The organism is Epibacterium sp. HA2-3, from assembly GCF_055693725.2.
Map to the genome: position 1 here is coordinate 1 of NZ_JBVFUL020000006.1, position 55645 is coordinate 55645.

At 59.3% G+C, this 55645-nt stretch carries 54 protein-coding genes and 9 pseudogenes (1 of these 63 cut by a window edge); 34 read left to right on the top strand and 29 right to left on the bottom strand.

Going from position 1 to position 55645, the window contains the following annotated elements:
- Nucleotides 1–135: 135 nt before the first annotated feature.
- The 12 genes from ACZ1HH_RS20430 to ACZ1HH_RS20485 form a co-directional block, all read right to left on the bottom strand.
- A complete protein-coding gene (locus tag ACZ1HH_RS20430; protein ID WP_102855907.1) occupies nucleotides 136–864 on the bottom strand; it encodes a DUF736 family protein in 729 nt (242 codons plus the stop codon).
- Nucleotides 865–988: 124 nt separating this feature from the next.
- Nucleotides 989–1291, bottom strand: a complete 303-nt coding sequence (locus tag ACZ1HH_RS20435) for a hypothetical protein (protein ID WP_461433551.1) — start codon at nucleotides 1289–1291, stop codon at nucleotides 989–991.
- Nucleotides 1292–1391: 100 nt separating this feature from the next.
- On the bottom strand, nucleotides 1392–1853 hold the full coding sequence (locus ACZ1HH_RS20440; RefSeq protein ID WP_472637384.1) for a DUF6915 family protein: 462 nt from the start codon (nucleotides 1851–1853) through the stop codon (nucleotides 1392–1394).
- A gap of 1 nt (nucleotide 1854) precedes the next feature.
- A complete protein-coding gene (locus tag ACZ1HH_RS20445) occupies nucleotides 1855–2241 on the bottom strand; it encodes a DUF6878 family protein (RefSeq protein ID WP_472637385.1) in 387 nt (128 codons plus the stop codon).
- A gap of 122 nt (nucleotides 2242–2363) precedes the next feature.
- Nucleotides 2364–6626, bottom strand: a complete 4263-nt coding sequence (locus tag ACZ1HH_RS20450; RefSeq protein WP_487320576.1) for a strawberry notch-like NTP hydrolase domain-containing protein — start codon at nucleotides 6624–6626, stop codon at nucleotides 2364–2366.
- Nucleotides 6627–6727: 101 nt separating this feature from the next.
- Nucleotides 6728–6880 (bottom strand): StaA, encoded by a 153-nt coding sequence (locus tag ACZ1HH_RS20455; protein ID WP_472637388.1) that lies wholly within the window; start codon nucleotides 6878–6880, stop codon nucleotides 6728–6730.
- Nucleotides 6881–7027: 147 nt separating this feature from the next.
- Complete coding sequence (locus ACZ1HH_RS20460) at nucleotides 7028–7546, bottom strand: type II toxin-antitoxin system YhaV family toxin (RefSeq protein WP_472637389.1); 519 nt, start codon at nucleotides 7544–7546, stop codon at nucleotides 7028–7030.
- Entirely contained in the window at nucleotides 7543–7869 is a 327-nt protein-coding gene (locus ACZ1HH_RS20465; RefSeq protein WP_075777243.1) for a type II toxin-antitoxin system PrlF family antitoxin, read from the bottom strand. The genes ACZ1HH_RS20460 and ACZ1HH_RS20465 overlap by 4 nt, the downstream gene beginning before the upstream one ends.
- A 124-nt stretch (nucleotides 7870–7993) precedes the next feature.
- A complete protein-coding gene (locus ACZ1HH_RS20470) occupies nucleotides 7994–8647 on the bottom strand; it encodes a DUF6927 domain-containing protein (RefSeq protein WP_472637390.1) in 654 nt (217 codons plus the stop codon).
- The gene (locus tag ACZ1HH_RS20475) at nucleotides 8647–9240 is read right to left on the bottom strand and encodes a regulator (RefSeq protein ID WP_472637391.1); all 594 of its coding nucleotides are present in this window, start codon (nucleotides 9238–9240) and stop codon (nucleotides 8647–8649) included. Before ACZ1HH_RS20475 ends, ACZ1HH_RS20470 begins: the two co-directional genes overlap by 1 nt.
- Nucleotides 9241–9314: 74 nt before the next feature.
- Entirely contained in the window at nucleotides 9315–11297 is a 1983-nt protein-coding gene (locus ACZ1HH_RS20480) for a ParB/RepB/Spo0J family partition protein (RefSeq protein ID WP_472637392.1), read from the bottom strand.
- Between the two features lie 157 nt (nucleotides 11298–11454).
- A complete protein-coding gene (locus tag ACZ1HH_RS20485) occupies nucleotides 11455–11844 on the bottom strand; it encodes a DUF3768 domain-containing protein (RefSeq protein ID WP_472637393.1) in 390 nt (129 codons plus the stop codon).
- 270 nt (nucleotides 11845–12114) lie between these two features.
- Between ACZ1HH_RS20485 and ACZ1HH_RS20490 the strand changes: the two are divergent.
- Nucleotides 12115–13092, top strand: a pseudogene (locus ACZ1HH_RS20490) (IS5 family transposase).
- A 30-nt stretch (nucleotides 13093–13122) separates the two neighbouring features.
- Here ACZ1HH_RS20490 and ACZ1HH_RS20495 read toward each other — a convergent pair.
- Nucleotides 13123–13623 (bottom strand): annotated as a pseudogene (locus ACZ1HH_RS20495) (hypothetical protein).
- Between the two features lie 264 nt (nucleotides 13624–13887).
- Here ACZ1HH_RS20495 and ACZ1HH_RS20500 point away from each other — a divergent pair.
- Complete coding sequence (locus ACZ1HH_RS20500; RefSeq protein WP_472637426.1) at nucleotides 13888–15090, top strand: Fic family protein; 1203 nt, start codon at nucleotides 13888–13890, stop codon at nucleotides 15088–15090.
- Nucleotides 15091–15302: 212 nt separating this feature from the next.
- On the opposite strand, the gene repC is transcribed toward ACZ1HH_RS20500, so the two are convergent.
- The 4 genes and pseudogenes from repC to ACZ1HH_RS20520 all read right to left on the bottom strand — a co-directional run bounded on the left by repC (nucleotide 15303) and on the right by ACZ1HH_RS20520 (nucleotide 20015).
- Nucleotides 15303–16358, bottom strand: a complete 1056-nt coding sequence (gene repC / locus ACZ1HH_RS20505; RefSeq protein WP_487320577.1) for a plasmid replication protein RepC — start codon at nucleotides 16356–16358, stop codon at nucleotides 15303–15305.
- A 238-nt stretch (nucleotides 16359–16596) separates the two neighbouring features.
- Complete coding sequence (gene repB, locus ACZ1HH_RS20510) at nucleotides 16597–17565, bottom strand: plasmid partitioning protein RepB (protein WP_487320578.1); 969 nt, start codon at nucleotides 17563–17565, stop codon at nucleotides 16597–16599.
- Nucleotides 17565–18764: a plasmid partitioning protein RepA gene (gene repA / locus ACZ1HH_RS20515; protein WP_472637396.1), complete on the bottom strand. Its 1200-nt coding sequence runs from the start codon at nucleotides 18762–18764 to the stop codon at nucleotides 17565–17567. The genes repB and repA overlap by 1 nt, the downstream gene beginning before the upstream one ends.
- 354 nt (nucleotides 18765–19118) lie before the next feature.
- A pseudogene (locus ACZ1HH_RS20520) lies at nucleotides 19119–20015 on the bottom strand (recombinase family protein).
- A 61-nt stretch (nucleotides 20016–20076) separates the two neighbouring features.
- On the opposite strand from ACZ1HH_RS20520, the gene ACZ1HH_RS20525 reads away from it, so the two are divergent.
- Nucleotides 20077–20316, top strand: coding sequence for a hypothetical protein (locus ACZ1HH_RS20525; RefSeq protein ID WP_487320579.1), 240 nt, complete (start codon nucleotides 20077–20079; stop codon nucleotides 20314–20316).
- Nucleotides 20317–20436: 120 nt separating this feature from the next.
- Nucleotides 20437–21561, top strand: a pseudogene (locus ACZ1HH_RS20530) (DUF4172 domain-containing protein).
- Nucleotides 21562–21598: 37 nt separating this feature from the next.
- On the opposite strand, the pseudogene ACZ1HH_RS20535 reads toward ACZ1HH_RS20530, so the two are convergent.
- The 4 genes and pseudogenes from ACZ1HH_RS20535 to ACZ1HH_RS20550 form a co-directional block, all read right to left on the bottom strand.
- Nucleotides 21599–22307 (bottom strand): annotated as a pseudogene (locus ACZ1HH_RS20535) (IS30 family transposase); the annotation flags it as partial.
- A 29-nt stretch (nucleotides 22308–22336) separates the two neighbouring features.
- A pseudogene (locus tag ACZ1HH_RS20540) lies at nucleotides 22337–23067 on the bottom strand (IS30 family transposase); the annotation flags it as partial.
- Nucleotides 23068–23069: 2 nt separating this feature from the next.
- A complete protein-coding gene (locus ACZ1HH_RS20545; protein ID WP_472637398.1) occupies nucleotides 23070–24020 on the bottom strand; it encodes a glutaminase in 951 nt (316 codons plus the stop codon).
- Between the two features lie 123 nt (nucleotides 24021–24143).
- Nucleotides 24144–25571, bottom strand: coding sequence for an alanine/glycine:cation symporter family protein (locus ACZ1HH_RS20550; protein ID WP_472637399.1), 1428 nt, complete (start codon nucleotides 25569–25571; stop codon nucleotides 24144–24146).
- A gap of 237 nt (nucleotides 25572–25808) precedes the next feature.
- On the opposite strand from ACZ1HH_RS20550, the gene ACZ1HH_RS20555 reads away from it, so the two are divergent.
- The 3 genes and pseudogenes from ACZ1HH_RS20555 to ACZ1HH_RS20565 all read left to right on the top strand — a co-directional run.
- Complete coding sequence (locus ACZ1HH_RS20555; protein WP_472637400.1) at nucleotides 25809–26621, top strand: helix-turn-helix domain-containing protein; 813 nt, start codon at nucleotides 25809–25811, stop codon at nucleotides 26619–26621.
- A 418-nt stretch (nucleotides 26622–27039) separates the two neighbouring features.
- A pseudogene (locus ACZ1HH_RS20560) lies at nucleotides 27040–27231 on the top strand (IS6 family transposase); the annotation flags it as partial.
- A gap of 20 nt (nucleotides 27232–27251) precedes the next feature.
- Nucleotides 27252–27367: pseudogene (locus ACZ1HH_RS20565) on the top strand (integrase core domain-containing protein); the annotation flags it as partial.
- Nucleotides 27368–27516: 149 nt separating this feature from the next.
- Here the strand turns inward: ACZ1HH_RS20565 and ACZ1HH_RS20570 are convergent.
- Nucleotides 27517–27651: pseudogene (locus ACZ1HH_RS20570) on the bottom strand (co-chaperone GroES); the annotation flags it as partial.
- A 135-nt stretch (nucleotides 27652–27786) separates the two neighbouring features.
- A complete protein-coding gene (locus ACZ1HH_RS20575) occupies nucleotides 27787–28023 on the bottom strand; it encodes a hypothetical protein (RefSeq protein WP_472637401.1) in 237 nt (78 codons plus the stop codon).
- Nucleotides 28024–28172: 149 nt separating this feature from the next.
- Here ACZ1HH_RS20575 and ACZ1HH_RS20580 point away from each other — a divergent pair, with 149 nt between their 5' ends.
- A complete protein-coding gene (locus tag ACZ1HH_RS20580; RefSeq protein ID WP_472637402.1) occupies nucleotides 28173–28907 on the top strand; it encodes a Crp/Fnr family transcriptional regulator in 735 nt (244 codons plus the stop codon).
- A gap of 56 nt (nucleotides 28908–28963) precedes the next feature.
- Here ACZ1HH_RS20580 and ACZ1HH_RS20585 read toward each other — a convergent pair whose 3' ends face one another.
- The 3 genes from ACZ1HH_RS20585 to ACZ1HH_RS20595 form a co-directional block, all read right to left on the bottom strand.
- Nucleotides 28964–29152: a hypothetical protein gene (locus tag ACZ1HH_RS20585; RefSeq protein ID WP_472637403.1), complete on the bottom strand. Its 189-nt coding sequence runs from the start codon at nucleotides 29150–29152 to the stop codon at nucleotides 28964–28966.
- Nucleotides 29153–29364: 212 nt separating this feature from the next.
- On the bottom strand, nucleotides 29365–29778 hold the full coding sequence (locus ACZ1HH_RS20590; protein ID WP_472637404.1) for a hypothetical protein: 414 nt from the start codon (nucleotides 29776–29778) through the stop codon (nucleotides 29365–29367).
- Complete coding sequence (locus ACZ1HH_RS20595) at nucleotides 29775–30200, bottom strand: hypothetical protein (protein WP_057821644.1); 426 nt, start codon at nucleotides 30198–30200, stop codon at nucleotides 29775–29777. The genes ACZ1HH_RS20590 and ACZ1HH_RS20595 overlap by 4 nt, the downstream gene beginning before the upstream one ends.
- 273 nt (nucleotides 30201–30473) lie before the next feature.
- On the opposite strand from ACZ1HH_RS20595, the gene ACZ1HH_RS20600 reads away from it, so the two are divergent.
- The 10 genes from ACZ1HH_RS20600 to ACZ1HH_RS20645 all read left to right on the top strand — a co-directional run bounded on the left by ACZ1HH_RS20600 (nucleotide 30474) and on the right by ACZ1HH_RS20645 (nucleotide 38585).
- On the top strand, nucleotides 30474–30788 hold the full coding sequence (locus tag ACZ1HH_RS20600) for a hypothetical protein (protein WP_472637405.1): 315 nt from the start codon (nucleotides 30474–30476) through the stop codon (nucleotides 30786–30788).
- On the top strand, nucleotides 30785–31129 hold the full coding sequence (locus ACZ1HH_RS20605) for a hypothetical protein (RefSeq protein ID WP_472637406.1): 345 nt from the start codon (nucleotides 30785–30787) through the stop codon (nucleotides 31127–31129). The genes ACZ1HH_RS20600 and ACZ1HH_RS20605 overlap by 4 nt, the downstream gene beginning before the upstream one ends.
- Before the next feature lie 107 nt (nucleotides 31130–31236).
- Nucleotides 31237–32304: an FtsH protease activity modulator HflK gene (hflK, locus tag ACZ1HH_RS20610; protein ID WP_472637407.1), complete on the top strand. Its 1068-nt coding sequence runs from the start codon at nucleotides 31237–31239 to the stop codon at nucleotides 32302–32304.
- Nucleotides 32301–33386, top strand: coding sequence for a protease modulator HflC (hflC, locus tag ACZ1HH_RS20615; RefSeq protein WP_472637408.1), 1086 nt, complete (start codon nucleotides 32301–32303; stop codon nucleotides 33384–33386). The genes hflK and hflC overlap by 4 nt, the downstream gene beginning before the upstream one ends.
- A 269-nt stretch (nucleotides 33387–33655) precedes the next feature.
- Nucleotides 33656–34135, top strand: a complete 480-nt coding sequence (locus ACZ1HH_RS20620) for a hypothetical protein (protein ID WP_472637409.1) — start codon at nucleotides 33656–33658, stop codon at nucleotides 34133–34135.
- Nucleotides 34136–34501: 366 nt separating this feature from the next.
- Complete coding sequence (locus ACZ1HH_RS20625) at nucleotides 34502–35308, top strand: transglutaminase-like domain-containing protein (RefSeq protein ID WP_472637410.1); 807 nt, start codon at nucleotides 34502–34504, stop codon at nucleotides 35306–35308.
- A gap of 351 nt (nucleotides 35309–35659) precedes the next feature.
- Nucleotides 35660–36166 (top strand): hypothetical protein, encoded by a 507-nt coding sequence (locus ACZ1HH_RS20630; RefSeq protein ID WP_472637411.1) that lies wholly within the window; start codon nucleotides 35660–35662, stop codon nucleotides 36164–36166.
- Between the two features lie 70 nt (nucleotides 36167–36236).
- Complete coding sequence (locus ACZ1HH_RS20635; protein ID WP_472637412.1) at nucleotides 36237–36545, top strand: hypothetical protein; 309 nt, start codon at nucleotides 36237–36239, stop codon at nucleotides 36543–36545.
- Between the two features lie 221 nt (nucleotides 36546–36766).
- Nucleotides 36767–37651 (top strand): transglutaminase family protein, encoded by an 885-nt coding sequence (locus ACZ1HH_RS20640; RefSeq protein ID WP_472637413.1) that lies wholly within the window; start codon nucleotides 36767–36769, stop codon nucleotides 37649–37651.
- 238 nt (nucleotides 37652–37889) lie between these two features.
- Entirely contained in the window at nucleotides 37890–38585 is a 696-nt protein-coding gene (locus ACZ1HH_RS20645; RefSeq protein ID WP_472635098.1) for a hypothetical protein, read from the top strand.
- Nucleotides 38586–38780: 195 nt separating this feature from the next.
- On the opposite strand, the gene ACZ1HH_RS20650 is transcribed toward ACZ1HH_RS20645, so the two are convergent.
- Nucleotides 38781–39650, bottom strand: a complete 870-nt coding sequence (locus tag ACZ1HH_RS20650; protein WP_472637415.1) for a LysR substrate-binding domain-containing protein — start codon at nucleotides 39648–39650, stop codon at nucleotides 38781–38783.
- A gap of 367 nt (nucleotides 39651–40017) precedes the next feature.
- Between ACZ1HH_RS20650 and asnB the strand changes: the two genes are divergently transcribed.
- On the top strand, nucleotides 40018–41538 hold the full coding sequence (asnB, locus tag ACZ1HH_RS20655; protein WP_472637416.1) for an asparagine synthase (glutamine-hydrolyzing): 1521 nt from the start codon (nucleotides 40018–40020) through the stop codon (nucleotides 41536–41538).
- 1024 nt (nucleotides 41539–42562) lie between these two features.
- Here asnB and ACZ1HH_RS20660 read toward each other — a convergent pair.
- Nucleotides 42563–42793 carry a hypothetical protein gene (locus tag ACZ1HH_RS20660; protein ID WP_044026403.1) on the bottom strand — a complete coding sequence of 77 codons (231 nt, stop codon included), beginning with the start codon at nucleotides 42791–42793 and terminating at the stop codon, nucleotides 42563–42565.
- Nucleotides 42794–43026: 233 nt separating this feature from the next.
- Between ACZ1HH_RS20660 and ACZ1HH_RS20665 the strand changes: the two genes are divergently transcribed.
- Genes ACZ1HH_RS20665 through ACZ1HH_RS20735 form a run of 15 tightly spaced genes read left to right on the top strand, consistent with a single transcriptional unit; the run spans nucleotide 43027 to nucleotide 54492 of the window.
- Entirely contained in the window at nucleotides 43027–43380 is a 354-nt protein-coding gene (locus ACZ1HH_RS20665) for a hypothetical protein (RefSeq protein WP_011536601.1), read from the top strand.
- Between the two features lie 43 nt (nucleotides 43381–43423).
- Nucleotides 43424–44038: a lytic transglycosylase domain-containing protein gene (locus ACZ1HH_RS20670; RefSeq protein WP_487320573.1), complete on the top strand. Its 615-nt coding sequence runs from the start codon at nucleotides 43424–43426 to the stop codon at nucleotides 44036–44038.
- Nucleotides 44035–44328, top strand: a complete 294-nt coding sequence (locus ACZ1HH_RS20675; RefSeq protein WP_011536599.1) for a TrbC/VirB2 family protein — start codon at nucleotides 44035–44037, stop codon at nucleotides 44326–44328. The genes ACZ1HH_RS20670 and ACZ1HH_RS20675 overlap by 4 nt, the downstream gene beginning before the upstream one ends.
- The gene (locus tag ACZ1HH_RS20680; RefSeq protein WP_472635091.1) at nucleotides 44321–44599 is read left to right on the top strand and encodes a VirB3 family type IV secretion system protein; all 279 of its coding nucleotides are present in this window, start codon (nucleotides 44321–44323) and stop codon (nucleotides 44597–44599) included. Before ACZ1HH_RS20675 ends, ACZ1HH_RS20680 begins: the two co-directional genes overlap by 8 nt.
- Complete coding sequence (locus ACZ1HH_RS20685) at nucleotides 44589–46952, top strand: VirB4 family type IV secretion/conjugal transfer ATPase (RefSeq protein ID WP_472635090.1); 2364 nt, start codon at nucleotides 44589–44591, stop codon at nucleotides 46950–46952. Before ACZ1HH_RS20680 ends, ACZ1HH_RS20685 begins: the two co-directional genes overlap by 11 nt.
- Nucleotides 46949–47116 (top strand): hypothetical protein, encoded by a 168-nt coding sequence (locus tag ACZ1HH_RS20690; protein WP_416369517.1) that lies wholly within the window; start codon nucleotides 46949–46951, stop codon nucleotides 47114–47116. Before ACZ1HH_RS20685 ends, ACZ1HH_RS20690 begins: the two co-directional genes overlap by 4 nt.
- The gene (locus ACZ1HH_RS20695; RefSeq protein WP_472635088.1) at nucleotides 47106–48260 is read left to right on the top strand and encodes a lytic transglycosylase domain-containing protein; all 1155 of its coding nucleotides are present in this window, start codon (nucleotides 47106–47108) and stop codon (nucleotides 48258–48260) included. The genes ACZ1HH_RS20690 and ACZ1HH_RS20695 overlap by 11 nt, the downstream gene beginning before the upstream one ends.
- The gene (locus ACZ1HH_RS20700; RefSeq protein ID WP_472635087.1) at nucleotides 48260–49069 is read left to right on the top strand and encodes a type IV secretion system protein; all 810 of its coding nucleotides are present in this window, start codon (nucleotides 48260–48262) and stop codon (nucleotides 49067–49069) included. The genes ACZ1HH_RS20695 and ACZ1HH_RS20700 overlap by 1 nt, the downstream gene beginning before the upstream one ends.
- A gap of 14 nt (nucleotides 49070–49083) precedes the next feature.
- Nucleotides 49084–49740, top strand: coding sequence for a VirB8 family type IV secretion system protein (locus tag ACZ1HH_RS20705; protein ID WP_472635086.1), 657 nt, complete (start codon nucleotides 49084–49086; stop codon nucleotides 49738–49740).
- 2 nt (nucleotides 49741–49742) lie between these two features.
- Entirely contained in the window at nucleotides 49743–50438 is a 696-nt protein-coding gene (locus ACZ1HH_RS20710; protein WP_472635085.1) for a TrbG/VirB9 family P-type conjugative transfer protein, read from the top strand.
- Nucleotides 50435–51814 carry a TraB/TrbI/VirB10 family type IV secretion system protein gene (locus ACZ1HH_RS20715; protein ID WP_487320574.1) on the top strand — a complete coding sequence of 460 codons (1380 nt, stop codon included), beginning with the start codon at nucleotides 50435–50437 and terminating at the stop codon, nucleotides 51812–51814. Before ACZ1HH_RS20710 ends, ACZ1HH_RS20715 begins: the two co-directional genes overlap by 4 nt.
- 4 nt (nucleotides 51815–51818) lie before the next feature.
- Nucleotides 51819–52805 (top strand): ATPase, T2SS/T4P/T4SS family, encoded by a 987-nt coding sequence (locus tag ACZ1HH_RS20720; protein WP_472637422.1) that lies wholly within the window; start codon nucleotides 51819–51821, stop codon nucleotides 52803–52805.
- Nucleotides 52802–52996: a DUF4177 domain-containing protein gene (locus ACZ1HH_RS20725; protein WP_472637423.1), complete on the top strand. Its 195-nt coding sequence runs from the start codon at nucleotides 52802–52804 to the stop codon at nucleotides 52994–52996. The genes ACZ1HH_RS20720 and ACZ1HH_RS20725 overlap by 4 nt, the downstream gene beginning before the upstream one ends.
- Complete coding sequence (locus ACZ1HH_RS20730; RefSeq protein WP_472637424.1) at nucleotides 52993–53403, top strand: hypothetical protein; 411 nt, start codon at nucleotides 52993–52995, stop codon at nucleotides 53401–53403. The genes ACZ1HH_RS20725 and ACZ1HH_RS20730 overlap by 4 nt, the downstream gene beginning before the upstream one ends.
- 12 nt (nucleotides 53404–53415) lie before the next feature.
- Nucleotides 53416–54492, top strand: coding sequence for a TrbL/VirB6 family protein (locus tag ACZ1HH_RS20735; protein WP_472637425.1), 1077 nt, complete (start codon nucleotides 53416–53418; stop codon nucleotides 54490–54492).
- 339 nt (nucleotides 54493–54831) lie between these two features.
- On the opposite strand, the gene ACZ1HH_RS20740 is transcribed toward ACZ1HH_RS20735, so the two are convergent.
- On the bottom strand, nucleotides 54832–55645 hold the 3' portion of the coding sequence (locus ACZ1HH_RS20740; RefSeq protein ID WP_472637365.1) for a phage exclusion protein Lit family protein. It continues 158 nt past the right edge of the window; only the last 814 of its 972 coding nucleotides appear in the window; its start codon lies off the right edge, out of view; its stop codon occupies nucleotides 54832–54834.

The window sequence follows — 55645 nt, forward strand, 5'->3', positions numbered from 1 at the left end:
AGGTTGCATTAGCTGCAGGTGATACGAACGTCTGCAATGTACGCCGGTTCCATTCACCCACACCAACACACCAAAAGGGGAACCTTGATCCCACGGCTCCCCTTTCGGTCCAGATCGTCTATTCCTGCGCGTTCATCAAGCGACCAAGGAGAGCCCCGGACCCGCGTCCTGCGGCTGCTCACCGCTGTCGATGAACGGGATGATCGAGAAGGTCTGCCCGCCGCGCTGTTCTTCGTTCTGCACGGCGTTGACTCGCAAATCGCCGTCGGGCGTGTTGATCAGCAGCGACAGGTAGTCATTGCCCGTACGGCTACTCTTCGCCAACCAGGCCGAGCCAACGCGGATCGGCGTGCCGCGGGGAGAGCTGATCTCGATCCGGTAGTCGGGGTGGGTCTCCTCGGTCTTGTAGCTGTTCTCGATCAGCATGAACTCCAGATCGAACATCATGTTGGCGATGTAGCCGGTGAAGGCGTTGTCCGCGTCCATGGCGGTGAGCTCGCCTGAGATCGAGCCGGATTTCATCAGGCCATTCGAGACCAGCGGGATGATCTCGAACGCGCCGCTCTGGGCGGCGCGCGCCTCTTTCGTCTGCACCGCGTTGACCCGGAACGGGCCGAGGCCGACATCGATCTGCATCGAGATGTAGGGGTTGCCGCTGGTATTGCCGGTCTCGTTCCAGGCCGTGCCGATGCGCACCTTGCGGCCCGACTTGTTGATCGCCGTCACGTCGTAATCGGGGCTGCGCGCAGACATCTTCGGGCGGGTTTCAAGCTGGATGTCGATGTCGAAACGCGTCGAATGAATCATGCCGGTGTATTCAGCGGCGGCGTTCTCGACATTGCGGGTGAGGGTTCCTGCGAACATGGGATGGTTCCTTTCAGATTGGCCGGTGCCTGACGTTCTTGCCAGCGCATCCGGGATTGCTTTCTCGACCCCTTGAGAGATCACAAATCAGAAAGCCTGCTTTCCTTTCAGCCCCGCCCACGGGTCAGAGCTGCCGCCCGAGTAGGAATGCCGCCGCGCCTCCGGGTGCTACGCCCCTCCCCTGCCCGTCTGGTCTTGATTGGCTGCCCGGACTTTGTGCGGCGTCCTTCGGTCGCGCGACGAAGAACTCCACCTCTCTTCCGTTCAACCGGTGCCCGCCCCGGTCGGTCAGACCGATACAGCTATCATTCGGCAAATAGGTGATGAGGTACTGACCGAGCCGGTCCTTGTGCACAACGTAGCCGGTATTGACCCAATGCACGGTCTGACCGGCATCGACGGCCGCCTTGATGTCTTCGAGTGTAATGCGAACCTCCTTACGAAGAATGGTGGGTAAACGACGCAAGAAGCCCGATATTCCGACCGGGCTTCCATGCAGCATTCGTTTGGCAAACGACCGAGAACTGTCAGGCACCTTGCATGGCTTGCGTCGCGCGTGCCGCCATCCAATCCTTCAGGCCGAGAACCGTTCTGCCGGCTGCGACCTCGTAGGCCCAGGCGACCCTTGGATCGCCGCAGGGCTCGGAGCCGACGTGCCGGTCGCTATGGCCATTGGCCATCCATGGCTCGGGCTGGATCCGTCGCAGCCAGTCCGCCATGCTCGGGATGCGGCCTTGGCAGTCTTCACGGATATGCTGCTCGCCGATCCAGCGCACGGGAATGTCCCGACCTGCGCTATTGGTCAGGGTCAGACCGAAGACACGTTCAGCATCGAACAGACCTTGGGTATGGTGGCGCAAGGCCCGGTGCGTGAAAAGCGCGAGATGCTCTTTCGAGGCGTCAAACCAAACGTGGACGGCCTGATAGTCAGACGGCACCCCGCCGAATTTCCGGGCAGAGCTTTCGGCATGATGAAGCGGATGGGCCATCTCAAAGCCCCTCGTCATAGCTGTGCGAGCATTCGACATAGCGGTCGGCGTGATCGAGTGTGATGCTGTCTGCTGCAATGTCCCAGGTCAGCGAGCCGTAGCCGCCCTCGTTGTTCTCGAACCCCGGGTGATGGTGATAGGCGAGCGACCAGGCGAAATCACCGACCTCTGTCGCAAGCGCCTCCGACAGTTTGACCTCCGCGGGCTGCACCGTCACATCCTCGACATTGCCAGAATCGCCATAGCCTTCGTATTCGGCAGTGACCTCGCTGATACCAAGCGCGCGTAGTTGCGTAAGCAGCTCCCCTCGGGATGCCTTCAGGGTGGTTTCGCGCTCTGCGCGCCACTGAGCCGCCATTGCAGCATAGTCGATCTGGGGATTGGTCATGGGTCTGTCCTCTTATCTGAATTTGGGGGGACCGGGCCTGGCATTGGTCAGCGCGCGCCCGGAAAGCGCAGATCGGCCAAATCCCGATCCACGCCGCCCGACCGGAAGCTCACTTTGACTTTTCAGGCGGCTTGTTCTGACGTCATGGTGGCTTCCTGCCCCACGATCCGGGCCAGAATGCTTCCCGTGTCGATCCCGTCCCCATGCGGCAGGAACACCCGCAGCTGGAAGGCGATAATCTCAGTGAAACACCCCATTGCCTTGAGGCCGTCGATCATGCCCCGATCCGCGCCGCCCAGCTCGAGGCGCATCTCGCCTGCGACACGGCGACGGGTCAAGGTGAGACCCCGGCCCAGATCGACAGGCGCGGTGGTGCCGAGGGCGGCGGTCAACATCTCCTGCGGTGTTTGCGGGTCGGAGACGAGGAAGCGGGCGCGCAGCGCGGCCGCCCCTTCCTCACTCAGCGTCCGCCCGATCATGGCGGTCGCCCCGTCGGGCGTGACCCTGTAGATGCGTTCATTCGTGGTCGGAATGTCCTTCCAGATCGGCAACAGCAGCCCGGTGAGCAGGTAGAGCTTGGTCGTGGTGGTTTTTGGCAGGGCGGCAGCCTCGGCATCCCAAAGCCGTGCGAACTCCGGTTTGCCGATCTCTTCCCAAGCCGAGGACTCGAAGCGCATCTCTTCGAGATAGCTCGACCCGTTTGGCCTCACCGCCTTGCGCATGAGAGTGACGATGTCCTCGTCATACATTTGCATGGGCCGCGCCGAGATCAGCGCCGCGCGACCGGAGGCGCGATTGACCATCGGCAGCTTGTCGGGGTTGCGCGACAGGGCGTCATCCGCCGACAGCACGTGGACAGGGTCGGTAACCTCAAGTCCAATGATCCGTGTCACGGCACCGGATTTCGGGCAGGTCCAGAGATCCTCGGTGGAAACCTGTTCGATCCTTTCGCCGCGCAGGGTTTCCACGCCGAGATCGAGCGTGCCCGCGGCCCGTGCCCGCTCGGTCTGATCGGCAATCCGGCGCATGAACTCGGCAAAGAGCGCGTTCTGCATGTGGATCGGTAGCGCCAGCACCCGGTTCAGAAACCGCTGGATCGGCGGAAGCTCCTCAAGGAGCACCCCGTCTTTGTCGATCAGCCGCAGAGCGGTCCAGTCGGTGAAGCTCTCATAGCTCATCGCCTCAGCGCGCCCGGCGGCAAGATCGGCGTAATAGCCGCGCAAAGCCGCCCGCGCGATCGGGCTTTCAAGATTGTCCTCCTCGCGGAACATGCCCTGCGAGCCGGTCTCGCGCTGGCCCTTGGTTAGGGCCCCCAGCTGGTCGAGGCGCTTGGCGATCGTCGAGGTGAAGCGCTTCTCGCCATGCACATCGGAGGTACAGACCCGGAAGAAGGGCGCGCTGACCTGCGCTGAGCGATGCGTGCGGCCGAGCCCCTGGATGGCCGCATCGGCACGCCAGCCGGGCTCCAGAAGGTAGTGCCGGCGCCTCTTCTGGTTCTTCGCCGTTTGGGCCGCATGATAGGAGCGGCCCGTGCCACCCGCATCCGAGAAGATCAGGATATCCTTCTCGCCATCCATGAAGGCTTGGGTTTCGGATGAATTGCTGCTGGCGGCGCGCTTCTCTATGAAGAGATGGCTATCCTCGGCCTTGAGGGGCCGGATAGATCGGCCCGTGACCTCGGAGACAGCCTCGTCACCAAAGGCCCAGAGGATCTGATCGAGCGCCGAGGGGATCGGCGCCAGCGTCATCAACTCCATCATGGCCGCATCGCGCAGGTCGAGCGCCTCGCGCGAGACAACGAGCGCCCCAGTCTCATTCCGCAAAGGTTCTGCCACCATATTGCCGTCAATCTCCACGAGCTTTTGCGCATGGATCGGGAAAGCCTGTTTGAGGTAGCCGAGAACATAGTCGCGCGGCGTCAAGGCCCCCTCGACGAGCTCATCCTCCGGGTCCATCGTCTCAAGCCGACGTTTCAGCAGGCTCTCGCCTGTCGAAACCACCTGGATGACGCAGGCGTTGCCCGCCGCCAGATCATCCTCGATCGCGCGGATGATGGTCGGGGCCTTCATGCCCATCAGGAGATGGTTGAAGAAACGCTGCTTCGTGCTCTCGAAGCGGGACTTGGCCGAGGCGCGAGCGGCCGAGGCATTGGTCTCGCCAGAGGCGTCGTTGACGCCGGTCGCCGTCAGCGCGGCTTCGAGATTGTGGTGGATCGTCCGAAACGCACCCGCATAGGCGTCGTAGATCTCGATCTGGGCCGGGGTGAGCGCGTGTTCGAGCACGTCATACTCCACGCCGTCGAAGCTGAGGGCGCGGGCCGTGTAGAGCCCGAGCGTCTTGAGATCGCGGGCAACCACCTCCATGGCGGCGACACCGCCGGCTTCCATCGCAGAAACGAAGCTCTCGCGGCTTGGGAAGGGGTATTCGGGGCCCTGCCCCCAGAGCCCCAGCCGCGCGGCATAGGCGAGGTTGTGTACGCTCGTGGCCCCCGTGGCCGAGATGTAGAAGACGCGGGCGCGCGGGGCGGCCAGTTGCAGCCGCAGGCCAGCAAGGCCCTGCTGGGAGGGTTTGACCCCCCTGCCCTGCTCGGACCCTGCCGCGTTCTGCATGGCGTGGGCCTCATCAAAAGCGAGGACGCCCTCGAAGTCTTCGCCCATCCACTCAAAGATCTGGCTCAGCCGCGTGGTGCCGCATTTGCCGGCGGACCGCAGCGTGGCGTAGGTGACGAAGAGGATACCGTCACCCATCGGGATCGGCTGGTCCGGTTTCCATTTGGAGAGCGGCTGGATGTCGGCTGGCGAGCCGCCAAGATCGGTCCAGTCGCGGATCGCGTCCTCGATGAGTGTGGCGGATTTGGAGACCCAGATCGCCTTCCTGCGCCCGGAAAGCCAGTTCACGAGAATGAGCCCCGCGCATTCGCGGCCCTTGCCACAACCGGTGCCGTCGCCGAGGAAATAGCCGAGGCGATAAGCGCGTGCCTCCGGGTCGTCATCGGAGCGCGTCAGCTTGGTCTGGTCGTCATTGATGGTAAACCGACCGGGCAGATCACGCCCATGGGCATCATACGCCATGATGATGGTCTCGAGCTGCGCCTCGGAGAGATGTCCCTCCTCGATCAGCTTGCCGGGCAGACGCAGTTCCGCAGTGGCGTTGCCAGACGGCACCAGCGGGGCCACAGAGGCCATCGCGATGCTCTCGACCAACCGTGTGGGATGCTCCTGCGCACCCGCGATCTCGATCCGCTGCGGGCGGTAGCGCGCATAGATGTCCGAGACGGGCGTATTATCGCGTGGAGTCTCGAGGCTGGTAAAAGTGAGCGGGACAACCGCATTGGCCTGGGGCTTGGAAGCGGTGGCGGCAACGGTGGGGCGTTTGCGCGTGACAGCTGCTGGAACGGCCCTCGGCGCGAAAGAACGCGTGGCCACCGCCGAAGCCGGACGCGCCTCGGGCCGGGAAGTGGCTACGCCTTGGACAAAAGGAAGGGCTTCATCCAGGTCCCGAACAGTGGCGCGGATCATCTCGCCATCCTCCTGCACCTTGTCGAAGACCATGAGCTGGGTTTCGACAGAGGTGCCGAGTTTGCGATAGACCTGCCCCGGTATCGTCAACGCCAGTCGCGGCGTCAGGAGACCGCAGGCGCGGGACCAATGCGCGGCATCGCGCTCCGTGCTGAACCCCTGCGGCATGATCGCCACCAGCCGGCCACCGGGCGCGAGACGCTTGGCGGCCGCAATGAGATGCTTGGCGGCGATGTGTTTGTCGCGGGAGCGATCGACCGAGGAGGCGAAAGGCGGGTTCATCACCACGACGTCAGGCAGAACCGGCATCTGCAGCAGATCGTCGATATGCTCGCCGTCGTGACCCGTCACATCGCCACCAAAGACAGCCCGCAGGAGGCGCTGACGAAACGGGTCAATTTCATTGAGTAAAAGCGTGGCACCGGCCCGGGCGGCGAAAGCTGCCAGGGCACCGGTGCCAGCCGAGGGTTCCTGCACGGTCTCGCCCTTGCGGATCGCTGCCGCCCGCACCGTCAGGGCCGCGAATGCCAGCGATGTGGAAAACTGCTGCAGCCGGATCTGTTGCTCTGACCGGCGCGTTTCCGTCAGGAGACGTGACGCAAGGAGTTTTGCGGCGGAGTAATCATCCTCACTGTTGTCGCCACGTAGCAGCGCCTGCACAGCCGCCGCCTGCATCAGATCGTAGGCCATGCGCCAGTCCCACGCGCCGCTGGCATCGCTGCCAAGAAAGGTCTCGCGCATGATGCGCGCGAGCGCTGAACTGCGCAGGGGTTGGTAGTCGATCTCCGCGCCGATTTGCGCTAGCGCAGAGGCGAGATCAGCGTCGGAGATTGGGAAAGGCGGGTTTGCCGGATTGGGCTTGGTCATGGGGAGTTCCTTTGGATCAGGGTCTGAGTTCCAAAGGACAAAAAGCCCGCTTTCGCTTTTCAGGGTGACGGGATCAGACCGCGCTGACTTCCAAGGCTTGGTCAGGACTTGGGTTCGACCTGCCGCTTCGCATCAATCAAAGCCTGCGCGGCCTGCATTACCTGAACCTGTGAAGTTCCACCGCGTGCATCCTCATGCGCGGTCTGTACCTGCGCGCGAAACCACGCGTTATACGAATTGACATCAGCCGCCACGGAAATGCTCCTCGAGACCGAGGTGCGGCTATTCCTTACCCGTTGGGTCCATTGCGCTTTCTCCGACTATGCTATGGGTCGATGCTACATCACCCACAGTGGTGCCGTAAACGGCAAGGCCGTAAGGTTCACAGCTAACCGGGCCACTTACCGATCAGGCACCGCTTCAAGGGACATTTCGAACCGCTCGTGCGCCGCCGCAGCTTCTTTCAAGAGCGCTTCGAAATTGTCAGGTGGATTTCCATCTTCCAGCATCCCTTTGAACGTCGCATAGGCATCCGTCTTGCTGCCGTAGGCGCGCAGGGTCTTATCGTCGTTCACCCAGGCCACCACGATGACCTTGGCATCGCTGTTGAAGCGGTAGAACAACCGATACTGCTGGAAGAATTTCGCCCGGAACCAGTGCTTGCGGTGATCCCCGAGCGTGCTGCCTTGCCGGTAGGCGGCGGCACCCGGATCTGCCGGTATGGCCTCGGTGACCAGCTTGAAGATGGCGGCCAGCCGTTTCGTCGGGTTTTTCTTGCGCCATGTCTTTGGATCGCGTGCCTTACGCGCTTCAACTTCCTCGATCAGCCCTTCGAGCTGGTCCAGAAAGAGCGGATGCGCATAAATTGACCATCCGTTTACGGCAAGGGGCGCCCCTGCGGGCACGCTATCGCCGCTCATTCATCCTCGGGCGATAGCGGCGCATCCAGATCGACGTCAACGTCTCCGACCAGTGCTGCAAGACGGTCATGCAAAGCCCCATCGAACGCCCGAATGCGGTCCGGATGCGCCTTGATATCTGCCTCGACAAAATCGAGAAAGGCGCCGAGCGCGGGATCATCCTCTTCGGCGCGCACGGGCTCGATATAGACCCTGCCACTCGGCTCGGTGCAGTAGCGAATCTGGTCGCCCTTGCCCAGCTTGAGCTGCTTTCGCACACCTGCCGGCACGGTTGTCTGATACCGATCAGTGAGCTTCGAGACATCTTGTGTGAGCACTGTCATGGCAGTCTCCTGAAAGAAAAGGGTCTTTGCTTCCTGCGATAGGTAATGCATTTGCATTGCCTTGTCAAGGCAAGCCGCAGGATCTGCTGTCGCCGGCAGGTCGATGAACCGTCCGGCGCAGCACCTATTCTCGCCCCGCGAAATACTCCGCCAGCACCGGGCTAGCAGCACCTTTCGCGGAGCTGAGCAGCTCCGAACCCGCAAGCGAGGCTTTCGACAGGCGCACGAGACCGCCGGTTTCCTCGATGCGGTAGCAGCGGCGATTTTGCCGCCCCCGTCTGTAGTGGGTCGCAGTGACGATCTGGCAGGTGCTGCCATCGGTGAGCGTCACGGGCGTGGCGAGCCTGATCTTGTCGCCTTCCTCGTAGTCCGGGATTGCAGCCCAATTCCGGCAGCGCTGACGCCAGTCCTGCGCGTAGCTGTCCGGGTCTTTCAGGTCGGAGAGGAGCTCGATCAGCCCAAGGGGAGCCCGCGACTCGTTCGGGCCCGCGCTTTCCTCCATGTCCTTGTAGCCCCAGCAGCCGTCATCGTATCGGGTGAGGAAAACGGCACCGAAGGTGATCGAGCCATCCAGATCGGTCACATAGGTCGCGTCCTCGACAGCGGTGCCGTCGAGACTGGTGACCCTTCCCGCCGCATACCAGGTCGAGCCGACCTTGCAGGCTTTGACCAGTTCGGTTTTGCGCGTGTCGCCCTCGAAAGTGCAGAGCCGCGCAATCTCCGCCTTCTCATCCGCGTAGGATTTGACACGACCGTCGGTGTAGAACAGCCATCCCATCAGGCAGCCCTCCGGCCATCGAGGTCCATCAGCGCATCGAGCGGCACGCGGTAGGGCTGCATCGCGTCGAAATCCTCGCAATTTCCACAGTTCTGCACGATCGCGAAGGTGTCGCAGGCATCCTTGAGGATAACCCGGAACGTGCCGCCGAGGCCCGATGGCACTTCGTAGGTCCCGCCGATGAGATAATCCGAGGCCCGGCGCACGAAGACGCGGATGCTGTGACCATCGGTGGCGAGCCGGATCGCCCCCTGCCCCCGGTCGATCAGCACCTGCACATCGTCGAGAATGTCCGTGTAGAACTGGCCGGTCAGATCGCGAAAAGCCATGCGGCGCTGCGCCATCCAGTCGGTGTCCCGGAACGGGTTCATGCCGTCGGCGAAAGCAAAGGAAGGATCGGCCTGCTCGGTGGTGACGATGCGGGTGGTCGTGCCATCGATGCCATTCGAGCGCAGATGCACGCCATTGCCGACGATGAGGATCAGGGCCGGCCTGTCCACGGGCCCGTTCCAGTTCGGCAGGAAGGTTTTGCAGGCGCGCGCATGTGCGATTTGCGCCGCAGCGGCTGAGGCAGAGAACTTGAGAATAGCCATGGGGATGTCTTTCGGTTGGGTGTGGGAAGATCGACCCGCGCGGGCGGCATGGCTCGCGCGGGTCGCGTGAGGACTCAGGCCGCTTGCGCGACTTCGCTGTCAGGCTCCGGAGCTTCCGCGGCGGGCGCCATCTCGTCACAGACGACACCGGCGGTCTGCATCATCGGCGGGCACCAGGCGGCCACGGCGGCACGCTGTGCGTCGGTGAGCGTGGCGAAGGGCTCGGCGAAGAGCTTGTCACAAAAGGCGACGATCTCCTTCTTGCTCGACGAGGCCAGCGTCACCGCCTCCTGGGCGAGACCCAGATCCTCGCCGAGGATCTTCAGGAGCCAGGCCTTCTTGAAGCGGTTGAAGAGCGCCGCATTCGGCGTCCAGTGGGCGCGGATGTCGGGCATGATCTCGATCTCGAACGCATGCATCAGGCTGTCGCGCTGACGGTCCCGCGCGAAGCAGGACTGCGTGGTGCTGGCCGTCGCATAGGCCACGAGCTTGGCCTTCTCCCCTGCATCGAGCGCGCGAAACGCCGAGAACTGATCGGCGGGCGGGCGGGTATCATCGAGCCACGAGAGGTCCAGCACATCATGCGCCGCGGCCACCTGCTCGAGGGAGGTCTCGTCGATCTCGTCCATTTTGGCGTGGTTGCGGTATTCCTTGCGGGCATCGATCTTGATCGCCTGCGTGACGCTCATGCCAGTTCCGAGGACGTCGGTCACCAACTTGAAGAGCGTCAAATCGAGCGTGGCCTCGGGATTCAGAGCCATCGCGGCGCCTAAGGCCATAGCCCGCTCGGTCTTGAGGTCCTCGGCCAATGAGGCCGGATAGGTTATTTCCCCCACGTCCGGGGCCTCCTCCCCGGTCGGGTTGGCCGAGGAGCCGCGCGCGCCCTCCCCTTTGACGGTGTCCTCGGGGCGCACGAGGCCCACATGGAGCGTCACCTGACCACCCTGCCACGACGCAATCACCCCTGCCCGCGCCAGATCCTCGGCGCTATAGGCCTCCTGCAGATCGCGAGCTTCCTCCTCCAGAGTGTCCACGCGGTCGTAGAGTGCATTGTAGGCATCGTCTTCGAGCCCCTCATCCTCCATTTCGAGCTGTAGTTGCTCAAACTCGGCGGTGATTTCGTCGATGCGCTTTTGTGCGGCCTCATCTGGCTCGATCGGGCCGGGATAGACGCGGCCGTAGTCCGCCATGGTCGCGTAATCGTAGCGGACCATCGCATCGGCCCAGGCAAAGCCCAGCTTCATACGGGCCTCTTCGGCGGCGGCGGTCAGTTTCTCGAGCAGGATGGTCTCGACCAGCGCCGCATCCTCGAGCACGGAATGCTCTTCCAGAAGGTCAGCCGCAACGGCGCCGCCCCGCGCCTCGTAGTCCGCGCGCACAAAGGCCCCAATATCATCGCTGACCTGCACGCCGCGGGATTTGAGGGCCTGACGGACGGTGTAGGCCTGCAGATAGCCGCCGTCTTTCGTGAGCGCTTCATAGACCTCGCGCTGCGCCTCCTGGCTCGGATGCTCGGCGAAGGCCTTCATCGTATCGAGTGTGATCGTCTTGGCCCGAGCTGCTGCGCGAATGTCGGGGTGGATCAAGCCATAGCGCAACCGGCCTTTGACGGCAGCGACCGTGGTACCAAAGGTCCTTGCGATCGTCTCGGGCGTCTGGCCGTCGACCTCCATCATCCGCGCGAAAGCCTCGAACTCGTCAATGGCGTTCATCGGCGCTTGCGTGATGTTCTCGGCGAGCGACAGCACCGTGGTGATGTCGCAATCCGCCGGCACGAGGCGGCAGTCCACCTTGGTCTTCGCCGAGAAGCCCTTCGCGGCCTTGTCCGCGACCAGCTCCTTCAGCGCGGCATGGCGCCGGCCACCGGCGAGGACGGCGTATTTCCCGTCAAGCTTCTGGACCAGGAGCGGCTGCAGCAGGCCCAGTACGGCGATGCTGGCCTTCAGATGCGCGATGTTCTCGAGGTCATAGGTTTCCGGCGAGTAGCTGCGCACATTGGCTGGATGGGCAGTCAGATCGCCAATGGCGACAGAAACGGGTTTGAAACTTGCAGTCATGGGATATCCTTCTCGATGGATTTGGAGCGGCCCGCGCATTCAGATGCGCGGTCAATCCCCAAGGGAGGGGATTACAACGACAAAAGGCCCACTCTCCCTTTGCGGGGCAGCGGGCCTTCATTGGCTGCGATGTCAGGAGGAGGTGTGCCCTCCCCTTCTACCAGTCGCGCGCCAGCATGATGCTCAGCACGCGCATGGTGGTCGCGGGATTGTCCGGGGCCTCGGCACCGTAGCGGAAATCGGAATCCGCCTCATAGAGGTCGATCTTCCAGAACACGGTCTCGCCCCGGATCTCGACCGCCCCGAAATCGTGCCAGCCTTCAGGGTCATTCTCAGGCTCGAACATGGCAAACTCACCAGTTGCCTTCACCGCCTCGGCCATGAAGCCGTCGCCAGCCTCCATAAGCGAGCGGGTGACATACATCCGGCCCTGTATGGGCTGCACCGGCGGCACCCCGAGGCATGCGAGCTTGCGAAACGCGTCGTTCTGCGCTGCGATCACACTCGGATCCGGGCGGTCTGTCTGGGGTTGTGCGGTGATGGTCATAGGGCTCTCCTTTGAGGAGTTGAAACACCCTTCCCAAAGCCTGCTTTGTCTTTTCCGCTTGGCAGAAGACCCCCACCAAAACCCGCGCGGGCAAAACAGTTCCGACAGTCCGCTCAGCGGGACAATGCTGCCTTGCGATTTGGGGCACCAGATCTGATACTCAGTCGAGCAGACTGAGGAAATCAACGAAATGGCCCCCCCCCGTTCGGCTCTGTTGCACAAATCGATTGAGGGATTCATCTATTGAAACCAGCGTGATAGCTGGGATGCATGAGCAGACCTACGCCCCCGACCTACAGGACCAAGAACTAGCCAGCCTACAATAAAGCGCTCAAGCGCCGTGGCTCGCTGATGATCTGGTTCGATCCCGAGATGTGCTGGGATGCCGCGCCGACAGGCAGGCGTGGCCGACAACAAACCTACAGCGATGCCGCCATCCAGACATGCCTTTCCATGAAAGTGCTGTTCGGCATGGCCTTGCGGCAGACGACGGGCTTCGTCGAGAGCCTGTTGCGCCTGGTCGGCCTCGACTGGACGGTGCCCGACTTCAGCACGCTGAGCCGCCGCCAGAAGACGCTGGCCGTGAACATCCCGTATCGTGGCTCGAAGGGGCCGCTGCACCTGTTGATCAACAGCACAGGGATAAAGGTCGAGGGTGAAGGCGAGTGGCACGCCCGCAAGCACGGGGGGCCGAAACGGCGCGTCTGGCGCAAGATCCATCTCGGAATTGATGAGGAGACACTGGAGGTCCGCGCTGTCGAGATCACCGGAAGTCACATCGGCGACGCACCTGTGCTACCCGACCTGCTCAGCCAGATCCCGATGAACGAAGAGATCGGGATCATCACCGCCGACGGCGCCTACGACACTCGAAAATGCCATGACGCCATCGCCGACCGCGACGCTCATGCCGTCATCCCGCCCCGCAAGAACGCCAAGCCATGGAAGACCATTACCGCTGGAGCCCTGGCTCGCAACGAGGCCCTGCGAGCATCGAAGTATCTGGGCCGTGCGCTGTGGCGACGTTGGAGTGGATACCACCGCCGGAGCCGCGTCGAGATTTGAGGAGCGTCAGAAAATGATCTGGGGGATCATTTTCCCGACGAAAGGATGCATTGCGTGAAACTGCTGGGCCAGCGGCTAATGGCACGGGACTTCGACCGCCAGGTCGCAGAACTCCAGGTCCGGATCGCCGTTCTGAACGGCTACACCGCGCTCGGCATACCCATCACAGAACCTGCGGGATAAGTCTGTCCGGGGAAAGAGGAACCTTGGCAATCACCTGTTTTGTGCAACAGAGCCCTGAAGGGGCCGCGGATCGTTGGCGATCCTGGCCCCGAGGGCTTCGACCATGTCGATTTAGGTGGTCAGCGACACGGACCTGCCGGGGCCCCAGGGTTCAGGGTCGACTGATCCGTCCCGCGTCACCCGCGGCAGGTTGGCGAAGGCAATGACATCCGTGACGGGTCGGATATCGATGAACGGGGTCCCTCGTGCGACCGCAAGAGTAGCCAAGGGAAAGCGCTCGATTGGCGCGAAACTCGACACGGTGGTCCAACCGAGATGGATGAATGTCCCGCCCTCTCCGCAGATGACATGCGCGTTTGGCAATGATGCGGCCTGCTTCAAATACCCGAGATCACGCAGGACAGTTTCCCGCTCGCGCCGCTGTGCCTGCCCCGTCTGGCCGGCTCAGCGTAGTTCCTTGTGTCGCCCCCACGAGGCAGCGATCGCGCGCAATACGCGCAAGACACCTGTTTGCATGAGAATGCCCTTCATCAGGAACGGCAGACCGGAATCCGGCCCGGTCCCACCTGAGGGACCCCAAAGACCCTCATCCGTCAGTCACGAAACTCGAAGAACGCTTTCTCTTTTTCCGGCCCCTTTGGGCACACAACAAAACCGAAAAGCCCGGCGCATCTGCCGAAGCCATTGATTTCATGCAGCAATTCTAGATCGGCAACGCATATCGGCAAAACCTTGCTTGAAATTACGAAATGTGTTTATTTTTCAACCACTTTGCAAATATGGAAGATCGGCAAAATGCTGGAAACACCCGCCAGGATCGAACCCTGCTTCTTCGAGGAGCATACTCCTACAGAACTGGCAGACCTTTCGGTCGACATCCAGAGGGAAGCCACCGGGCTGGGACAAGGGTTGCATCCTGACAGCGCAGCCGAACTTGCCGATCTCGTCCGTGTGATGAACTGCTACTACTCCAACCTGATCGAAGGACACAACACGCGCCCCCGCGACATCGAAAGGGCGCTGGCCGGTGCCGAGCTTGAGGAAGAAACCCGCCCTCTCGCCCTTGAGGCCCGGGCGCACGTCATCGTTCAACGGGCCATCGATGAGATGCATCGTATAGGCACCCTGCCCCGCCCCACATCCGTCGAATTTCTGACTTGGGTCCATAAGAGCTTCTACGACGAGATGCCTGACGAGTTTCGGGTCATCGAGCATTCTGACGGCACACACGAGCCCATTGTTCCGGGACGCATGCGCCAGGATGACGATCGGGAAGTTGCGGTCGGGCGCCACCTACCTCCTTCATCGGCGCGCGTTGCGGCATTCATGGACCATTTCGACAAACGGTTTCAGATTGCGGCGCGGTCTTCGAGCGGACGGATTATCGCGATCGCCTCTGCACATCACCGGCTCAACTACATCCACCCTTTCCCGGATGGTAACGGCCGTGTCAGCAGACTGATGTCTCATGCCATGGCCCTCACAGCGGGGATCGGTGGCCAGGGGCTATGGTCCGTATCGCGAGGGCTGGCCCGCGGACTGATCGATCGGGGCGAGTACAAACGGATGATGGATCTGGCCGACAGTCCTCGCCGCGGAGACCGCGACGGGCGTGGGAACCTGTCAGAAGCGGCACTGAGGACGTTCAGTGAATGGTTCCTAAAGGTGACGCTCGACCAGATCACCTTCTCAGCAAGATTGTTCGATCTCGGCGGATTGGACCAACGGTATCGTCGTCTTGTTGCAGATACCATCGATGACAAGCGAGCACCGGAACTAGTCTCGGCGGTTCTTCGGCATGGCGCATTGGAACGAGGCGACGCGCAGATAGTGCTAAAGACGTCCGAGCGTACTGCCCGCAACACGCTGAGTAAACTGACCGCCGCCGGATACCTGACTTCTGCCTCGCCGAAAACGCCAGTTCGGTTGGCGTTTCCGTTGGATTATCGAGAGCGGCTCTTTCCAAACCTCTTTGGAGATGGTGACCTCCCACAATAACGCTAGGGATTTAAGGTGTAATGCCTGGCCGCCCATTTCTTCCATTGGCGTCGAGATTTCCATCAAGGTTCGCTCGTGCGTTACTTGTCCACCGCGGTGGACATCTGCTGGTCTGAGATTAATTGAAGAACCACCACGCGCCGCCAGGTGCGTTTGGACAGTTGTGGTTCTCATAAGCGCTGCTTCCCGTTCGAAGTCCACCGCGGTGGACATTAGACGGTTTGCTCATTGGTTTCGGACAGTCGCTTGATCAAAGCTAATGGATCAAATTGGTTTTGCCTTTGACCCAGGGTGATACTGTGAAAATACGCCCCAAAATCCCTGATGCGTTGTCCAAGTTGTAGCATGATAAAGATCGCGCATGACGCTTTCTGAGCTCCTATGGCATTTTTGGCTTTCTCGAAAGTTTCTGGGTGAATGCCCATCATGGGTGCAAGTGTTCGAGCATGGTTTTCAATGTCCAACCAGTTTCTAAGTCTCTCTGTGGAGAACGATGTCGCCTGATCGCAGACTGAGGTCAGCAAGTCTGGTTTCAGGGCCTCATCGGCTATGTTGCTATCTAAATCTTTTTTTTCTTCTTCAGACTTAGATTGATGCCGGACAGTTTGTCCGTCATTGGCGGGCAATTCCATAGTTTCAGGCGGGTCATCCTGGGTAGACAAACTTTGGCATTCTGCATCTGTATTGGCGAGCAGAGCGTGGTATTCGGGGAGGCTCAGCTTCCTGCGTAGAGCTTTCCGTGCGTGGTTGATGAATGCGTTGCTAGGATCGTGCTCTTCCAAATGGGCGAGCTTTGTAAGGATCTGTTTGCGGACAAATATCCGATCTCGCCGGTTATTCTCGATCTCTTGCGCGATGGCTATAAGCTCGCTCGCACGTTGGAGCAGGGGGGTGAGAGACAATCCATAACTGATGCACTCCCCGCCGGATGAGCGAACGCGGTAGCGCTTTCGGTTCGAGCTGTCATTGCGCTTGATGAACCCGAGTTCAACGAAGCGGTTGATGTGCCTCCGGAGTGTCCGTTCGTCGATTCCGCCAACGCGCTGGCAAAGTGAATTGTTAGACGCAAAAACCGTTTCGCCATGGCCAGGTTTCAGAAAACTGAGCATGGCTTGAAGTGTCTGTATGTGGCCAGGACGTAGACCAAACACGCTGCGTGCATCTCTCAGGGCTCTGAAGATGGTCCAGATGTCGGTTTCAGATGGGGGAAATGAGCCGCGGGTTGCATCAGCACCTGCGGCTTCGATCGAGAGTTTTGTAAATGCCATGGTTTGTTCACGACGACCGTTTGGCCCACAACTTCCCCGTCTCTTTCCTCGCATTTTCGGGGAAAAAGGCAAAAAATATCAGTCCACCGAATCGGTGACTCTTGACCGGTATGCTGGAGGTTGCTACACCAAAGATGCTAATCAGATGATGAGGGCTCTCCAGGGGAAACTTTGGGGGGCTCTTTTCTTTCGGGTCTTCGCTTTTCTCCTCTGCTCGTGTTTCTCTGTGTGGCCTGGGTTAGGACCCAAAGCCTCTCTCATTCCGCCACTGTACGAAGAGTTGCGAAAGCGTAACTTCAGCGTGTTCTTCGAGCCATTGGCCGAATTCTGGATTGTCCTTCTTGGTAACCTTGAGAGTGATCGCCTTATCATCGATCGTCAGCGTGCCCAATGAACTGCCGTTCTCATCATTGATGACCGAAGTCAGCCCGCGATTGGGCGACTTCTTGTCGCTACGTGCTTTGCTCGAGCAAGCCGAATAGACCGCTTGGAACTTTTCGGAACTAGGAGTGTCGTCGGGCAGGGCGGCGAGCGCCTCTTTGGCGATGTCCACCAAATCTACCTTCACCGATAAGGCAGCTAGCTCACCCCACTGCCGTCGTCCGATTCCATGTGCTGGCCCGATGAGTTGAACAAGACCGTCTGGCAGTTGTTCTATGACGACCCTGTGGTTGGATACGCCTTGCCGGGTCAGACCTAGAGCATCTTGAATGACACCGGGTTTGTACCCGGATTCTTGCATCTCTTTGATAAAAATAGACTTTTCTATAAAAGACGGATCAAGCCTGAGGTTGTTCTCCTGGCCTTGAGCGATCAGAGATGCGTCATCGTCCAAGGTTCGAACAATTGCCTTGACCGTTCCACCGACCTTACGGATCGCCGCAAGCCTGCGGCGGCCGTAGATGATGCGGTATCTGTCCGGTTGGGCTGATGGACGGACCATGATGGGCACTTGTTGGCCATGCTTGCGAATGCTCTCGGCCAACTCATCGATACTGGAATCTTCCAGCACCAACCGATCGCGCAGCCCATCCATGTCAATCTGATCGGGTTCGATATCGCGAATCGAGTTTGCTGTGATCTCGCGCAAAGAGTCGCGCAGTCCTCCAACAGATCCCGGCAGCTTTGCCGCTCTTGGCGGGGTAGGGGAGGGGGCTGCGCTCTCCGTCTCATCCTTGGGGGGCTGGTTGAAGATGTTTCGGGCCATCAGCGACGCCCCCATGCCATTTGTATCGTCTGCTCCAGCTCATCGCCAACGCCGTTCACGCTGGTCAGGGCGCGATCAATTGTCTTTCTGATGAACTGGCTTGGATCGACTTCGTAGACGGTCTGCTGGGTCATCCCCGCGTCGGAGATCGCCGTAGACTTCAGCATCGGCTCTGTCATGACCTGACCTGCCAGAATTGATCTCAGGTAGCCTGCCATTTGGGTCTGCGGACCGTCCGACGGTTCATATCTGGTAATCAGGAACTTGACAAAATCCCATGTGACACGCCGACCGATGGCTTCTTCCACGGCCTTGACCGTTTCTGAAGCAAGCTTCAGGAATTGGCTCATGGATGCGATGTCAAGCATGCCAGGTACCACGGTAACCAAAAGCCCCGTCGAGGCTGCCAGCGCAGTCAGGGTTAGAAACCCAAGCTGAGGCGGGCAGTCGATCAGGACGATGTCGTAGTTTGCCTCAACCTCTTCAAGCGCCAAGGCGAGGCGCTCTGCAAAAATGGGTTGTGCGCGACGGGCGAGAGCGTTCGCGGTCTCAGTTTCGTACTCCGAGAGCATCAAACCGGCGGGCACCATGTCGAGCTTATGGAAGTAGGTCTTTTGGATGACGTTCGAGAGAGGAACTTGGTCCTCATATCTCAAAGCATCATAGATTGTGCCGCCATCGGCGAACTCAAGCTCGGGCCGAAAGCCGAAAAACGTGGTCAAACTTGCTTGCGGATCGAGGTCTAGGACCAGCACGCGGTAGCCGCGCAGGGCATACCTTTGCGCAAGATGAATCGTTGCAGTAGTCTTTGATGAACCGCCTTTGAAGTTGACGACGGATATCACCTGGAGACGATCGCCATCACGTCGACCTGGGCGGTAGCTTTCTGCGTTCTTTCCAGTGCGTCCAAGAACATCGCGCAACTCATCAATCTCTTGGGCTGTGTAGAACCGGTGTCCGCGGTTGTCTGTATGCACTTCCGGGAAGCTGCCGTCCTTGTGCCGGTTGCGCAGGTTAGATGTGCTTACGCGCAGGAGGCCGGCAACTTCGGTGGAACTGAAGCGGCGTAGGGACTTTCGTTCTTCGGGTTCGAAAGCGATCTTCATCTGGCGATCCAAAGACTCAGCCAGATTGTCGGCAAATGCTCCGATATCGGAAGAGCCTATGCCTTGCGTGTATCCAATGTTACGATCATTCATTTCCTGCCGCCCACTCTCGGCCTCTGTTGAGGCTCTTAGTCATTCTGACGGTGTCCAGCGTGTCTGACGCGTTTTGCCGTCAGAATGGGAATGCCACGATCCAGTGAGTCCGGCAAGAAGAATCTAAATGTAGTGTGAAAGTTATCCACAACACCTATAGATGTTGCTGAGTGAAAAACTCAGCAAGTCGTTGATATAGATATATTAAATGCAGATATAACCGGATCGAGCCGCTACTCTGTTGAGTTGGCACAATAGCAGCTAAACTCAAGTAATTAATGGCACTTTCTGCCTCCTGCGGAGTTTTCTCTCGGTTGAATTTTTTTGGATTCGGGTCAGAAGCTACATCTGATCTTAGCTCGATTCGTACGGCATCAGGCCAAGTCGTTCCGACCGCTCCAACAGCATTTTCACCAAAGACGGCTGCCATCTCGTTCGGCTACGAGGCGTGCGTTCCCGCATGGATTCCAGCCGGTCACAGATCGCCTCAAGCGTGATGTCAGGGTCCGCGCCCTTGATGCCAGCGACAATCGCGGGCAGGCGGTCGTCGGTTTCGCGTCGTCCAGCGCGACCAAGCACTTCATTGGGCAGAAACCCGTCGCGCACATAGGCTTTCACTGCGCGCAGAAGGCGGCTTTGCGTCCAGTGGCGATCGTAGGGCAGGGGACCATTGATGATCCGAAGCACATCTTTCCATGCCATATCGGGTCGAAGTCGTCGGACATGTGGCACCCAGTCCTGAGCCGTCTCGTTCAGCGGCTACATGTAGCCGTCTTGCCGCGCGAGTCGCACCTTGCGTAGTGCCCCTGAATCGCGGGCGCGCAGGTCCGGGTTTCCGCCGACCCGGCCCTTAGTACGGGCACTTGCCAGCCCCGCCTTGGTACGTTCGCGGATCAGCGCCCGCTCAAACTCGGCCGCGGTGCCCAGAACCTGCAGCGTGAACTTGCCTTGCGGGGATCCGGTGTCGATCGGATCCTGAATGGAACGAAAAAACGCCCCCTTGGCCTCCAGCCGTTCGATCACCTCCAGCAGATGTGACAGAGACCGCGCAAGCCGGTCAATCCGAACGACAACCAGCGTGTCGCCCTTGCTGATGCGCTCCAGCAAGCGGGCAAGCACCGGTCGCGCACGATTGCCGCCTAAGGCGTGTTCTTCATGGATTTCGACACATCCCGCAGTTTGCAAGGCCTCAGACTGAGGCAGGGGGGTCTGATCCTCGGTTGAAACGCGCGCGAAGCCTATCAATGGCATCAAAACAGGCCTTCTGCAGTTCCTATACCGCCAATAAACGACCCATTGGAAAGAACGTATTATGAACACGAAGCCTCGCCTGATTGGCGAACCGATCATGCGCATCCTCTGCGAGACATCTGAAAATCTGATCGGCTACGTTTACCAATTGAACAATGGCGGCGTGCAGCCTGCTTGGTTCGACGGCGCGATAGCGGACGTTCGCTATGAACCATTCACTCAAGCGCCGGAACAAAACCCTGTCGATCCGAAGCCCCCCGGACCGCGTCAGCAAGATCTGACGCACCTTGAAAGGGTCTAGTTTAAGGCCTCGCGTCGGTTTGTGGGGCATCCCATCCCGCAGGTCTTTTGAGTGATAGAGTTGACTTCTATGCCTCAGAAGTGATCGAGATGTGAGTTATAGAAAGGATGTCTATAACTCGTGGCTAGGAACTGGACGCTGCCCGATTGGCCGGATTTCCGGTATGATGCCCACGCTCTGGAGCCGTTTGAGCAGACGTTTCTGCTGTCGTCAGGAGAAATCCTCGGCGCGGTCCATCATGTCAGCCAGCCGGAGCGCGAGCAAATCCACATCGAGCTGCTCAGCGAGGAAGCGATGCAGACGAGTGCCATCGAGGGTGAAATCCTCGACCGGCTCAGTGTCCAGTCTTCGTTGCGCCGCCATCTGGGTCTCGATCCGGCCAGCTACCCTGCCAAACCGCGCGAACAGGACGTCGCGGAAATGATGGTCGACGTATATTCCAGTTTTGCAGAGCCGTTAACCCATGAGACGCTATACCGCTGGCATCGGATGCTACTGTCCCATGACCGTCGGTTGGAAACCATCGGCGCCTAACAACCACACGCCGAGGATATGCAAATCGTTTCCGGCCGCCTTGACCGACCCACGATCCATTGCGAAGCGCCGCCTTCAGAGCGGGTCATGCCTGAGATGGAGCGATACACGGATTGGTTCAACAAGACCGTGCCGGGGGGAGCAGAGCCGCTTTCAGCGCTGACGCGCGCAGGGCTAAGCCAACTCTATTTCGAGAGCATTCACCCATTCGAAGACGGCAACGGCCGCTTGGGTCGCGCACTCGCTAAAAAGTCGCTGGCGCAGAACATTGGCCAGCCGACCTTCATCTCGCTCGCCGCCTCCATCGAGAAGGAGCGCAAGGTGTACTACGACAAGCTCGAGCAGCATCAAAAAACGCTGGACGTGACGGATTGGCTTGTCTGGTTCGCAGAAGTTGTCTTGACGGCCCAACAGGCAACACTCGACCGCGTCGACTTCTTCATCAACAAAGCGCACTTCTACGATCGGTACAGAGACCAATTGAACAAACGACAGGCCAAGGCCATCGCTCGCGTGTTTCGGGAAGGCCCCGGCGGGTTCGAAGGCGGCCTCAGCGCCGACAACTACCTCAAGATCACCGGAACATCACGCGCGACCGCCACCCGCGATCTGCAGGATCTGGTTGAGAAAGAAGCGCTCGACAGAACCGGTGAGCTCAGACACACACGGTATTGGTTAAATCTTAACCGAGAGGGCAAAAACACATCTTAAAATCATGAAGGCTCAAGGGTCGTTGCGACGTTTCCTACTATCTCAGCTTCATGATTTCGTCCCTGAAGGCTTCAGCCGGTGTGCGCCATCCGAGGCATTTTCTGGGTGTGCCGTTTAAGTGGTCGCAAATCGCCTTCATATAGCGATTTAAGAGCGTGGCCACCGGCGTGTCCCGCGGCAGGTACCGGCGCGCTCGCTCGTTGAGGTTTTCGACGGACCCTTTCTGCCAGGGGGGCTGGGGATCGCAAACCACGCCTCCGTTCCAATCCCAGGCTTGAGCTTGCGCCATCTCCGGAACTCGATCCCTTGGTCGAAGGTGATGGACCGCCGTGCCCGCTGGGGCAGAGGCTCCATGACATCCATCAGACGGTTCATCAGGTGTGTGGTGCTTCGGTCGTGGTTTCTAAACAAGACGGCAAATCGCGTCTTGCGCTCCACCAGCGTGGCCACGTTTGCATTGCCTTGGGCGCGCTCGAATATCATCAAATCGCCTTCACATGATCCGGGCGCTGATGAATGGAGCGCTCCTACGAGAAAACAAGGCCGCGCGGCCTGCGTGCATAGCGCGGCTGCCGTTTCTTGCGTCGGCTCGGCTGGTAGCGTGCCAGTTCAGCGGATTGGCGATCGGGAAAATAGACGTAAGCGTAAATGGTCTCGTGGCTCACGCGCACCGGTTGGCCTTCAAACCAAAGGCGGCCGGCGATCTGTTCTGGCGACCAACCTTCCTTCAATTGGGTGATCACTGCTGTGAGCGCTACGTGAACCGCGACTCCTATTAGCTACGAGGGAAGGGGGTACGTCCCATTTCCACCAGCATCCTTTCTCGGAAGACTTCTGCAGGGTCTTCCAGCCGAGGCATTTTCGGAGCGTATTGTTGAGCCGATCGCAGAGTTGTTTCAGCTCATGGTCTGGCATCCGTGTGATGTCCCGTGTGCTGGGTAGCCATTTGCGGACACGTCGATTGGTGTTTTCGACAGTGCCTTTCTGCCAGGGCGAAGACGGGTCGCAAAACCATGTCTGGGTCCCGAGTTTGGCCTGAAGATTCGGCCAGCTCACGAACTCTGTGCCGCGGTCAAATGTGATCGACTTACGCGCCATGAGTGGCAGATCGCCGATGGCTTTCATGATTTTGCCCATGACCGGCTTCGTGCGCTTGTTCGGGTTCTTCAACAGCACCGTGAAGCGGCTGACGCGCTCGACCATCGACGTAATGTTCGTCTGGCCAAAGCTTTGTTTGAACAACACCAAATCCGCTTCCCAATGACTAAACTGCCGACGGCGGGCGACGGTATCAGGGCGGAACATGATGCTGATATCGCGGTCGAATTTCGGGGGCAGGCGCTTTCTGGCCCGGCGCGGTTTGCGGGACTTGCGGTGTTCTGGCAGATACCACCAAAGCTCCTGCGCCATGCCTTCCTCGGAGTAGATGTAGCGGAAGATCGTCTTTTGGCAGACGCGCAGTCGCACGTTTTCATAGATCATCCGGTTGCCGATCTGTTCGGGTGACCCTAGAAAACCGACCAGTTTGTTGCCTTTGACAGCATCGCAGCGGCGCGTGTTCCGGCATGCGAGTTGCCATAACCATTCAGCCCCGGCGACCACACGGCAATTGAAGCTACCCTCGGCGCAATGATCAATAGCCCGCCCCCAACACCGCTCTTTCCAGGTAGTCCGACACGATACGCAAAATCACCCGAGCCGTCATAATGGCCACAGGTCATCATCAGGGCGTTAACCCTGCGGGCATGATGGCGCGAAATCACCCTTGGTGCGCCACTCAATCCCGCCAAAATACGGCCAGCCTTCGCCAGTTGCTCAGTTGTCATTTCGATCGCGCATTGGTGAAAATAGACCCCAAGCGTACGCTCCGGAGAGTTCAAGAGGTTCCCGTGGGACTTCAGATAATGCGCAAGCGCTACATTCCGGGAGCCGGTTTCGGTTTCGGAGCGGGCCACTTTCTTATTGATAAAGATGTCGTCCGAACCCGCCATCTCCCGCGCAAGTTCCAGCACTTCGGCCAGTGCGGTTCTTGGCTCTCGTTTACACAACAGCGAATCCGTTGTCACGATTGCCCCTGCATTGATAAAGGGGTTGCGCGGTTGCCCCTGCTCTCTCTCCAAAAGCACCACGGAGTCGAAGGTCGCCCCTGACGGCTCCCGCCCGACCCTGCTCCATAGCTGATCCCCCACCCGCCCCAAGGCGGCCACAAGGGTAAAGACCTTTGAAACACTCTGGATCGAGAACGGCTTGTCGGCCGCACCAGCACTCAGCACCTTGCCGTCATTGAGGCAGACGCTGATGGCAAATTGTTTGGGATCTACAGAAGCAAGCTCCGGGATGTACTGGGCGGGCTGGCCCCAATCATCCTGTCGGAAGATCTCTGCGGCAATATCTTGCAGTGTTTGCGAGATCTGACTGCCATGCGGCGTTGGCGTTTCATACCCGTCTAAACGTGCCATTTGGATCGGTGAATCCTTATATCCAATTGATGACGAACCCCGCCGGCATCCGGCGAGGTTCAGGTTCTACGCGACATGTCAGCCTCGGCGGCCCCAGAGCATCACACGGATAAAGGCGTGTGCTTAGTCCTTTGCCACTCCGGTCCATGCGGTGCGATCAATATCCAGATCGGGGAAATCGTCCGGGTTCAGTACCGGGCGCTTTATGCCTGCCGCGAGTTGTGTGCGAAAGTCCTGCAAGATGCGAAGACAGGTCGGCAACAGCATCATGATCACAACGAGGTTGACCAGCGCCAGCAGGCCCATCGCGGGATCAGAGAAGGCAAACACCGCAGTCGCTCCGGGCGCGGTCGCGCCGAGGAAGACGATGCCCATGATAGACACGCGCAACACGTTTATGGCCATCGGATGCTTCGTGATCACGGTCAACGCGTTTTCACCCAAGTAGTAGTTATAGATGATGGAACTGAACGCGAAGAGCAGGATGATGAAGGTGAGGAAGTACTGGGTCCATTCCCCAAGGTGGCTCACCAAAGACTGCTGGGTCAGGACGATACCGTCTACGTTCGCGCCGGGCACGTAGACATCACTCAGCAGGATGATCAGTGCAGTACAGGTGCAAATGATAATCGTGTCGATAAAGACAGAAAACGACTGCGTGATACCCTGGCTGATAGGGTGACGCACATCCGCAGTTGCGGCCACATTCGGCGCTGAACCAAGCCCGGCCTCATTGGAGAACAGGCCGCGCCGCAGACCGTTTGCAATAGCCGCGCCCATGCCGCCACCGACTGCCTCTTCCCAGCCGAAAGCATTTGCAATGATAGAGCTCAGGACCCCGGGCACATCCGCAATGTTGATCACAATGACAAGCACTGCCATCAACAGATAGGCCAGCGCCATCACCGGGATAACCACATCTGCGACTTTAGCGATGCGGTGAATACCGCCAAACACCACGAGTCCTGCAATCACGGACAGCACAGCGCCGGACACGAACCGGCTCAGGCCGAGGCTTTCTTTTGCCGCGCCCGCAACGGTATTGCCCTGAAAGGCGTTGAACCCGATGGCGAAAGAAGCGATCAGGCAGATTGCATAGACCACCGCAAGCCAGCGGTATTGATTTCCCAGACCATGAATGATGGAGCGTGCAGGACCGCCGCGAAAGTTGCCATCATGCTGACGGCGCTTGTAAAGCTGCGCCAGCGTGCATTCCACCAGACTGGTGGCCATGCCGATGATTGCGATCGCCCACATCCAGAACACCGCCCCCGGCCCACCAAGAGTGATGGCCACGGCGACTCCGGCGATATTGCCCCCCCCAACGCGTCCTCCCACGGACACCAACAGCGCCTGACGGGCCGAGATTGCATTTGGGTCTGCACTTTGGTTGGTCGAAGACAACACCCGGAACATGCGTTTGAAAAACCTAAACTGAACAAATCCGGTCATGAGCGTGATAAAGACACCGAATACGACCAGAATTGGGACCAGCGACCAACCCCATGTCAGATCATTGATAGCTCCAAAGAGCCCCTCAAAAATTTCCATTTTTACCTCTTCCCTGTCTGTGAGAGCCGCGTTCTTAAGGCGTTTTTCCCTTCGCCCTAGCGCGTCAGGTTTGCTATCACGGGATATGAATATGGATCAATTTGGTGAGTTGTTGCACTCGGACGCCATACGATCCTCCTCTAGCGCCAGATCGCGCCAAATTGGCTCTTTATGTTGACTGGGCTATTGAGTGTTTCCAGAATCTTAAATTCTGAACCAAGGGAGAGCGGAGTGAAAATGGCGGAGAACCTCCAAAGAAACCTGAAGCTGTTGACGAGCCATTTCAAATCCGTGGCCGAGGTCTGCCGTCAGTTGGACATCAACAGATCTCAGTTCAACAAATACCTCAACGGGACCTCCCGCCCCTCGCAACATGCCCTCTCCAAGATCTGTGACTTCTTTGGCGTCGAGGAGAGCGAGATTTTGCAACCGCACGAGGATTTCGCAAAGCTGGTACGACTGCGCAGGGATGCCAATGTGGGACCACTGGCCTATTCCGCCTATCTGGAGCATCTCGCCAAACGCTCGCGTCGTGATCTGTCCCGTTATGACGGGTTCTATCACGAATACTCCTATTGCATGACTTACCCGGGCAAAATCCTGCGCACCCTTGTGCGGCTCTCCACGGAGGGCGGCGTGACACGCTATTCGCGGATCGAGAACATGGCCATAAAGGGCGAGGACGAGACCCGTGTGCGGGGGCGCTACAATGGGCTGGCGTTTTACCTAAACGATCGCATCTTTCAGGTCGACTTTGACGCGATTACAGGCGAGGAAATTAGTCAAACCATCCTCTATCCCAACTTTAAAAACCGCAATAACCGTCTTCCTGGGCTTAAGCTTGGCGTCTCGACGAGTTGCTCGCGAGAACCGCTGTGCGCACGTGTGCTCTACTGTTTTCTTGGAAAAAAAATCAAGATCCGCGACGCCTTGAAGGCATGCGCTGTTTTCAGTCCCGATGATCCAGAAATCGATTCCGCCATCGAACGTACGGTCCGAAATAGTATGGGCGACGAAGACAAGCACTTTCGGGTGATGAACTCATCCTGAAAAAGAGCCCCTTCTCCATGAGGCTTAGGCAATCAAGATTGCTTTTCACACCACAGATAATAGGCTTTATTGCACAATTTTGAGCTGAGCGGACTTCCCCTTGCCTCTGACAGACTTATCCTACGAGCTCTGCGACGAGCATCCGGTCTGTACCCTATGTCGTTTCACCGGGTCGCGTCACAGGCTGTGACCTTCGTGACGCCCCCCTGTCGCGCGTGTTTTCATTCTCGTTATCATCGTGCTCTTGCGCGCACTTGTCCTCGATCTCCAGACGCTCGCTCGGCTTGTTCAGCACGTCCTACAGCCGCGCGTTCACGGACAGCCTGCGTGTCTCACTCTCAGCCTCCTCGCCATGCTCAGGATGGGACTGTTGCATTAATCCGCGTTTTAGGCGAGTTTTCATTTATTGAGTATTGACATACCGAGTAGTTCTCATTGCAAACACCACCGCTTCCCGGATGAAATCACTCTATGCGCTGTTCGCGGGTACCCGCAATTTCCCATATCTAATTAGGATGTCGTCGATCTACCTGCCGAACGAGGTATAAAAGTTGGCCGGTCTACCGTGTATCGTTGGGTTCAGAAGGTCGGCCCTGAGTTAACAAAGCGCGCCGCGCCCGAGAGCTGGTCCCAGCCTGGCGTGACGATTACAATCACATCGCCCACATACGAGCCTGCACGGTCTCACCCCGTGGGAGTATCACCAACGGTCAGTAGAGGACCAAACCCTGAACAGGTCGAACTAATAACCGCGGACTCTACGGGTAGCACTTTAGCGGCGTATCCCAGGATTTATCGAGTATGACGTTTCGGCCCTTGGGGCCAAGGGTAATCTTGACGGCATTTGCCAGCGTGTTGATGCCTTGCAGCGTGCGGCCGCGGGCATCGCGCCTTCTCCGGTACCAACTAAGACAACTTCTCTTTCTTGAGGCTTCTCCTTGGCGGTATCGGGAATGTTGGGCCCGCCCTTGGTCGTCTTGTCGCCTTCAATGCGGCGAACGAGGACCCGGTCGTGGAGTGGCGTGAATGAATTTGACGTGCTCCTTTTCGAGGACGTTCGGGCGTAAGTGCCTTGTCCGAATGCCCGGCTTGGATGCGTGCAAGCCGGCGATAACCTGGTGGGAAAATTCTGCGAGATCGCGGACCATACCGCCTCGATGTTGCATCACGATCGTCGAACAGAGTTTCCGGCAGAGATGATCGAATTGATTATTTTGGTGACGGCTCGATGCCTTTCCATCTCGAGTTCGGTGCCAACTGCATTCTCATGGGCCGCCGCGGCGTCGCGAAGAACGCCCACAATCTCCTGCTCCGGCAACAACCCATGATCGTTCAAGGCAAGCAAGAGTGCCTCGCAGATTGACAGGGCGGCCTGGCCTGCATGCTCGCTCGCAGTCGACATCTCACGTCCCTTTCTTGGCAACGTGGTCCCCAAGGAATGTGAGGTTCCGATACATCCGTACTTTTCACATAGAGTGCTCTATGCTGGACTAATCCAAAGCAGTGTCCGGAGAAATCTCCTCAACTGGTTCACGCACGTCAGGAGCCTTCATGACATCAGCCGAATACAGCCCCTTGGCCCGCAAGCTCTTGGCCTTTGTCGCTCTGTCGGAGGTCGAGCTGGCCGTACTTAAGCGACTGCACCAGCGTCGCCGTTCGTTCGTGGCTGGGCGTGACATGGTGCATCAGGGCCAGTCGGCTCAGGCCGCGTACGTTCTGTCGTCGGGTTGGGTCTGTTCCTATAAACTGCAGGCCGACGGGAGCCGACAGATCGTGGATTTCCAAGTGCCAGGGGACTTTCTGGGGTTGCGCAGCGTCCTGTTGCGCACGTCAGATCACAGCTTCGAACCTATTGTCGATATCGAGGCCGTCGAAGTACTGACCGCCGATCTTCTCGATGCCTTTGCGCAAACGCCGCGCCTCGCAACCGCAGTTCTCTGGGCGGCGTCGCGAGACGAGGCGATGGTCGTTGAGCATCTTGTCGGGGTTGGTCGGCGTGATGCGGACGCTCGCATGGCGCATTTCCTGCTGGAACTTGGATCGAGGCTCGCACTGGTCGGCGTCGGCAGCAGGAATGGTTTTAATTGCCCTCTGACGCAATACCACCTCGCCGATACGCTGGGCTTGAGCGCGGTTCACGTGAACCGCGTCCTGCGGCAGTTGCGCGAGCACGGCCTCTTGACCTTTCGTGACGGCCGCGTGACGTTTCACGACTATGGCGGACTGGTGGATCTTGCCGATTTTGATCCGGCATATTTGGATCAGACCGGACCGCTCTTGAAATAAAAGGGCCGCCCTCCGTACAGCTAGGGGCGACCATATTTTGTTTTAGATGTCGAATGTCACGAAAGCTTTTCGCTCGCTGCGTCGAGTTCTTTGTTGGTCTCGGCGTCATTCTTGGCTGTATGCGCCTTCTCGGCGGCCTGGTAATGTTTCAGCGCCGCATCCTTCTTTGGACCAGCGGGCGCTTTGTCCCATGCGGCCTTCACGGAAGTCATCTTCTCGGCAGTCTTATTCTGTTCGGGAGTCATTTGGATTGTCCTTTCCTAGACGGTCCGAGAATAAGAACCGTGTCGACATGCCGTCCTTTAGGGATCGACGCGCGCACACGATTCTCGGGTACCCGGAAAAATGCACCACCGAATGTTCGGCGGACACGTCTCACCTTACCGATGTAGGCGCCACGCTGCACTGACGCAGGTTAGCCCCGACGCCTGCGGCAGGTCGGTTGCCCATGCGCTTCTCAATTCACTGCAGTTTGCTGGTGGGAAATCCGCAGCCATCTGTCGTCATCGTTGAGGTAGGTTGAGGCACAGAGGGCCTTGTAGATCGGCACATCGGGTTTCTCTGCCGAGACGCGATAGCTGAGAATTGCGATGTCATGACACCGCGTGACGCGCCGTTCGGCCATGACAACGGTGCGCCAGCCTGTCCTTTCCCGAAGATGGGTCCAAATCTGGTCGCCCTGGAGGATGCCGGGCGGATAGGGGAACACCATGACGGCGTTGGTCGCTGTCGTTGCCCGCGCGTTCTCGGCGCCACTGGTCCAGAAGTGCTCCTCCATGTCCCAGAGTATGCCCTGTTCGTGTGGAGAAAGCGTACCAGACTTGTGCGCAGCATGTGCCGGTCTCCTCTCGGTCGCGGTTGATACGGTCATTCGCCTGACCCCGACCCGCCAACCATGAACGTCTGAAATAGCACAAAGATGATCGCGAGCACCGCCCAGATCGCTCCGCTTGTTCCCGGGCGGCCATCGGCCACCGTCGAGGCAGCGCGCTGCAGGGCACCTGATGTCGGTCCTTCGGGAAGCAGCTGGCTCAGGTCTCGTGCGATCCTGCCGTAATCGCTGGCGAGCGCAGGAACGTCCCGAAATCCGGAAAGCAGCGTTCCCAAACGTGCCCGCGCGCCGTCGCGCCCCAGCATGACCAGTTCAGCGGTTTCCTTCCATGGATCGAGGCCAAGCCGCGCGAGCGTGGAGAGGACCGTCACGATATATCCGTTTCGGTCCTCGCCGACCGATGCATAGAGAAATCGCTCGAACTCGGGTGGGTGCGGGTTGAGTACATTGGGGTCGGCCATTGTATTTCCATTCCTTGGTTGCAGGAACGCAGATCGCCCCTGTTTGCCAAAGGATACGCGCGGGTCGGTCTCCCCGCCCTTACACAGGTCAGTGCACGCGACTGCACCCCGGGAAGGTCGCAGCAGGTTCGGTGCCAGGGACTAACATGCGTCAGCGCCAGTCGGGCGATCCCGATGTACAAGACACTAAAGCGTTCGACTGGTCAGACCGGGTCTCCAGGGTGCCCTCGACAGTGATGAGCGACGAATCTGCCAACATCGCGGAGATCAGAGATGACCATGCGGTCGACCAGATCGACGGTGACGTTTTCGAACCCTTTCACCTTGCCGGGATACCCGGGCGATTTGCCTGCGGGCGACTACGAAATTCTTGTCGAAGAAGAGCTTCTCCAGGGGCTCAGCTTTGAGGCGTATCGCCGGACGGCGACCTACCTGACGGTGCGCGGAAGGGGCGGTCATGCGGGACGTACAGAATTACGGGCGATTTCCGACAGCGACCTGAAAGCGGCGCTGAGCCGGGATGCAACCACAAGCGAAACGAACAATCACAGCGAGGCGGCACTTTTCCCGCAGGAGGACTTGAAATGAATACTCCCGAATGGCTCAAACCCGGTATCTATGGTGCCGTGATCGGCGCGGTTTTGGTCGGCGTCGTCGGTTTTTCCTGGGGCGGCTGGGTGACCGGCGGCACTTCGAATGACAGGGCGATGGCGATGTCTCGCGACAACGTTGTCGCCTCAATGGTACCGGTCTGCCTCGACATGGCGCGGTCAGACCCGGCACGGGCCGAAAAGCTCGAAACGATCCGGGCAGCCTCAACCTACCAGAGGCGCGACGCTCTCATGACAGCCGGCTGGGCGACCATGCCGGGAACCGATGCCCCAGACCGAGACATTGCGCAAGCCTGCCTGAAGGAACTGGACCTCTGAGGTCATGCTGGTCAGAGCCGACGATGTGATGGCGCAAAGCGGTTCGCACCGTCAAACGCGCGAGCCAAGCATCGCCCCGAGTGCCAAAACCGAAATAGGAGCTTGCGATGCCTTCTAATAACAATGGACCGGAAGATCGCGGACCTTGGAAAAACAAGCAGACCCGCGTTCCCCCTGAGGTTGACGCAATTCTAAGGCGGGGCCGGGATCGGCTGCACGGCATCCTGCCGGGCGGTCTGCCACCGGTGAAGCGTCTTGCAATCGGGGCCGCCATTGCGCTTGCGGCATTTGGGGTCTGGTCCTCATATTACACGGTGCCGAGCGACTCCGTTGCGATTGTCCAACGGTTCGGGAAGTACGCGGCCGAGGTCCCTCCGGGGCTGCACTTCAAGATCCCGTTCGGGATCGACGTGACCACTTTGGTCCCGGTCAAGCGCCAGCTGAAACAAGAGTTCGGGTTCACGACTCCGGGTGCCTCAGATCCCTATCAGAGCCCGACGGACGGTCGCCGCGAGACTGAGATGGTGACTGGCGATCTCAACGCCGCGCTCGTGGAGTGGGTGGTGCAGTACCGGATTTCCGAACCCCGGAAATTTCTGTTCGAGGTGCGTGAGCCGAGCGCGACCCTACGTTACGTTTCGGAGTCCGTCATGCGCGAAGTCGTGGGAGACCGCACAGTCGACGAGGTGATCACCGTTGGGCGCCAGGAAATTGAAAGCGAAGCCCTGCTGAAGATGCAGGCGCTCGCGACCAAATACGCGATGGGCATCAGCATCGATCAGGTGCAGCTGAAGAATATCAATCCGCCCCAGCCGGTTCAAGCCTCGTTCAACGAGGTCAACCAGGCACAACAAGAGAAGGAGCGGATCATCAACGAGGCCCGCCGCGAATACAACCGCGTCATACCTCTGGCCGAAGGCGAAAAGGACCAGCGCATCCGCGAAGCCGATGGTTATCGCTTGAGGAGGATCAATGAAGCCGAGGGCGATGCGGCACGCTTCACGGCGCTCCTGGCGGAATACCGTCTGGCGCCCGAAGTTACGCGGCGCCGGATCTACATCGAAACCCTGCAGGATGTTCTGCCGGGAATTGGCTCCAAGATCATTGTCGACGGGTCCACGGCAAGCATCCTAGCGCTTTTGAACCTTGATCGACAGACAGGAGAGCAACCATGAAGACCCTTTCGCTCATTGCCTCGGGAATCGCGGTTGCCGGGGTCGTCGCTGCGTCATCCGCCGTCTACACGGTCGGCGAGGTCGAACAGGCCATCATCACCCAGTTCGGCAAGCCGGTCGGCGCGCCGATCACCGAGGCTGGGCTCAAGTTGAAACTCCCCTTCGTTCAGGAGGTTAACCGGATCGACAGCCGGGTTCTGGAGTGGGACGGCTCGCCATCGGACATGCCTACCAAAGACAAGCTCTATATCTCGGTCGATCTCTTCGCGCGCTGGAAGATCACCGATCCTCTGCAGTACTTTTTGCGCCTACGCGACGAGCGCAGCGCCCAGTCGCGCCTCGATGATATCCTCGGCAGCGAGACGCGGAACGCCGTCGCCAAGCACGAACTTATCGAGATTGTGCGCACGACCAGGGGCCGGACGCCGCTTCGGGACACGCTTCTGACTGATCAGGAGCTTGCGCAGGACATTGGCGCACTGGTTCCCATCACGAAGGGGCGGGCGCTGGTCGAGCAGGAGATCTTCGAGGCGGCGGCGGAGAAGGTGCGCGTCTTCGGGATTGAGCTTCTCGACATTCGTTTCAAGCGCATAAACTACAATGAGAGCGTGCGGCCAAAGATTTACGACCGCATGATCTCGGAGCGGCGGCAGATTGCCGAAAGATTCCTGTCCGAAGGTAACGGCGAAGCGGCTCGTATCCAGGGCAACCGAGTGCGAGAACTGAGCAAAATTCAGTCCGAAGCCTATCGTGCCGTCGAGAAAATCCGCGGTGCCGCCGATGCCGCCGCCGCCGAAATTTATGCGGGCGCCTACAATGTTGATGCCATTTCGGTGGAATTCTACGATTTTACCCGAACCCTGCAGGCCTACGGCGACCTGATCTTTGACGACACAACTCTTGTCCTGACGACGAACAGCGATCTGTTCAGGTTCCTGCGCGGTATGCAGGGCGAGGAAGCCCCCTTCCTCGACCCCAGTGTCCTAGGCGACGGTGGCGTAGCGTCAACAGGCAGGGCCCGATCAGCGCAAGACCCTGCGACGCCGATCGTGATACAGACGGAGGTCGAAGCAGACCGGTAAGTTCATGGTGGAAGGTTTCAAGCATGAATAGAGGGTATCAAGCGGGAAGCACGTCAATGACACCGGGACCACCGAGGTCGGTTTCTTTCCGCTTCTGAGCAAGACACACCCACTTAATTTCCGTGCCCTAACCTGCGTCAGCGCACGCTTTGCGCTTGGCTGATAGGTGGATGGCAAGAGATGGATCGCGATGAGGCGAGGGGCTGCCTGCCCCCACTCGAGGACACGACATCCAAGGTCGCACTGCGCAGCGAGGAGGACAATACGCTATGACATCAGTCAAATATCTGACCAGGACAGCCGCAGAGACCACCGATCTCGAACGGCGCGTGCTCGCCCATGAAAAGGTGCTTCAAGCCCTAATCGCCTTCATGGCCCGCACCGAGCCGCGATTTATTGATCATCTGAGAGAACGGTTCGTCGAGCCGATGCGCATGGCGCGGCATGAACATGACTACCGCGAAACCGATGATTATGCGGAAGAATTCATTCGCGCCGTGATGCTCCTCGTAGACGTGCGCGCGCCGAAAGCGAAGGAGCCGGACGTGACCAACGAGCAACCCGGCTTGCCGAAAGGCCAGGAACGACTGGGCCCTTTTCAGGAGCGACCTGCTCGTCACGATCGGATTCAGGTACGCGAGAGAAACGGGATCTGGGAGGTGAAGGTCGATGGCAAATTTCGCGGTGACTACCACCAGAAGGAACATGCCCTCACGGCTGCGGCCCTGCATAGGCTGTCGCCCCGATGACCGGTAGCACTCATCCGACAATCCCGCAGGACTTCGCGATCCAGGTGGCCGAGAACGAAGGCATGCCAACGAGACCGAATTCCAGGGGCTCCCCGCCACCGCCCGCGCCAACTCGACGGCTGACTGGAACGCTCACGCTTGGGCCATCGAAAACACGCGGGGCAACCGGCGGACTCTGGTCCGCAAAGGAGAAAGCGGCGATGAGACGCCCGCTGGCAAGGTTGATCTCGAGGCTGGCCATCGTGGCTGGAGTGATAGCGTCCCTGGCATTCCCCGTCCTTGCGCAGGATGGCACTGACCCGATGCATCGAACGCTCATCCTTGCAACATTATCATGACATGACTAGGCGCGGCCGTGTGTCCGGCATGCGGGTCAGCATCGGGTGCCGGCTGCGATACAGCTTCCCGCAACCGACGCCGCTCATTGCAATGCTGAATGTGCACTATTCTCGGTTCGGCGATCTGGAGCGTGCAGACTATCTCGTGACGCAACCGAGCGTTCCGCTGGAAAGCTATCGCGACGGGTTCGGCAATTGGTGCACGCGGATGGTGGCACCGGCGGGGGACTTCGCCCTGTCCACCGACGGGATCTTTCGCGACACCGGATTGCCCGATCCGTCATCGACCGAGGCCGCGCAGCACGCCGTTAAGGACCTGCCCTTCGAAACCTTGGTCTACCTTATCGGCAGTCGTTACTGCGACACCGATCATCTGTCGGAAGAGGCATGGCGGCGCTTCGAGAATACCCCGCCTGGCTGGGCACGCGTTCAGGCGATCTGCGATTTCGTGCATAGGCATGTCCGCTTCGATTACATGCAGGCGAGCGCAGCCAGAACCGCGTCCGAAACGCTGGCCGGTCGGCAGGGCGTCTGCCGGGATTTCTCCCATCTCGCCATCGCCTTCTGCCGCTGCATGAACATCCCGGCGCGTTACTGCACCGGCTTTTTGAGTGAATTTGGTCAACCGAAGCCTCACGCCCCCGACGATTTCGCAGCCTGGATGGAGGTCTTTCTGGGTGGTCGCTGGTGGGTCTTCGATCCAAGAAACAACAGCCCGCGCATGGGAAGGATCCTGATCGCGCGCGGTCGGGACGCCGCCGATGTGCCTCTGACCCAGACATTCGGACCGAATACGCTGACGCAATTCAACGTCTGGACAGATGAGTTGACTTGACCTTGGTTTCTTTTGCGACGGGACATCGTAAGTCCGTTCGCCAGTCCCCATATACATAGTACCGACGCCAAGCGTTCCGGTCCGACATGGACGAGAAGTTGCCGTCAGTCAATCAAAGGATCGATGACATGTCTTTTAAGGACCTGACTGACCGGGCTGCGGCTACCATGAATCCGAAGCCTGAGGAGATAGTTAAGACTCTTGCCAAGGAGAACGAGTCCAAACCTGCCGGCAAGGACATACCAGCGAAATCCAAGACATCTTGAGACGTCCACGGGCCACGCATCTTATACTCTAATGGGGCGCGGACCACCCATAGCAACAAAAGAAACAAGCGAAAGGACAGCGCCAATGGAAGATCTGACGAGCAAAACTATCGCGGTTTTCTCCCGACCGTTCACCGTTCCAGGCTTTGCTGAAACGCTTCCGGCGGGCGAGTACGAGATTGAAACAGAACTGGCGTCTCCCCCGGATCAAGTGGACCCCGAAGCTTGGAAAGCCTCCGTCTTGGTGAAACTTCATCCCCGGACATCGCATCCTGGACTGGAGAGAATCCTGACTGTTTCCCTTGCCGACCTCGACCATGCCCGCGCCAGGGACAAGCTGACAGGCAGAGCGTTGACCGACTTCTTCCTTGAGGAAATGCTGGCTGATCCGATGGTGCGCCTCGTGATGGAGGCCGACGGGGTCTCCGAGGCGCACCTGCGACATCTTTACTCCAGCCCCGGCTTGCCGGAGGCGGACAATAGGCAGGCAGGGCAAGTTGCCCCCTCCAAGCCGAAGGGGATACGAAATGGGACGGATGCAGGTATTTCCGGCCCACTATCTGGAAGTTCTCGTCCCGGCATAGGAGAATGACGCCGTTATTGGACAGATGCTTCCCGATCCAACCGAGTGCGTTGTTCGAATGGATCGAAGGGGCTGGGTTTTGACCGATCACCCGATCAATCTCGACGGTCACAGATCCGCTGCCGACCTGCGCGAAACAGAGATGCGTCGGCCCCCTGCGAACAGCCAGCTACCCTCTTTGCCCCCGTCGCAACTTGGCAGAGGAAATCTCGAAGATCTGATGCTGGCAGAACCTGTGCGGACGTGGGTCGAAGTCATGGAGAAATGGCGCTTTCTTCTTGTTCGCTACGCATCGACCCCCGAAGCTAGAGATGAACGCCTTCAGAAACTCATCAAACGGGCCCTTGACGACATGGAACGACTGAGGAAACGCGAGGAGCTTAAATGACGATCAAGCTCGCGGACGAGGAACTCGTGATTCTGAGGACAGCGGCCGACGTTGCCGCCGAGCTTGTCCGTTTGAAGTGCAGGGCGCGCTTTTGGAGCGAGGGGTTCAGTGAGCGCACATGTTCGCATTGCAAGAGGTCTGCCGTTTGGCGCGCGGCTATTTCCGAGGGAAGTGGACATGGGCGCCGACGTTTCGGTGGTCGTTCGTCATAGGTCTCACCGATGCCATCAATCACCCTCACGCACACAACCTGCTATCGATATCGCAATGCTGTTTCACTCGGTCCGCATCGGCTGATGTTGCGTCCACGGGAAACCCGGGAGCTCAGTCTGACGTTCTTCGACCTGAAGATCACTCCCGAGGCCAGGATCGACTGGTCACACGACGTTGCCGGCAATGTGATCGCGACGGCACAGTTCGACGAGCTGACGGAGTCGCTTTCGATCCGGTCGCGCGCAAGGGTCGACCTAAGCGCGCCTGTTTGGCCGGTTTTCCCGATCGCTGCCGACGCTGCCTCCTACCCATTTGTCTATTCCAGCGACGACACGACCGACCTAGGCTCGCTGGCGACGCCGCAATACGCTGACGCCGCAGGGCAGTTGTCCGCGTGGGTTGAAAGTTATGTCATGTCACGGCCAACAGACACGCTGTCACTGCTGACGGACGTCAGCAATGGCATAACGGCCATAATTGCCTATCAGAGCCGTGAAACCGAGGGAACGCAAGGACCGCTGGAGACCCTCGACAGAGGATGGGGATCCTGCAGAGACTTCGCCGTTCTGTTCGCCGAAGCCACCCGAACACTAGGCTTTGCGGCCAGGCTTGTATCAGGATACTTGTTCAATCCCTCCGGGAACCGGGTAGGAACAGTGGGAAGCGGTTCTACACACGCCTGGGTCGAGGTGTTCGTTCCCGGAGCGGGCTGGATCCCGTTTGATCCCACAAACAGGTCGGTCGGCTCCACCAATCTCGTTCCCGTCGCCGTCGCGAGAAGGATGGAGCAGATTGCTCCGGTAAAGGGCAGTTTCCACGGCAGACCCAGCGACGTGTTGTCGATGGAAGTATCCGTGGACCTTGAGGGTGCCGGGACGCACGCGCCAGGATGATGAGACGACGAAGGGTTTTCTTTCGATGCTGGCAACAGCCCTTAGAATTGATGGCCTGAAGGATTGGATTGATTTGCTCTATACTTCTACTGGTTGGCAGATCTGGCTCAGCAAACTGTGTACAGATATCGGTACGGCAATGGACTTAACATAAACTTCATTATGCGTAGTTATACTTGATGTTGCAATAGTATATTATCGTATGTATGCTGGACTCCTGTCACGGAGGTTTCGCAGCATGCACTATCTGATCAAGAAGCTCCTCCCCTCGGTCGCAGTCGCTTTGACCGTGACTGGTCTTTCGCTGCCGGCGCCCGCACGGGCGCAGACCTATCCGATCGACTGCGCGATACTCTTGTGTCTGTCTGGCGGTTGGCCGGCTTCAGTACCATGCGCCCGGGCTCGCGCCGAATTCATTCGGCGGATTACCCCTTGGCCGGTGGAACCGCCACTGCAGATCTGGCGCTGTCCCATGGGCGCCTCCTATGAGAGCGATCGGCAATCAAACAACGCTGGCCGCATCTTTGAAGCCTTGTACCGACCCGATAGCCGTCAACCGCTCCAACCCTTACGAGTCGACGATGTCATTCCCACCGACCGAGCCCTCCGGCTCATTCAAGATCGCGCGGACATCGATATCAGTGGACCTGAGTTCAATTTCGTGCGGTCCATCCGCATCTTTGATGTTCGCTATGCCCGGCAGCATGAATCTGGACGTGACAGCGACTGCAACCGTAGCGCCACCGTGGTCCTCGGCACCTATGGGATCCAAGGCGATTTTTCCTGGCAACGATCTTCTATAACTGCCCTGCCGGAGGCCCATGTCGGTCTCGAACGTTGGGGCCAGAATTGCCCGGGTATCTACCACCGATCTGTCTTCGTCGATTGGCGTGACTATGAGGGCAATTACGGGTTTGAGCAGGTGAACTACTAAAGCCGACTAAGACAGCATTGGCATTCATCCGTGTCTGCCCAAGTACTCGGAGCTACTCAATCACCGGTCGTTCGCTGCTGTCGATGTCAAGGTCAGCTGAGCGGGACAAAGTGAGCTTTCGCGGCGGCTGCTCCTATGTCCGCCTTGGGTCGTCGGCGTAAATGCTTTTTGCTCTTGAGTGCCTGGGACACGTGATCAGATCTGCTCGACTTCCCTTTTGAACCAATCGCCAAAGGCCAGCAACCTCGGGTCCGGGAACTCTGTGTCTGGGTAGGCCAGATAGATTCCGCGGCCCGGTGAGATAAGTGCTTCGTTCAGGCGTACCAAATACCCCGCCGCGACATCGGCAGCGGTCAAGCGTTTGTCAGCAAGCGCCACGCCGTGTCCGGAAAACGCGAGGTCCACGACGCGTGCGCGATTTCCGTAACCGATCATCCGCGCAGGCGGGGCTTCTTTGTATCCCATCATATCCAGCCAGGTGGTCCAGTCGTCTTTCTGGCCCTCGATGTAGCCAAGCGTCAGCTGCGCAATTTCACTAGCTGAAAGTGGCAAGTCACGGCCTGCCACGACGGAGGGTGCGGCCACTGGCACAAGTTCATCTTCCTGCATTTCGATGGATATGAGCCCCGGCCAGTCGCCGTTGCCATATAGCAGACCACCATCAAGGTCGGTCTTGCTAAAGTCGATTTGGGTTGCGCTCATCTCCGGTTCCACACGGATGTCAGGATACAATGCGTGAAACCGTGACAAGCGCGGCAGGACAATCCGGCTACCGTAAAACGGGGTCACGGCAATGCGCAGAGTGCCGGACATCGGATTGCCCTGGAGATCCATCGTCGCCGCTTCAATTGTATCAAAGGCCTGCGCCAGACGCCCGGCAAACCGTTTGGCAGCATCGGTCGGCTGCACGGCACGACCTCGGCGGCGAAACAGGCTCAGACCAAGGGATTCTTCCAAAATTTTGATCTGGTGACTGACCGCCGCGTTGGTGACGTGCAACTCATCGGCCGCGCGCTTGAAGCTCTCATGGCGGGCAGCAGCCTCGAACGTACGCAGTGCGGTCATCGGGGGAATGCGGCGAGTCATACGCCCATAGTTAAATTATTTTCACCCTAAGGAATAGAAGGTTTCGTTTTTATTTATCAATCGAACCTCCTAGGTGTCGTCACAGTCAAAAACCGGAAGCGGACCAAGGATTATGACACAGAACTCTCACCAGGAACCGAGAGAGATTGGCGTTTGCATGATGGCACAGGGCTGGGCTGCAGCCGATCTGGATCGTGAGATCGCAAGGGTTCGGCGGGCGAGACCGCTCACTTGGCGTTCATCGGCAGCCCGGCTGCGGCGTCTGTGCGTCGGTATGCTAGGTGACCGCTCGATCGCTGGTGTGAAACTTGTGGACGCCTGATCATAACAACAGAAAGGATGCCCCATGTGCGGCTTCGTATGCCTTTGGAACATCAATGACAAAACGCTCGCCGAGGGCATGATTGAAAAGATCGCGCATCGTGGCCCCGATGAGGTCCATGTTTCCACTCTGCCGGGTGCGCCGGTAATAATGGCGCATTGCAGGTTGTCCATCATCGGCCCCGAGGACGGTGCGCAACCGATCCGCCAGACCGGCGATATGCTGGTCGCCAATGGCGAAATCTATAACCACGTGGACTTGCGCGCGATCCTCGGTGAAGCCGCTTTTGAGACTGCCTCAGACAGCGAGACGATCCTGCATCTCTTTCGCTCTGGCGGGGACCGTTGGATTGATCGTTTGGACGGGATGTTTGCTTTCGTGCTCGCGACAAAGGACCGGATCATTGCCGCTCGCGATCCGCTTGGTATCAAGCCACTCTATGTTGCGCATATGGGCGATGGAGTCATTTTCGCGTCCGAGTTGAAGGCTTTCGACGGCGTGTCGGTTGACGGAATCGAAGCGATCCCGCCTGGCCACCTGTTCGATAGTCGTGACAGCTGGCGACAGTGGTACCGCACGCCGCAGGGCGCTGCCATCGCAGAGCCCGGTTTCGACATCGGCCGCACATCGCGTGAGTTGCGCCTTGTGCTGGAGGCTGCGGTTGCAAAATGGATGGTAGCCGACGTGGAGGTTGGAAGTTTCCTGTCCGGTGGGCTGGACAGTTCGATCATCGCGGCCATCGCACAGAAAGCACGGGCGGCGCAGGGGCTGGGCCCGCTCAAGACTTTTGCGGTTGGCACCGAAGGAAGCCCCGACCTGCTTGCTGCAAGGGCCGTCGCTGATCATATCGGTTCGGATCACCATGAGGCCGTCTTCACGGCACAGGACATAGCCGATGCTTTGCCACATGTGATCTATCACCTGGAGTCTGCTGATGTGGACCTCGTGCGTTCTGCTTTGCCGACCCTGTTTGCCGCGCGCCTTGCTAGGGGGCAGGTCAAGGCGGTTTTGACTGGTGAAGGCGCGGACGAGTTGTTCGCAGGCTATACCTATCATCACGACTACGCCGACGATCCACGAGCGCTCGCCGACGAGCTGACGCGCAGCCTAGGTACAATGCACAACATCAACCTTCAGCGCGTGGATCGCGTGACGATGTCCGAAAGCCTCGAAGCCCGCACGCCGTTTCTTGACCGCGACCTGATCGACTTTGCACAGTCCATTCCGGCGGAACTGAAGATGCGGCACACCGATCCCGACGCGCAGGATGCAACCGGCCCCACGACCGAGAAGTGGATCTTACGGAAGGCCTGTGAAGACCTTCTGCCCGCCGATCTTGTCTGGCGCAAGAAAGCTCAGTTCGATGAAGGCTCCGGCACCGTGGACGCGCTCAGGGGGGCTTTAATCAGCCTTATCGACGGACCGGTAACGCGCCAGTCGGAGGGCGCCCTTTATGAACGCATCCTGCGCGGCGCCTATGCCAACCCTGACCGTATCCTGGCTGCCGCAGGTACTTGGGAGGCCGACAGGGTCGATGCGCAATAGACAACGCTGCTAACGGTCAAAACAAATGTCCAGTTGTATTTCTTCCGGCGGTTCACAATGACATAGGGCTGCCGGATCAACAGATTGGTTGCCGTGTTTGTATCGTTGAAACCCAAATTGCGGACATTCGTGTCACGAGCAGCATCCGGTAGTCTGGGCTCAGAGTCCGCATTCGCCGCGTACGCCCCCGATGTCCGGTATGCCGACCGGCCCCGACCATCAAATATGAACTGGCGGCTAGCTTTGGAACCTATCCGCCTTCGCCGCCTCCAATCCGCTTCAAACGGTCAAAGTCAATTTCTAGCTTCTGTTCGTGACTTATATCCGGCCAAATCGCCGAAACCGGCTTGGGGCCATGGACGCCCCACATCACCGCATGCCCACCTGTGCTCCAGCGATACACCCAGCCAACAATACTACACCCATCGGTCCCGATAAGGTTCGCGATGGCGATGCCGTCACCATGCTCTTCATTCAATGCTCAAAGACTTTCCACACCTAGGTGCCAAACTGTTGGCATACTCATAAACAACGTTCATCAGCTCGCATGTTTTACCGACAAGGGTGTAGACAAGCTGATCCTTTCGAAAACCACCTAGGGACAAGGCCGCTGAGGTAGGGCAACTTAGCCATTCTTCGTTTTCAGATTTTGTGGTCGGGCTCCGTGGCGGCTTCGACGATCGCCAATATCTCGAAAGGGTCAAACCCAATGGGACGGGAGAATGCGATGAGCTCAACGACGTTGATCCGGCGCGATACGCTTTCGGCATGTACCACTCATGATTAGTGATGTCTGCGTTTGACTGCCAGTTCTGTTTGGCTGAGGTTCGCTTTATTCTGGACCTCGAGCAACGCCAGACACAAAGCCTCCTGACCTTTGCTTCTGATTGTTTTCGCCACGCGCCACATGTCTTTTGTGACGTCGCTTTCCAGTGAAATCCACATTCCCTAAAGTGGATGAGTGGGTGCATTATCCGTACCTGGTCTCCACGAACTAGAAGGCTGATGCATTCCCAGTGGCCCATCAATCCCCCACCAGCTCCAGGAACCGACCGTAGTCCTGACTGACTTCACCGGCTTCCTCAAAAGCACGCGCACGCTCCCGCTCGAGGCAGTGGAAGTATTGCTGAACGTCCTTGATATAGGCCTCAAAGTCGCGCCGAATGATGTCAGCGAAGTCACTGCTTGCTTGCGAATCGCTTGGGACGAATGGCCGGACAGGGGCGAGACAAGACCCGGCCTGGCCTGCAACCATAGCGGGTATCAAAAATGCTAATAGACGTGCAATAGCCGACAAAAACAACCTTAGGTTTTCAATCACCCTATTTCCCTTGATAGACGCTAACAGCAGTGCCTAGAGTTTGAGCAGCTGAGATACAGCCGCAATACTCAAAATATACCTTGCGGCAAATAATATACTATCGTAGCTCTGGGCTTCAAGTGAGAATGCCCGGATGTTGCGCGTTTAAAGAAAGCGTGAGCCGGGCCATGAACTGGGACATCGAAGCACCAAATGTGGTTACGGAAGCACGTTTCCGCGAACTCGTGGAAAGCGGCTATAGCGCTGAAATCCTGTGCCAAGAGTCGGCACATAAGAAGGGCCCGAGTTACTACGGGGTTTGGATTATGCGCGCCGTCTCTGACGAGGGCATTGAAAAGCTTCTCGTCACTGCCCGTACTCGCACGACCTACAACGACATCAAGATCCGTGAGTTTAAAACCATCACGGGCGTGGTCTCTTTCCTCATTGGCATTGGCTTCTCCCATGCCGATGTCCCGCTCGAAGAAGGCCAGCGGACAACACACAAGCTGGCTGCGACCGACAAAGGCGGCAGCAAGTAGCCTTCTCCTGTTCTGGTTTCTCGCCGGCTCAACATCTGCGCAGATGGTGCTGGTCTTGGAGAGCGATGGCTCTCTGACCCCGTCCCGCTCCCAGGACAGCTTTGCCCGCAACTACAATGACGGGATCGGCCAGGGGTCCGCGGCTGATGAGCTGGCGATCCTCGGTGAGACTGACCTTGGGCCAGACGAAATCCAATTGGCAGCCCTTGCGTGGCCCGTTCCCCTGCCCCGCGCCGATGTTCTCACGGCTATCGAAGCCACCGCCCTTCGCTATGCCGGACATCCTGGGCTGCGCCGCGCGGGGCTTTCCGTGACCGATTGGCTGGCTCTCTATCGGGCTAATATCGAGATTGAGAGCGCCTATCGACAGGATGCGATCTCGAGCGCGGGCGCTATAGGCCTTGGTCAATTGATGCCCGCGACGGCGCGCGATCTGGGTGTTGACCCGCGTGATCCACTTCAGAACCTCGATGGTTCCGCCCGCTATCTTGCAATGATGCTGCAGTCGTTCAGCGATCCGCGTCTTGCCCTCGCAGCCTACAACGCCGGACCCGAAGCTGTGCACCACTACGGCAGTATTCCCCCCTACCGAGAAACCCAGAACCACGTGACCCGTGTCATGGCAGTTGTGGCCCGATTGAAAGCACCAAATTCATGAAGCACATTTCACACCTATTCGTCGCCTCTTTGGCGCTCTTCCTGCTCATTGCCGAACCCGCCCTTGCGCAAAGCATCGATCTCTCGCCGATTCAGAGCCTTCTACAGGGTATCGTCGATGCGTTGACCGGCCCGCTCGGCGTGGTGATCGCCACGCTTGCCGTGCTGGGCGTTTTCCTCAGCTGGTTCTTTAACATCATCGATCTGCGCCAGGCGCTCTGGGTGCTTGTGGGCATCGCCGGCGTCGCTGCCGCCCCCACCATCGTCGCCGCGGTTTTCGCCGGTGGCTGAGCGCTCGCCTCTCTTCCTCGGGCTCGTGCGCCCGCCCAAGCTTTTGGGCTTGCCCATCATGTACGCGATGGTCTGGCTCTTCGGCTCAGTGCTTCTCTTCGTCTGGGTCCAGCATATCGTGGTGCTGGGCGTGGCCGCCCTGCTCTACCCGGTGCTTTGGAAGGCCGCAGACTGGGATCCGCGCTTCATCGACGTGATGATGACGGCGCTGCAGGAAACCCCGCCCACGCGGAACCGCAGCATTCACGGCGGGGACAGCTATGCCCCGTGATGCTGCGCTCGATGCCCGCACAATGACGCCAGACTGGTATGCGCGCGAGACCCGCCTCGCGCACATGCTGCCCTATGTGAGCCTCGTCGATGACCAGACCGTGCGGACCCGGGTCAACGAACTGTTCCAGTGCATCCGGCTCGACGGGGTCAATAGCTACACGACCGATGACGCCTATCTCGACAAGGTGACCGCGCTCTTTGCCCGGATCATTGCGCAATTGGGGCCGGAGTTCAGCTATTACATCCATAAGGTCTCGAAGGCGATCACGCCGGACCTCGAGCCGCTGCGCGAGGACAGTTTCGCAGGAGAAGTCGACCGGCTCTGGCGCAAGAAGCTAGAGACCAGCGGACTGCGCGACAAGACGCTCACCCTTACGATCATCCATCGCCCGCCTCCAAAAAGCGTCCTGCCATTCCTGAACCGCAGCGCGCCGGAACGCCTCAAGGAAGCAACCGAGAAGCGCCTGCGCCGTCTCGGCGAGGCCGTGAGTGTGTTCGTATCAGGCTTGAGCGAGCTGAACCCGCGCATTCTCTCTGCTGAGAGTGGCGAACTGATCGGCTTTCTCGGGGCGCTGAATACTGGCCAGGAACTGCCGCTCTATCCGGCAAACACCTACGGGTTCCTGTCTTTTAATGTCGCCAATACCCGGGTGACGTTTCAGGGGGATCACTTCGAGCTCTCCGAAGGAGTCGTGGGGCATCGCTACGGCAAGAGTTTCACCATCGGAGAATACTCCGAAGGCACCTCCTGCACCATGTTCGACATGCTGAACCTGCCAGTCGACATGATCGTCACCCATTCCTTCACGCCCATCAATTCGAACCTCATGGCGGGCCGCATCAAGCGGCAAAAGCGTCAGATGCAGGCCAGCCAAGATGCGGCGCTCTCGCTGATGGAAGCACTCGACATCGCAGCAGATGATCTCGAGGCCAAGCGCCAGAGCTTTGGCGAACACCACATGGTCGTGACCATCTTCTGTGACACGCAGGACGAATTGCAGACTCTTAGCGCCGAGATCGTAAACGCCGCCGCCGCCGAAGGTGTTAAGATGATCGGTGAGCGCGTCGCTGCCAAGGCGCATTACCTCAGCCAGCATCCCGGGAACCAGCCAAAACGCGTGCGCGCAAGCGCCGTCACCAATCGCAACTTCGCGGATTTCGCGGCGTTCCATCGGACCCAGCTCGGCAAGCCGGCAGGGAAAACACCCTGGGGCAACGTCATCACTTATCTGCCCACACCCGAACAAAGCGCCTACCGGTTTTCCTATCACGAACAGGGTAGCCCCGAAAAAGAGCCGACCAGCGGGCATACGCTCATCATGGGACGGCCCGGGTCGGGCAAGTCGGTGCTCTCGGCATTCCTCATGACGCAGGCCCGTCGAGCAGGGGCGCGGATCTTCGTCTTCGATTACCGTCTCGGTATGGAGATGGCAGTCCGCGCCAATGGCGGGCGCTACGCGTCTTTGAAAGCCGGACAACCCACCGGCCTAAACCCGCTCTGGACTGAGGTCGACGCGCGCGGCACGGCCTGGCTTTCAGACTGGCTCGCCACCCTGCTCTACCGCGCAGACAAGCCGCTGACGCCGGCACAGACCAACCGCATCCAGGAAGTCGTGCGCCAGAATGCCCAGGCCTCCAATCCGGCCTTGCGGAACTGGCGGGATTTCGCGTCACTTTTTGTGTCCACGGATGATGGCGGCGATCTGCATCAACGCCTGTTTGAGTGGGCCGAAGAGGGCCGCTACGGCTGGATTTTCGGGCAAACTCTGGAAGACACCTTCTCGCTCGAAGGCGATGTGGTAGGCTTCGATCTGACCGGCATTCTCGACAGTGAGGCCGAGAAGGAACGCATGGCGGTCCTCTCCTATCTCTTCCGCCGGGTCGAGCGGGAGATCGAAGGCCGCCGTCCCACCATCATCGTGATTGACGAGGCGTGGAAGGCGCTCGACAACGCGTATTTCGCAGAGCGGCTGTCTAACTGGCTCGTGACCGCGCGCAAGCAGAACACCGTCGCGGTGATGATGACGCAATACGCCAGCCAGCTCGAGCGCACCCGGACCGGCAAGACCATCGTCGAGGCGGTGCCCACGCAAATCCTGCTCCCAAACATCCGCGCCCATGCCGCCGATTACGCGATGCTGAACCTCTATGAGAAGGAGCTCGACGTTCTTCTCAACACCGGCAGCGACAGCCGCCTTGCGCTCATCCGCGACGACCAGGGATCCATCGTCGTCGATGCCGATCTGAGCGCCCTCGGACCCAATCTCACCATCCTCGGCGGCATGGAAAAAGGCGAGGCCCTCGTCGGTTCCGACTACCGCAACCGCCCGGACTTCTGGAGGCTTTCATGATCCGCATATTTCTAGCTTTGGCCGCGCTCGGCGTGCTGGCTTCCTGCGCTCAATACCAGGAACCAAAGGCAAACTGCTTTACTTTCCTCGCCTCGACGGCCCCCGTCGCGCCAGATTGCACCTTCACGCCCCTTGGCGCGCCGGAGGGCGGCATTGAAGTCTAAACTGCCCCATATTCTCGTGCTTTGCCTGCTGCCCGGAATCGCCCTTTCCCAAGGCGTGCCGACCAATGACAGCGGGCTTACTGCACGTGACATCGTCGAGACTGGTGACCGGGAGGCAGACCTTGCCATCCAGGCTGACAAGCTCTCCGTGCGCGAACTTATCGCTGAGATCGAGCGCGAACAGCTGGAAACCCTGCAACGCATCCTCGATGCCCAAACCAGCTTCGGCGGCCAAGGCCTACCCGCGATGGTTTCAGGGCTGGAAAACGGAAGCGGCGATCCAGCCCGTTCCGTCGAAGCGGTCTATGGCAATGCCGAGATCGACCCCAATCCCGGCGGCGCACAGATGTTCGGGGATGCGGCAGAAAACATCGAGCAGCTCATCATCCGCGTCGCCCAGGAAACCAGCGGGTTTGCGGGCGTCGGCCGCGCGGGCCTCTCCCCAGTCCAATGGCGAGCGCTGCTGCAGGCTCTCATCTGGCAGGAAAGCCGCTTCACCATCGGCGCCCGCTCACCGGTCGGCGCCTTTGGCCTCACCCAGATTATGCCCGGTACGGCCAGCGATCTCGGCATCAACCCGGAATATTATGACAGCCCCTACCTGCAGGTGCATGGCGGCGCGCGCTATCTCGCCACCCAACTCAACACCTTCGATGGCAATATCATCAACGCGCTCGCGGCCTATAACGCCGGACCCGGTCGCGTGTTCGAATATGGGGGCGTGCCACCCTTCCGCGAGACCCAGCACTACGTTCAGGTCATCCCCGAACGCTACAATCTCTACCTGGGCCGCATCGGCGGGATCGAAGCGCTCGGTACGATCGACCCCGCGCTTCTGGCAAATGCAAACCTCTCCCTCACGGGTCATGGGGCGGCCTTTTATGGCAACAACTCACCCGCTGCGATCAGGCAGGCCGCCCTGCGCATTGCGGACATCGTCGAGCGGATTTCCGACACCGAAGACGTGCAGGAAAGCATCGCACTCAACACCTATGCACGCGCCGAACTCGTGCGCCTCGTGGCTACCCGCGTCCGGCTGCAGGCCGCCCGCACCCGGCTGCTCTCCGCCGAAGAGCTGGCACAGGCCAGCGCCCGCATGGCCGAAGGCGCGTTCATGGATTTTACGATTAGGGAGATAGACTGATGAGAGATTTGCTCGTGAGAACGGCCTTGGCCACAACGCTTGGGGCTTGCCTGCATCTCGGCACCATCTCCCCTGCCGCAGCGCAAGGCGTGCCGGTCGTCGATACCCAGAACATCGCGCAAAACATCCAGCAGCTCCGGCAGATGATCGAAGACGAGATCCTGCAAAACGAGCAGCTGACGCAGCTCCGCGAACAGCTTGCGACACTCACGGACCAACTCGCGGAGCTGCAACGAACCTATGAAGCACTTACCCGTCTTGCTGAACTTCCCGAAATCATCCGCACCGAGATGGAGGATGAGCTGAATGGCCTTCTCGACCAGGAGTTCGGGGACATCCTCGCCACCATCGAGGCCATCAAGACAGGCGACTTCTCCGGCCTGTCCGGCTCCGGTGCGGGCGAGATCGAAACCCAGATGGACCGGGTGCTAGCCGATCTCGGATTTGACGACGACACCCTCTCCGAGATGGCCACCAGCGGAAATCCCGGGGCCAATCGTGTGGCGACGCAAGCGACGACCGGCGCGCTCGTCTCGGCAGCTGCCCAGAACAGTTATGAAGACGCAGGCCAATCGCTGGAACGCGTCGACAGGCTGGTCGGTCTCATCGACGACATGGACGAACTCAAGGAAAGCATCGACCTCAACACGCGGGTGACGGCGGAACTGGCAATTGCGCTCGTCGCCATGTGGCAGCTCGAAGCGGTGCAGACCGTGGGCGACGGCACAGGCGGCGTGATTGATGCCGCCACAATCGCCGAAGAACAGCGCTTCATGGATTTCACCTTGCCGAACCTTCGGGCCGAGTAATCGTGGGGGCATGAATGGTGGCGAGTGAACAAGAAATCATCGAGGAAGAACTGGTCTACGGTGCCTTGCGCCGCGAACGGCTCTGGCAACGCCTTGGCCTGATGGGCCTTGTCTTCGGTGTCATCGGCTGTCTGAGTGCCGCGGCTGTCTCGATCCTCGATGTCGACCCACCCCCCGTCGTTGTCCCCTATGATCCCGCCACCGGCTTTGCACTCCCCGAAGCCTCGGTGGGCGCCTCCTCGGTGACCGCCAACCAGGCGATCATCGAGGCGGAGGTGTTCCGCTATGTGACCGACCGGGAGGTCTATAACCAGCTCGACAACGATCTGCGCATCCGCAGCGTCCTGCGCCGCTCGGACGGAGCTGCCGAGAGCGGGCTGCGCCAGATCTGGAACAGCGCCAACGAGAATTACCCGCCGACGGTCTATGGCCCCAATGCCAGGCTTGATGTCGAAATCCTCAGCATCAACCGGATCGGCACAAACCGCGCCACCGTGCGCCTGCGCAAGCGCCTGACATCCCTCAATGGTGTCCAGACAGGCCTCTTCACTGCCACGCTTCTCTTCGAGTTCCGCCCCGAGACCCGCCGCTCCATAGATGAGGTCTGGACCAACCCCTTCGGCTTCACGGTTCTCGAATATTCCATCCGCTCCGACAGATTGGAAAACTGACGTTGTTGTTCACAAGATCGCTTGTTTTTGTCATTGCCCTGTTGCCCGGCCTTGCCTCCGCCGAAGCCATCCCGCGCAGCGGCCCCAATGACAATCGGGTTCGGCTGGCAACATATCAAGAAGGTCAGGTCTACCGCCTCAGCGTGTCGCTCACCCATGTGACCACCATCGAGTTCGGGGACGGCGAGAGCATCCGCTCGATCATCGCAGGCGACACGGAAGGCTTCGAGATTGACGGCGTTCCGGGCGGCCAGGCCTTCGCGATCAAACCCGTGGCGCGCGGCGTCCATACCAATGTGACCGTCTACACGAACAGGCGGAGTTACTACTTCAACGTCCAGGAGACCCGCAGCCCGACCTTTTACGTGGTCCAGTTCCGCTATCCCGAGGACAATGCGCGGCCCACGCGTGCCATCGCGGCCCAAGCGCCGAACTACAATTACGGAGCCAGCGCGCGCACCGAGTTCACCCCGACCCGCGTCTGGGATGACGGAACCTTCACGTATTTCGAATTTCCGCGGAACGCGCCGGTGCCTGCGATCTTCCGCTACGCGAATGGCCGAGAACGGACGGTCAACACACAAGCTACCGAGGACGGCGTGATCCGGGTTTCCGGGGTGAACAGTCAATGGGTGCTGCGGATCGGTGACGAGGTGGTTTGCATCGAGGCAACGCCGCCTGCGGGGGTGGGATCATGAGCGACACTGGAAACGCGGAACTTGAGAAACGCCTCGCTGCTCTCGAGCAAGGCAAAGGCGCAGCATCGCCCCCTACCCCTCGGCGCTCGCCACTGCTCGCATTGGCCGTTGTCCTCGTGATAGCCGCTGGCGGCTCCCTACTCTATCACCTGTCCCAACCCGAGGAAGAGGAAGCCCTGCCCACAGCGACACCGGACGTGTTCCAGAACGAAGGCGACGGGTTCGGCGCCATCGAGACCTTACCCCCGCCCGAGCCCGAGGTTGTGTTCGTCGCACCCGATCCGATCGAACCCAATGCTGAGCTTTTGGCGCAGATCACCGCCCTGCAGGCTCAGATCGAGGAATTGCGCAACGCCCCTGAACCGGTCGTCGAGGAAGACACCGCCGCCGCCGAGGCGATCGACGCGCTGACCGCTCAGATCGCTGCGCTGCAAACCGCGTCGGAAGCCGCGCAACAGCAGTTTCGCGATGAACTCACGGCGCGCGATCGCGAGCTCGAGCAACTCCGCATGGACCTCGAACTTGCGCAGCTCGAAGCCAACCGCCCCCTTCCGGCACCCATCGGCCCCACCGAGGACGAGTTGCGCGCGCGGGAAGAAGAACGGCTGCGCCGCGAGGAAGAAGCACGACGGCTCGCGGAACTTGAACGCCGCGCCGCGGAGGAGCGCGCGTTTCAGGAGCGCCGCATCACCTCGCCCACCATTGCCTTTGGTGGCACGTCCGGTGCGAATGAGACGGCGCTGACCGAGCGCACCTTTGGCGAAGTGACGGATTTCGTGTTGAACGGTGCGTTGCCCTCCACCGTGACGCAGGCAGAAGTGATCGCCAATCCCTACAACACCATCATTCAGGGCACGATGATCCAGGCCGTCATGGAAACCGCTCTCGATAGTTCCCTGCCCGGCCAGACCCGGGCCATTGTCTCGGAAAATGTCTTCAGTTTCGATGGCGCGCGCCTCCTGATCCCCCGCGGATCCCGTCTCATCGGGCGCTATCGCTCTGGCGTCGATATCGCGCAGCGCCGGGTCACCATCGCCTGGGACCGGATCATCCTGCCTGACAATCAAACCATCCAGATCAGCTCCTTCGGAGGTGATGAACTTGGCCGCTCCGGCGTGACCGGCTTTGTCGACACGCGCTTCGATGAGCGTTTCGGCTCAGCGGCGTTGATATCGCTGATCTCCGCCGCGCCAAGCGCTGCTGCTGCAAACGTCCAGGATGAGACCACCGCGGACGTGCTCGAAGACGTGGGCGATGATCTTGCCGATGCCACGGACAGCGTGATTGGCGACTATCTCTCCATCGGCCCCGTTATCTATGTCGACCAGGGTGCCCGCGTCACAGTCATGGTCGACCGCGATCTGGAGATTTTCTGAGCCCATGTCGCTGAGCTATCTCCAGACCTCGCTTGATCGGATCGACGCCGCCGCCCGCGACGATGTCATCGAGATCTGCATCAATCCCGACGGGACCTGCTGGGGAGAATTCCAGGGCGATCACTTCATGCGAAAGCTGGACCAGAAGCTGAACGCAACAGAAGTGAAAGATCTCGGCAACCAGATCGCCTCCTCCGCCAACACCACGATGAGCAAGGACCGCCCGATCATCTCGGTCTCGATCACCTACAACGGCCGTCCGATCCGCGCACAGGTCATCACCCCGCCTGCCGTGCTCTCGGCCATGTCGATCAGCCTTCGGTTCTTTTCAAGCCTGCCGCTCGAGGGCATCGCCCTGGATTTCCTCTATGGCAAGGAACGCAAGCTTGAAGAACTCCGCCTCGAGAAAACCCGCGAACTCCGCGAGGTCGTGGCTGCAGGCGTCATCGACGATGCCCTCGCGTTCTGCGTCGACAACAAGCTTAACATGATCGTCTCGGGCGGCACCTCCACCGGCAAGACCGTCGCCGCGCGGAAGATCCTCTCGCACGTGCCATCCGAGGAACGCATCGTCACGATCGAGGAAGCCGCCGAGCTTCTGCCGACACAGCCCAATGCTGTCACCCTCATCGCCAATCGCGACGCTGAGTTCCAGACCGCGGATGTGCTGCTCACTGCGACACTGCGGATGCGCCCCGACCGGATCATCCTCGGCGAGGTGCGCGGCAAGGAGGCCATGACCTTCCTGGAGGCTATCAATACCGGCCATGGCGGGTCCATGACCACCCTTCATGCCGAAACCCCGCAACTGGCCGTGCAGCGTCTGGCCATCGCGGCGCTCAAGACCGAGATCCCGATGACCTATGCTGACATGATCCAATACATCGAGAATTCCATCGACGTGATCATCCAGGCTAGTCGTCACGACGGCAGGCGCGGCATCACTGAATTCTACCTCCCCGGCACCAATGAGATCGGAGCTTCCCAATGAAGACCTTTGAATACAATATCCTGTCCTTTCCCATGACCCGTAAGACCAGCCTCTCCGACATGCAGGCCAGCCTGAATGAGAAGGGCGCAGACGGGTGGGAGGTGGTGTCGATCAGCACTTCGGAATTCGCCAATATCGGGCACACCGTTTTCCTGAAGCGCGAAACCACACCCGCTGGAGCCACGACATGAGGCAGGCGCAGCACCTCGCCTTGGCCGCGCTGGCCCTAAGCCTGACGCCTAGCTTCGCCGTTGCCGAGCGCAACCTAGTGCCAACCCTCGATCGCAGTTTCGACGTCTGTCCGGACCGGCCCGCCGAGCCCGTCTGGATGCAGGAAATCCCCCTGCGCCAAGCCTATCAGCGGGTTCTGGTTCAGGACATCTATCGCGCCCAGAATCTCGAGCGGGTCGTCGAGGTCGGCAACTGCGATTGCGCGACCCGGTTCCCCTCTTGGGACGCGGCCGAGGGGGTGTTTCGTGAGCGCCACGCCAGTGACGAACGCTGGGAGATGTTGGAAGCTTCCGACTCCTACAGCCGGCGCGCCAACGACGTTCGCCTTGCCGCCAAAGCCATCTGCGAAGCCGCCGGAAATTGGTAAGGCAACCCCGTTATGAGCGTCGTCACCTATTTCGTTGAAACCTCCCAGGGCTATCTCGACACCGCCGCAGAAACCCAGTTCGGGTCCGTCGCGGCAACGGTCGGCACGCTTCTCATCCTGGGAACAACGCTCGTGGTGATCCTCGTCTTCCTGAACATGATCTACCAATACAAGGCAATGGACGGCCGCACGGCCTTCTGGCTCGCGGTCAAGATCGGGTTGATTGGAATATTCGCGACCAACTGGGTGCAGTTCAACGCCCTCTCCTCCGCCATGCTGGCCGGCATTGACAGCATTGCGGGGGCGCTCGTGGCTTCGGTCGGTGGTGGAACTCCCGGCCCTTCTGGTACCTTCGCGGAAGAATTCGACCGATTAATCGCTGAACTCGGCGACTACCTCAATGCAGCCGGATCAGAACTAAACTGGATGGCCGGTGCCATGCTCGACATTGTCGGGGTCCTCTTGCTCTCGATACTCGGCGGGCTGGCCGCCTTCATCCTTGTGGCATCCCGCCTGATGATCGCACTTCTAATCGGGATCGCGCCGGTGATGATCTTCCTCACCCTCTTCGAGGTGACCAAAGATTACTTCTCACGCTGGCTGTCGGCACTGGTTTCCTTCGCACTCTACCCCATCGTTGTCGCCGGCGTGTTCGCAACGATCACTGGCGTCTCTTCCGCTCTGATCGGTGAGCTTGGCGACCCGGAAGGGGCTTCAAACATAGGCGCGCTCATCCCCTTCTTCATGATGGTCCTCATGGCCAAGGGCTTCATCATTGCCACGCCCTTCATCGTCCGCGCGATCTCCGGAAACATCATGATGCCCGCTCTCTCCGGTGGTCTCGGCGGCGGCTACAGCTTTGCCCACGCCGCAATGGGCAGCCAGCAGGCCTACAATCGCTATCTGTTCGGCGGGGCAAGTGGCGCAGAATACGCCGCCCTCAGGGCGCGGCAGTTCTTCGGCGTGCAGCAGATGCCCGTGAGACAAGGCATGGGGCAGACGGGTTCCGCAGTAGGCACAGGATCCGCAGACTCGGGGTCAAAAATGCTGGCGCAGCTGGCGAGGCTGGGTCGACTTGGCCGACGGTGACGGCCCTTTGCCGATATTCACGCCAGGCGCGGCAGATGACCGGTCCCAGCCCTTTATGGACATTCATGCAAGACGCAGCAAAGGGGCTGCTGCGAGCGCGAGCGTCTTACTGAAAGCGGACCTTCAAGTCTGCTCAGCTAATCCAAGCTATGCTTCACCCTAGACTGATGTCCGCGAAGCGCAGAAAGCGGACCTCACGACTCTGCCTTCGAACCAGTTGAGGGCACATTTCGCGCTGCGCAGCCGCGAGAAAAATCAAAGGCTGGACGTACTGACAGCATTGCTGAGGCGAGAGTCTACACCGTAGGATCAATCAAACGGAAAAGTGCGGTCATCCGCCTATCTAATCGGTTCGTCGACTTCTATCGGAGTCTCATTTGTGATCAGACGATTGGCAACTGCATACCCACGAGCATATGACAGCAAGTAGCTACCGCATTCAGACTGCCGTTCAAGCATGAACTGCTGAATGCCATTTTGGATGATGTCGAAATCCGGCTTGGGAATGTCTGCCAGTTCTTCTTCGAACAGCTCTGTGTTTTCGGACAGCCATCTTGAAGCGGATTCGGTCCGCGCAAGAGATCGACAAACTGCGGGAGGGTGTGTGCTACTGAATTGCCCCTCCTCCAACTGGAGAAAGAGGGTATTCATTCCCGCCGTGAGTGCGCCAATCTGCGTATCCCCAAAGCGCTCCAGCACGCTTCCTGCGCATCCATCAGCTTCAGATTCCTCTTGCATCAAACGTTCTTGGTTCGGTACCGGCTCTTCAAGATGACCGAGAACCGCGTGACAGATCTCATGAAACTGGATAAATTGGCTAGCCGATTGTAGCGCCATTCGAATGGAAACCGCCCAGAAAGGCTGGGACCTAAGATTTGCGAACGTCTCTTCAGTCTCTGGGAAAATCTCATCAAAAAAGAGCATGTTGCTGGGATGGGACTGCTCGCTCAGGTGATCAAGATAGTCCGACATATGATCACAGAGCGACGGGTTCTTGAAGCAACCCATCATCGCGTCGGCTCCAAACGGCACGCGGAGTAGGTCAAGACGAGATGCGGCAACTTCGAAGATGTTAGGTCCCTGGTCTAACGCGGTAATACTTGACGGACTGTTCTTCCGATGGTCCCTAACCGTTACGAGTAGCGTCCGACCG

What these genes read in the sequence shown, in the direction of transcription:
- ACZ1HH_RS20620 (WP_472637409.1), top strand. Translation starts at nt 33,656, where the DNA reads ATGACATCAGTCAAATATCTGACCAGGACAGCCGCAGAGACCACCGAT.
- hflC (WP_472637408.1), top strand. Translation starts at nt 32,301, where the DNA reads ATGAAGACCCTTTCGCTCATTGCCTCGGGAATCGCGGTTGCCGGGGTC.
- ACZ1HH_RS20445 (WP_472637385.1), bottom strand. Translation starts at nt 2,241, where the DNA reads ATGACCAATCCCCAGATCGACTATGCTGCAATGGCGGCTCAGTGGCGC.
- ACZ1HH_RS20715 (WP_487320574.1), top strand. Translation starts at nt 50,435, where the DNA reads ATGAGCGACACTGGAAACGCGGAACTTGAGAAACGCCTCGCTGCTCTC.
- ACZ1HH_RS20480 (WP_472637392.1), bottom strand. Translation starts at nt 11,297, where the DNA reads ATGACTGCAAGTTTCAAACCCGTTTCTGTCGCCATTGGCGATCTGACT.
- ACZ1HH_RS20440 (WP_472637384.1), bottom strand. Translation starts at nt 1,853, where the DNA reads ATGGCCCATCCGCTTCATCATGCCGAAAGCTCTGCCCGGAAATTCGGC.
- ACZ1HH_RS20625 (WP_472637410.1), top strand. Translation starts at nt 34,502, where the DNA reads ATGCGGGTCAGCATCGGGTGCCGGCTGCGATACAGCTTCCCGCAACCG.
- ACZ1HH_RS20730 (WP_472637424.1), top strand. Translation starts at nt 52,993, where the DNA reads ATGAGGCAGGCGCAGCACCTCGCCTTGGCCGCGCTGGCCCTAAGCCTG.
- ACZ1HH_RS20720 (WP_472637422.1), top strand. Translation starts at nt 51,819, where the DNA reads ATGTCGCTGAGCTATCTCCAGACCTCGCTTGATCGGATCGACGCCGCC.
- ACZ1HH_RS20585 (WP_472637403.1), bottom strand. Translation starts at nt 29,152, where the DNA reads ATGACTCCCGAACAGAATAAGACTGCCGAGAAGATGACTTCCGTGAAG.
- ACZ1HH_RS20500 (WP_472637426.1), top strand. Translation starts at nt 13,888, where the DNA reads ATGCTGGAAACACCCGCCAGGATCGAACCCTGCTTCTTCGAGGAGCAT.
- ACZ1HH_RS20545 (WP_472637398.1), bottom strand. Translation starts at nt 24,020, where the DNA reads ATGGCACGTTTAGACGGGTATGAAACGCCAACGCCGCATGGCAGTCAG.
- ACZ1HH_RS20450 (WP_487320576.1), bottom strand. Translation starts at nt 6,626, where the DNA reads ATGACCAAGCCCAATCCGGCAAACCCGCCTTTCCCAATCTCCGACGCT.
- ACZ1HH_RS20645 (WP_472635098.1), top strand. Translation starts at nt 37,890, where the DNA reads ATGCACTATCTGATCAAGAAGCTCCTCCCCTCGGTCGCAGTCGCTTTG.
- ACZ1HH_RS20555 (WP_472637400.1), top strand. Translation starts at nt 25,809, where the DNA reads ATGGCGGAGAACCTCCAAAGAAACCTGAAGCTGTTGACGAGCCATTTC.
- hflK (WP_472637407.1), top strand. Translation starts at nt 31,237, where the DNA reads ATGCCTTCTAATAACAATGGACCGGAAGATCGCGGACCTTGGAAAAAC.
- ACZ1HH_RS20725 (WP_472637423.1), top strand. Translation starts at nt 52,802, where the DNA reads ATGAAGACCTTTGAATACAATATCCTGTCCTTTCCCATGACCCGTAAG.
- ACZ1HH_RS20575 (WP_472637401.1), bottom strand. Translation starts at nt 28,023, where the DNA reads ATGTCGACTGCGAGCGAGCATGCAGGCCAGGCCGCCCTGTCAATCTGC.
- ACZ1HH_RS20470 (WP_472637390.1), bottom strand. Translation starts at nt 8,647, where the DNA reads ATGGGATGGCTGTTCTACACCGACGGTCGTGTCAAATCCTACGCGGAT.
- ACZ1HH_RS20485 (WP_472637393.1), bottom strand. Translation starts at nt 11,844, where the DNA reads ATGACCATCACCGCACAACCCCAGACAGACCGCCCGGATCCGAGTGTG.
- ACZ1HH_RS20735 (WP_472637425.1), top strand. Translation starts at nt 53,416, where the DNA reads ATGAGCGTCGTCACCTATTTCGTTGAAACCTCCCAGGGCTATCTCGAC.
- ACZ1HH_RS20675 (WP_011536599.1), top strand. Translation starts at nt 44,035, where the DNA reads ATGAAGCACATTTCACACCTATTCGTCGCCTCTTTGGCGCTCTTCCTG.
- ACZ1HH_RS20465 (WP_075777243.1), bottom strand. Translation starts at nt 7,869, where the DNA reads ATGACAGTGCTCACACAAGATGTCTCGAAGCTCACTGATCGGTATCAG.
- repA (WP_472637396.1), bottom strand. Translation starts at nt 18,764, where the DNA reads ATGAATGATCGTAACATTGGATACACGCAAGGCATAGGCTCTTCCGAT.
- ACZ1HH_RS20705 (WP_472635086.1), top strand. Translation starts at nt 49,084, where the DNA reads ATGGTGGCGAGTGAACAAGAAATCATCGAGGAAGAACTGGTCTACGGT.
- ACZ1HH_RS20595 (WP_057821644.1), bottom strand. Translation starts at nt 30,200, where the DNA reads ATGGCCGACCCCAATGTACTCAACCCGCACCCACCCGAGTTCGAGCGA.
- ACZ1HH_RS20605 (WP_472637406.1), top strand. Translation starts at nt 30,785, where the DNA reads ATGAATACTCCCGAATGGCTCAAACCCGGTATCTATGGTGCCGTGATC.
- ACZ1HH_RS20640 (WP_472637413.1), top strand. Translation starts at nt 36,767, where the DNA reads ATGCCATCAATCACCCTCACGCACACAACCTGCTATCGATATCGCAAT.
- ACZ1HH_RS20600 (WP_472637405.1), top strand. Translation starts at nt 30,474, where the DNA reads ATGACCATGCGGTCGACCAGATCGACGGTGACGTTTTCGAACCCTTTC.
- ACZ1HH_RS20590 (WP_472637404.1), bottom strand. Translation starts at nt 29,778, where the DNA reads ATGACCGTATCAACCGCGACCGAGAGGAGACCGGCACATGCTGCGCAC.
- asnB (WP_472637416.1), top strand. Translation starts at nt 40,018, where the DNA reads ATGTGCGGCTTCGTATGCCTTTGGAACATCAATGACAAAACGCTCGCC.
- ACZ1HH_RS20430 (WP_102855907.1), bottom strand. Translation starts at nt 864, where the DNA reads ATGTTCGCAGGAACCCTCACCCGCAATGTCGAGAACGCCGCCGCTGAA.
- ACZ1HH_RS20660 (WP_044026403.1), bottom strand. Translation starts at nt 42,793, where the DNA reads ATGGTTGCAGGCCAGGCCGGGTCTTGTCTCGCCCCTGTCCGGCCATTC.
- ACZ1HH_RS20460 (WP_472637389.1), bottom strand. Translation starts at nt 7,546, where the DNA reads ATGAGCGGCGATAGCGTGCCCGCAGGGGCGCCCCTTGCCGTAAACGGA.
- ACZ1HH_RS20665 (WP_011536601.1), top strand. Translation starts at nt 43,027, where the DNA reads ATGAACTGGGACATCGAAGCACCAAATGTGGTTACGGAAGCACGTTTC.
- ACZ1HH_RS20630 (WP_472637411.1), top strand. Translation starts at nt 35,660, where the DNA reads ATGGAAGATCTGACGAGCAAAACTATCGCGGTTTTCTCCCGACCGTTC.
- ACZ1HH_RS20685 (WP_472635090.1), top strand. Translation starts at nt 44,589, where the DNA reads ATGCCCCGTGATGCTGCGCTCGATGCCCGCACAATGACGCCAGACTGG.
- ACZ1HH_RS20700 (WP_472635087.1), top strand. Translation starts at nt 48,260, where the DNA reads ATGAGAGATTTGCTCGTGAGAACGGCCTTGGCCACAACGCTTGGGGCT.
- ACZ1HH_RS20580 (WP_472637402.1), top strand. Translation starts at nt 28,173, where the DNA reads ATGACATCAGCCGAATACAGCCCCTTGGCCCGCAAGCTCTTGGCCTTT.
- ACZ1HH_RS20690 (WP_416369517.1), top strand. Translation starts at nt 46,949, where the DNA reads ATGATCCGCATATTTCTAGCTTTGGCCGCGCTCGGCGTGCTGGCTTCC.
- ACZ1HH_RS20650 (WP_472637415.1), bottom strand. Translation starts at nt 39,650, where the DNA reads ATGACCGCACTGCGTACGTTCGAGGCTGCTGCCCGCCATGAGAGCTTC.
- ACZ1HH_RS20475 (WP_472637391.1), bottom strand. Translation starts at nt 9,240, where the DNA reads ATGGCTATTCTCAAGTTCTCTGCCTCAGCCGCTGCGGCGCAAATCGCA.
- ACZ1HH_RS20550 (WP_472637399.1), bottom strand. Translation starts at nt 25,571, where the DNA reads ATGGAAATTTTTGAGGGGCTCTTTGGAGCTATCAATGATCTGACATGG.
- ACZ1HH_RS20670 (WP_487320573.1), top strand. Translation starts at nt 43,424, where the DNA reads ATGGTGCTGGTCTTGGAGAGCGATGGCTCTCTGACCCCGTCCCGCTCC.
- repB (WP_487320578.1), bottom strand. Translation starts at nt 17,565, where the DNA reads ATGGCCCGAAACATCTTCAACCAGCCCCCCAAGGATGAGACGGAGAGC.
- ACZ1HH_RS20525 (WP_487320579.1), top strand. Translation starts at nt 20,077, where the DNA reads ATGAACACGAAGCCTCGCCTGATTGGCGAACCGATCATGCGCATCCTC.
- repC (WP_487320577.1), bottom strand. Translation starts at nt 16,358, where the DNA reads ATGGCATTTACAAAACTCTCGATCGAAGCCGCAGGTGCTGATGCAACC.